The sequence below is a fragment of the Plantactinospora sp. KLBMP9567 genome, assembly GCF_033446045.1.
In the GTDB taxonomy this organism is placed as follows: Bacteria; Actinomycetota; Actinomycetes; order Mycobacteriales; family Micromonosporaceae; genus Plantactinospora.
In genome coordinates, this window is the sequence record NZ_JAWQRR010000019.1 from 1 (window position 1) to 55,200 (window position 55,200).

Here is a 55,200-nt window from a genome sequence, read left to right on the forward strand (position 1 = left end):
TCGATCCGCCGTTTCGGGTTGGCCTCGAAGCCCGCGGGGTGGGTGGACGTAGCCCGTTCGGCGTCCGTCCCGGTGAGCAGCGGGCCGGCGCCGGGGCCGGCGAACACCCCGGACGACAGCAGCGGAGACGCGTCGAACAGCAGCGGCCTCGTGCGCCCGTCCGGACCCGCGAGCATCGCCACCGTCGACGAGGTACCGAAATCGACCCCGAGACGATATCCACCCAATGCCACGGGATCACCCTATGGCAATGCCTCAAGGTCCTATCGAGGAGTTGCCCGGGGCGGCACTGAAGCCGCTACTGTCGAATGCGATAGCAACCAGCTCAAACGCCACCGAGCCGTGGCCACCAGCACAGCCTAGCCCTGCCTGGCGGCGAGGCCGACGAAGGCACGCCACGCCACCGGCCCGAAGGTCAGCACCGGACCCGCCGGGTCCTTGCTGTCGCGTACGGCAACCACGCCAGGCAGGTTGTCGGCCACCTCGACACAGTTGCCGCCGCTGGTGCCGCTGCGGGTCGACCTCCGCCACCGGGCGTCACTGAGGTGCATGCTGGCTCTCCACTTTCTTCAACAGGGCGAGCGACAGGTTCTGCGGCAAGGCTACGCCGCGCACACTTTCCCACCGCGCGAGGAGCGTAGCGATGCTCTCCTCGTCGTCGACGACGAGCCCGGCAAGCTGGTTCTCCAGATCCCCCACCCAGCCACCGTCGGCGGACCTGGCCAGGGCGAGCGGTCCGGAGAGGCCGACGTGCAGGCCAGCGTCGTCGGGAATGATGTGTAGCTGGATGTAGGGTCGCTCGGCCATCCGTAGCAGGTGCGCGAGCTGCTCGGCCATGATGGCGTCCCGGCGCCGCAGCGCCGACTCATCGAGGACGACGATCACCAGGGGCGGCTGGTCCCGGGTCAGGATCTCCTGCCGTTGGAGTCGGGACGCGACCAGCTTCTCGACCTCCTCCTCCGGCCGGGTGGCGTCGAAGCGCAGAACCGCGCGGGCGTAGTTCTCGGTCTGGAGCAGGCCGGGGATCAGGGTCGGGTGGTAGTAGCGGAGCTGCATTGCGGCGCGCTCGGCGTCCAGCCAGGGCCTGAACCAGGTGGGCTCACTGTCCCGCTGCGCCGCCTTCAGCAACCGCACGAATAACCCGCCCGTCTCCAGGATCTCGTCGGCGCGGGTGGCGTACGGCATGTCGATCGCTCGGGTACCGGTCTCCACAGCGGACACCGTCGAGGCCGAGTAGTTCGTCCGCTTGCCGAACTCCTCCTGCGACTGGCCGCGCAGGGCTCGCTGCCGGCGGAGCTGGTCGCGAATGAAGGCGAAATCATCCTCGTGTTCCATCGGACCTCCAGAACTCTGTCTAGATCACCAGGCGTTCGCCAGGCGCCGCCGCCGGCTCAGCAGACCTGCGCCGTGACCTGCTCGATCGCCTTCCGAGCCTAGTGCCGTCCACAGCAGAGTGTCACCCAGCAGAACCGCTCGGTGACCGCCAAGCGCCCGGGTGGAACTCGCCCCGGGAGCCGGTCTCGACCCCCCACCGGGACCGGCTCCCCTCCAACTCCCCGAGGAGGTTGTGATGAAAAGGCTGCTCCGGCATCTGACCGGACCACGGCCCTACCACCGCCGGGACTGGCGCCGGCTCTGGCGCTACTGCCACTGCGGTTGGCGCTGGCGCTGCCCGGATTCGGTCGAGCTGGTGCCCACGCCCTACCAGCCGCCGCCCCCGGTCCAGTTGACCGAGATGGAGCGGGCCGAGATCCGGACTCTGTCGGCCACGCCGCCGCCCACCATCCCGGAAGCGCCCCCGCCGCCCGCCACCCTGGGAGCGACCCCGCCGCCGGCCCGGGCTCGGGCGAGCAACCGTCGGCCCGAATGGGATGCGCCCACCCGCTCACATCTGGCGAACGGCCGCCCAGGTGGGCTGACGCCCGCTCAGGAGCATCGCGCTCGGCACGGTACGCGGGTGTGACCGGTGATCGGCCCGCAGGAGCGTTGGCGTAAGCACATCCCGACGCACCCGTCGTACCGGTGCCGCAGGTGCGCCAACCCCTGGCCCTGCCAGTCCGCCCGACTGGCGCTGGCCACCGCATACCGCAACGACCGGGTGGGCCTGATGGTGTACCTCGGCGCGCACCTCGCCCGCGCGCTGCGCGAGCTGCCCGACACGCATCCCGCACTGCTCGCGGGGCAGATCCTCTACTGGGTGCCCCGCCGCCGCTGACCGCCTCTATAGAGGGCCGGACTCGGCTGGACGGAGCTCACCCGACCGGCCCGCCTCGGGTCGCCGCTTCCCTTCGGCGACCCGGGGCGGGCCTCTGATCGGCGGCGGGCAGTGCCACGCAGACCCGGGTGCCCAGGCGGGGCAGCTCGACAGTCTGCGAAACGGTACCTCGGTCCGGAGCGCCTCCGCCCTCCCCCGCCGCCGCCCCAAAGGACGCCGACCTCCAGCGCGGTCTGGGGCAGCCAGCGCTCCTGAAGGATGGGACGTGGTGGTCCGGCGGTCGACCGTAGCGCTCCGGTCGACCGCCGGACCGGCCAGCCGGATCGGCGGGTCCTGCGGTCATGCCGCCGGGGAGGGAGCGGCCGCCGTCGGCCCCGACTCGCCGCCCGCTGGCGCGGAAAAATGCTCAGTTCACACAGCCCCGGCTCGGCCGCCGGCCCCGGGTGGAGACGAACTGGTACGACAGCGAGGCGAAGGCCGGGTCCTTGGCGAGTTCGCGGAACCCCTCCAACTGGTTCGGGGAGAGTCCGGTGGCGAGCAGCCGGGGTTCGAGCTGGCGGGAGTTCGTCTCGTGCAGCGAGGCCCCGGTCGAGCCGCCCGGCCAGCTCTGCGAGTGGGTGATGGTGTCCACGTCGGTCAGCCCGGCCAGCACCATCTCGGTGTGTACGTCCTGCGCCCAGGCCAGGTCGGCGCCCCGGTCCTGGAGGATGCCGAGGGTCGCCTCCATCACCTGCTGGAAGAGCTTCGCCGCGTCGTCGGTCGGCGCGGCCAGCACCCGCAGCCCGGCGGTGCAGTCGAACTCCTCGACGACCAGGGCGCCGCCCGGGGCGAGCGCACCGATCAGCTCGGCGAGTACCCGTCGCCGCTCCGGCAGGTGCAGCAGGACCAGCCGGGCGTGGATGACGTCGAACGGGCCGCCCTCCGGCGCGCCGGTCCGGACGTCGTGCTGGCGTACGACGAGGTTGTGTTCCGGCTCCAGCCGGGACGGTTCGATGTCGGTCGCGATGACCAGCCCGGTGGGTCCGACGACCCGGGCCATGTGCCGGGCGATCGAACCGCCCCCGGCGCCCAGCTCCCAGCACCTCGCGCCGGGGATCAGCACCGGGGCGAGCCGCTCCGCCGTTATCGGATCGAGGAACGACTCCAGCGCCCGCATCTGCGCCTCGGCCTCCGGAGAGCGGTTGTCGAACGCGTAGCTGCTCTTGACAGGGGTGGCAGTCACGATCGGTACCTCCTTCGTGATGATCTGTGACGACAATCCGGGCACGCGTCATCGCGCGTCAGCACCGGAGGAACGTGGGGGTACCGGTGCCGACACGGAGGTCAGCGGTGCGACGAACGTCGGGATCCGACGGGTTCTCAGGGTGCGGGTGACGAAGAGGATGTGGTCGGGGCGGCCCTGGGGTCCGCCGAGGGGTCGGAATCAGACACGAGCGTGCCCGGGCCTCCCGTTGGCCCGGAGCGGGCGGAGTCGGGACCGGTCGGGACCGTGGACTCCTGGCCGGACGGGACCGGTCCGGTCCCTGCCGGCGTGGCCGCGCCCGCCACACTGAGTACCGCCTCCACCGGGGCGGGGTCGGCGCGCACGGCGGCCGTCGAGTCCGCGAAGACCAGCCGGCCGTAGTCCAGCACCGCGATCCGGTCGGCGACCTCGATCGCGTGCTGGAGCTGTTGTTCGACGAGCAGGATGCACAACCCGGCCCCGGCGAGCCGGGTCACGAGTTCCCGGACCCGGGCCGCCAGGTCCGGGGCGAGCCCCTCGCCCGGTTCGTCGAGGAGCAGCACCCGGGGCTGGGTGAGTAGGGCCCGGGCGATGGCAAGCATCTGCTGCTCCCCGCCGGAGAGCTGGTTGCCCCGGTGACCCAACCGCTCGGCCAGCCGGGGCAGCAGTTCCAGCACTCCCGGGACCGTCCAGTTCGGACCGGACCGCGACCGGCCACGGCGGCGCAGCGAGGCGGCCAGCGTCAGGTGCTCGGAGACGGTCAGCCGCGGAAACACCCGGCGCCCCTGCGGCACCAGGCCGACGCCGGCCCGGGCCACCCGGTGCGCCGGCTTGCCGGCCAGGTCCGCGCCGTCGACCGAGACGATTCCCCGGTACGGCCGCAGCAGGCCGGCGACGGCGTGCACCAGGGTGCTCTTGCCGGCGCCGTTGCGGCCGACCAGCGCCTGCACCGTACCGACCGGCACCTCGAGGTCGACGTCGTGCAGCACGGTACCGCCGTCGTAGCCGGCGCGGAGGCCCTGCACCCGCAGCATCACCGCACCGCCTCGGCGTACGCCCGCCGGACGGCGGGTGCGTGGCGGATCTCGTCCGGCTCGCCGCTGGCGACCAGCCGCCCGTCGTGCAGCACGGTGACCGTGTCCGCCAGCGCGTACACCAGGTCCAGCCGGTGCTCCACCAGCAGCACCGACACGTCCCGGGGCAGTTCCGCCAGCAGCTCGGCCAGCCGGTGCACCTCCACTCCGGAGAGTCCGGCGGCCGGCTCGTCGAGCAGCAGCAGGCGGGGACGGCCGGCCAACGCCATCGCGATCTCCAGTTGGCGCCGCTCCCCGTGCGACAGGTGTGCCGCCGTGGTCGACGCCGTGCCGGCGAGTCCGACCCGGTCGAGCAGGGCCAGGGCGGGCCCGCGCAGCCGCCGCCGGAACCGGTTCCGGGAGCGTACGTCCCAGAACCCGCCGGCCTGGTGCCAGCCGGCGACCACGACGTTCTCCAGTGCGGTCAGCGACGGCCAGACGGCCGGACGCTGGTGGATCCGGCCGATCCCGATCCGGGCCCGCCGGGCCGGGCCGAGCCGGGTGATGTCCTGGCCGGCGAAGCGGATCCGCCCGCCGTCGACCCGGGTCGCCCCGCCGATCAGGTCGAGCAGGGTGGTCTTGCCGGCGCCGTTCGGCCCGATCAGGGCATGCCGCTCGCCGTCGGCGACCCGGAGGTCCACCCGGTTCACCGCGATCAGCGAGCCGTACCGGCGGACCACCGCCTCGGCCGTGAGCAGTGGTGTCGTCGCGAGTGCCGTCATCGCGTCTCCCCGCTCGTCGGTGCGGCCCCGACGGGTTCGCCCCGGGACGGGCGGCCCTGGATTCCCGTCCCGGGGCGATCCCCCGGCCCGGTCCGGCCCCGCGAACGGGACCTGACCAGGTTGGCGAGTTCGGTCGAGAAACCGGCCACGCCACGGGGGAAGAGATAGGCGGTCAGCACGAAGAGACCGCCGAGCAGCAGCGGCGCGTACCCGGGCAGCAGGCCGGAGAGCCAGTCCCGTACCGCGATCACCAGGGCGGTACCGACGATCGCGCCGCCGATCGACGCCGCACCACCGATCACCACGCCGAGCAGCAGCAGTGCGGAGACGTCGAAGCCGAAGTCGGCCGGCGAGACGTACTGCTGTGCGGTGATCAGCAGCGAGCCGGCGACCCCCGCCACCGCCCCGGCCCCGACGAAGGTCACCGCCAGGTAGCCGGTGACCCGGTGTCCGGAGGCGCGGGTCCGCGCCTCGTCGTCCCGGCTGGCCCGCAACAGCAGCCCTGCCGGCGTACGCAACAGCATCACCATGGCCGCTATCACCACCCCGACGACGACCAGCGTGTACAGATAGCGTGCGCGGTCGCTGGCCAGCGGAGCCATGCCCCAGACGGGCTGGATCGCCGGGATTCCGGCGAGCCCGTCGGTCCCTCCGGTGACGGAGGTCCACCGACCGGCGGCGGTCACCGTCAGTTCACCGATGGCCAGGGTAATCATCAGGACGACCACGCCTCGGGCGTACACCACCAGCGGCACGGTGAGAAGGGCGAACAGCGCGCCGGCCGCCGCCCCGGTGAGCACCTGCACCACCCCGATCGACGAGACGTGCATCGCGACCAGGGCGCTGGCGTACGCACCGGCGGCGTACGGCCCGGTCTGGCCGAGCGTGGGCAGCCCGGCCAGCCCGGTCAGCAGCGCCACGCTCACCCCGACCAGCCCCAGCACCAGGGTGCGGGCGAAGAGCGAGGTGGTGTAGGCGTCCACGGACCAGGGCACCGCGACGGCGACGGCGAGCAGTCCGGCTCCCCCGGCCCGGGCCAGCCAGCGCCGGGCGGCCGGGGTCATGTCGTACCCCCTGGTCGGAGCCGCAGGAACCGACCGGGCAGCCCACGGGCCCGGACGGCGAGCACCAGAGCCATCGCCGCGAAGAGCAGGAACGGCGCGGCGGTCGGCGCCAGCGAGACGCCGAGACTCTGGATCTCGCCGACGGCGAGGGCGGCCACCAGCGTGCCCTGGACCGAGCCGAGGCCGCCGAGCACCACCACGACCAGCGAGAGCAGCAGCACGGTGTCGCCGGTGGTCGGCGCCGGACCGATGATCGGCGCGCCGAGCACCCCGGCGGCACCGGCCAGCGCGCCGGCCGCGGCGAGCACGCCGAGCCGGATCCGGGCCGGGTTCACCCCCAGACAGGCGACCATGTCGGCGTCGTCGACCGCCGCCCGAACCAGCATCCCGGCCCGGGTCTTGGTCACCGCCAGCCAGAGCAGCACCGCGATCACCGCGGCCACCCCGATGAAGACCAGCCGGTACGCCGCGTACCGGTGCCCGGCCACCTCCACCGAGCGGTCCAGCGCGGCGGGGATCCGCACCGGAAGGCTGTCCGGGCCGAACGCCGTGACCAGCAGGGCGCCCCCGGCCAGCGCCACTCCGAAGGTCAGCAGCGCCTGGGTCAGGTGGTCACGCCGGGCGACCGGCGCGAGCAGGCCCGCGAGCAGGCCTCCCGCACCGGCCGCCGCCAGCGTTCCCACGCCCAGGGCGAGCAGCAGGCTGCCCCAGCCGCCGTCCAGCAGCGCCGCGGCGAGGTACGCGCCGATCGCGTACAGCAGCCCGTGCGCCAGGTTGAGGATGTTGGCCACGCCGAAGCAGAACACCAACCCGGACGCCGCGACGAAGAGCAGCAACCCGTAGGCGACACCGTCCAGAGCCGGGATCAGGTACGGGTCGACCGGGCCGAGGACCCGCGCCGATTCGAGCATCATCCGCCCACGGTCGCCAGGTCACCGACGACGGTGTTGGAGAGTGCGCGCCCGTCCTGCCGGACCTGCCGCAGATACCACTTCTGCACCGGCGAGTGCGTCTCCTTGGAGAACTGCCAGGTGCCGCGCGGGCTGTCGATCTGGCCGAGTCCGGCGATCGCCTTGTTGATCTCCTCCGGGGTGGGGTTGTCGCCGGCCGCGCCGATCGCCTTGTCCAGCACCGCCGCCGCGTCGTAGGAGGCCATCGCGTAGGTGGTGGGCGAACCGTCGTGGTTCTCCTTCCAGGCCGCCACGAAGGAGCGGTTCTCGGCGTTGTCCAGGTCGGGCGAGTAGTTGAGTACGGAGTAGATGTTCCGGGCCGCCTCGCCCTGTGCGTTCAGCACGCCGCCCTCGGTGAGGAAGCCGGCGGCGTAGAGCGGCAGGTCCTTGATCTCCGACTGGGCGTACTGCTTCACGAAGTCGACGGCGGCGGTACCGGCGTAGAAGGTGAAGACCGCCTCGGCACCGGATGCCTTGATCTTCGCGAAGTACGGCAGGAAGTTGGTGGTCTGCGGGAACGGCGTCCAGAGGGTCTTGCCGTCCGGGTTGGCGAGCTTGCCGCCGATCTCCTTGAAGGTGTCGGTGAAGCCGCGCAGCTCGTCCCAGCCGCCCTGGTAGTTCGGGCCGATCGCGAAGACCTCGCCCTTGACGTTGTCCCGGACGTACTCGGCGATCGCCGCGCCCGGCTCGTCGGAGAGGTAGGAGGTGAACCAGGACCGGGAGACGTCCTTCAGCCCCGGGTTGCCGTTGGAGCCGACGAACGGGATCTTCGCCTCGGCGAGCACCGGGGCGACCCCGGCCACCGAGCCGCCGCCGACGATCCCGGTGAGCGCCTGCACCCGGTCCTGTTTGATCAGCTTCGTGGCGGCGGGTACGGCGGTCTGCGCGCCGTTACCCTCGTCGGCGACGATCAGGTCGACCTTGTGGCCGCCGAGCTTGCCGTCGTGCATCCGCAGGTAGAGCTCGAAGCCGTCGCGGATCTCCGTGCCGACCGCCTCGTAGGTGCCGGAGAGCGAGGCGAGCAGACCGATCTTTATCGTGCCCGGCGTGCCGCCGGCGCCGTCGCCGCTGTTGCAGGCGCTACCGGCCACGGTCAACCCGAGGGCGAGCAGCGCGCCGGTCAGGGCGCGACGCCGGCTCGTACCGGTGGGGAAAGGCATGACTTCTCCAGTCGAGGGGTGAGAAAGGTTGTGGGGAAGGTGTGGTCGTGGGGTGGTGGCCGCCGGGCTGGCGGAGCCGGCCGGAGGGTGGTGCCGGGACGACGACTTTCGCGGGAGGCCGGCCCGGGCCACCTGGCGGTGCGGCGGCACGGTGTGTCGGAACTGGCTCCGGCCATCGGGCGCCGCGCCGCCGTCAGCGTCCCTGCGCCACCGCGGCGCGGGCCGCCGGCGTCAGTACGTCTCCAATCCGGTTCGCCAGTTCCGTCATCTCGTAGGAGACCTTGCCGACGTCGCAGGTGGGCGCCGCGAGGACCAGCAGCGAGGCACCGTCGTTGAACGCCATCGAGAACATGAAGCCGCCCTCGAGCTGGGTGACGTTGGAGATCACCGCGCCCGCTTCGAAGAAGCCCGCGGCGCCCCGGAGCAGGCTGACCAGGCCGCTGCCGGTGGCCGCGAGCTGGTCGGCCCGGTCCGGTGGCAGGTTCCGGGTGGACGCCACCATCAGGCCGTCGCTGGAGATGGCGATGGCGTGGCTGACCTCCGGGGCCCGCTCGACGAAACTGTCCAGCATCCAGCCGAGATCTCGTTGGTTCACGTAGTACTCCCTGTCGCGTCGCTTGTCGCCGAGGCGTTCACCAGCTTGGGACGGCGGGCGGCCACGCCCCGGGCGTAGGCGGCCATCGCGTTGGCCACTTCGGCCGGGTCGCGGTGCTCCGAGACCGGCTGCTGTTCGGGTGGCGGGGCGACGCCGCCCGGCACGAGGTGCCGCTGCGGCTGACGGATCGGGAGCCCGGACGGGGTGGTCCCGGAGATGTCCGGGTTGGCCAGCCCGGTGGCGGCCCGCCACCCCTCGTCGCCCCGGGTCTGCCAGCCCGTCGTGGCGTAGCCACCGTTGGATCCACCGGTCCCGTTGGACGCACCGACCGGCGGGCCGACCGGTTCGGGACTGACCCCCACTGGGCTGCTCGCGCCGTTGCCCGCGCCGTTGCCCGTGGACGCCCCGACCGGAGTGCCCGACCGGTCGGTACGGAACCAGTTGTTGACCTGCTCGAAGATGACCAGCTCCTGGGTCGGGTCGTCGCCCCGGTCGGCCCGCTGGGCCGCCGGCCGGAAGACCGACCCGGACGGCAGCGCCCGCTCCGAGGTCGGCCGCCGGGCCGGGCCGTTCGGGGTGACGGTCGACGAGGAGACCGGTACGGCGGTGCCGCGTGCCCGGCCCTCCGGCATCGCCGACAGCCGGCCCGGCGCCAGCAGTTGGGTCTCCGGCGGGACGGGGCGGATCAGCGTCGCCGGCAGCGAGATCTCGGCGATGGTGCCGAGCTTGGGACCCGGCCGTAGTTCGACAGCCACCCCGAGCCGACCGGCGAGTTGGCCGACCACGACCAGACCCATCGCCCGGACCGCCGCCACGTCGGTGGCCGGCGGCCGGGCCAGCAGGTCGTTGAGCTGTGCCAGCCGTTGCAGCGAGAGCCCCACACCCTCGTCGCTGACCTGCACGATGACCCGGTCGCCGAGGCTGCGCGCGGTCACCCATGCCTCGGTCTCCGGCGGCGAGTACGCGGTCGCGTTGTCCATCAGCTCGGCGAGCAGGTGCACCACCTCGTCGACCTTGTCGGCCGCGACCGCCACGTCCGGGTCGACGACGCCGATCCGGACCCGGGTGTAGTGCTCGATCTGCGACAGCGCCGCCTGCACGACCTTCTGCATCGGTACGTCCTCGTGGCGTACCCGCCCGACGCCCACACCGCCGAGCACGAGGAGGCTGGCGTTGATCCGTCCCATCCGGGTCGCCAGGCTGTCCAGGGTGTAGAGCTGCTGTAGCCGTTCCGGGTCGGTCTCGTCCTGCTCGACCTTGTCCACCTGGGCCAGTACCGCGTCCACCAGCCGCTGCTCGCGGCGGCTGAGGTGGACGAAGATGTCCGCGGTGTTGGCCCGCATGACCGCCTGCTCGGCGGCGGTCCGCACGGCCGCCTGGTGTACGGCGGCGAACGCCTGGCCGACCTCGCCGATCTCGTCACCGCTGGACGCCTCCAGGGTGGAGGCGGACGCCCGGGCGAGGGCCTCCGGATGGATGCCGGCGCTGTCCAGGCTGCGCAGTTCGGCGACCATCGCCGGCAGTTCGGTGTACGCCACCGCGTGCGCCGCGTCCCGCAGTCGGCGCAGCCGTCGGGTGATCTGCCGGGCGACCGCCCAGGTGACCAGTACGGTCAGCAGCAGCGCGACCGCCATCGCGGCGCCCTCGGCGACGGCCCGCCAGCGTTGCTCCACCCGCGCCGCGTCCACCTCGGCCAGCACGGCGGAGTCGACCCGCTGCTGCACCTCGAACAGCCGGGCGGCCCAGCCCTGGGTGGCGCCGATCCAGGCGTTGGTCTCGACCTCCAGCGGGGCGCCGATCTCGGCCCGGGAGACCTGGTCCTGGAGGCGTTGCAGGGTGAGCGCCTCCTTGCCGCTGCCGGCCTGCTCCCACCAGACCTGCCACTGGCCGGGGGCGAGACCGAGGAAGGCCAGGCTGGATTCGGTGAAGCCGGTCCGGGCGGCGGTGATGTCCTGCTGCATCGCCGGGGTGAGCTGGCCGGCGGCGATCGCCCGTAGCACCGTCACCTGTTGCTGGCCGAGCGCCTCCGCGGTCTTCGACAGCGCGGCGGCGGCCCGGATCCCGTCGGCGACCTCGGCGGAGATCACGCCCTGGGCGATCGACTCCCGGTACGCGAGCAGGTCGGCGATGACGATCCGGTAGCTGAACGTGGTGGCGGAGACGGCCGCGTGTGCGGCGGTACGCACCTGGGTCCGCAGCGGCGACAGGTCGGCCAGCGCGTTGTCGATCCGGGCCAGTACGCTGCCCGGCCCGGCGGCCGGCTCGGGGGCGAGCGCCCGTTGCCGCTGGTAACGCGCGACGATCTCGTCGGTGGCGGCCGCCTGCCGGGCGTAGGTGTCCTGCTGCCGGGGCGTGGCGGCGGTCAGCAGGTCGGCCGCGGCCGCCCGTTCCCGCTGGAGCTGGTAGGCCAGCCGGCCGGCCTCGGCGCCCAGTTGGGCAAGTACGCCGAGGTCGCTGGCCTGCTCGGCCTGCCGGGCGCTGTCTGCCAGCGCCAGTCCGGCGAACCCGACGACCGCCACCAACGGCGCGGCCACGATGATGCGCATCCGAGAGGCGATCTTCCAGCCGCGTCGGCGTACGGGCTGGGGTCGGGCCGCGTGGGATCGGGTGGTCGAGGCCAAGACTGACTCCCACGGCTCGTCATCGAGGAGATCTGCATCTTGCAGTTAGCAAGTCCCATTGCGCCGGACCGGCGGGGCCGGGCAACAGGGTTAACCGTGGTACAAACAGCTCGTACCACTATCTGTACCCGCCGATGAACAGGCAGTTACTTCCGCAGGCAGCGATACCCGGGAGGCTGGTCGACGCGCTCGCCGACCCGCGTCTGCTGGTGCACGACAGTCAGGTGAGAGCGGTTCAGTGCCGGCGGCGCAGTGCGCCGACCCGACCTCGCCGGTGGGACTCGGCGAAGGGCCGGCGGGCCTCGCCGGGCGGCCGGCGCGACTCGGCCACCGGCTGCCGGGACTCCTCCGCCGACCGCGGGTCGTCCGGGTCGCCGGCGTCGTCGTCGTGCAACCGGTGCACCTGCGCCGCAAGGCGGTGCGCCTCCTCGGTGAGCCGGTGCACCTCCTCCGGCCGCCGGTCGGACTCCGCCGGGAAGTGCACCCGCAACATCTGGTCGATCAGGCCCCGCAGCTCGTCGATCGCGTCCACCACGGACTGTCGTTCCCCGACGGTGGACTCGACGGTGGACTCGGGGTCGGCCCCGGTCGGGTCCACCCGTCCGGCTGCGGCGCCGCGCGGCCCGCGCCGTCCGTCCGCGGCGATCTGCTCGACCGCCACCTGCGGCCAGAGCGCGGTGAGCAGACCCCCGGTCCCGAGTACGTCGTCACAACGCACCGCCAGCTCCTGGCTGCCGTACCGGCGGCCCGCCTCCACCGCCGCCACCGTCTCCCGGCTGAACCGTACGCGGTCGGCGAGGGCGCGCTGGGTCAGCCCCTTGCGGGTACGCCAGCGGCGCAGTTCGCGCTGGAACTGTCGGGTGGCCATCGACTCAGCGGTACCTGACGACGCAGCGTCCATTTGCTCACCTTCGTTGGTCAGCGATCCGATCACTCGCACCAGATCATGAGACGCGCAGCACAGATCATGACCCGGCATTTGCCGGGGCCAATTCTTACCTCCGCAGCGACGGGTGTGAAGCCTTACGCGCCACCTATCGTTGACGGTAAGTGAAAAACCTCGCACGCCGATCTACTTGACGGTACGAAAACGATCTACGAAGGAACGGACCACCACCGGTTGCCCGGATTCATCCCTTCCGCCGTGAGCGGCGAATGGCGACACTCCGCAATCATCGGTCGGAGACCGGAGACACCGGCCATCCGTCGATGTGACGATGTCGATCGATCCCTTGCGGCTCATTGACAGAGCGTGATCCGAGTCGGCCGACTCCGGCGCGCCCGGTCCGGCGTACCCGGATGCCCTGACCCGGCCCCGCCGTCAGCCGGGCCGGTATCGGCGGGCCGGGACTCGGGACGCGAATTGGCCGGTCGGCACGGGATCGGCTAGGCGGCACGGGCGGTAAGCGCGTCCGGTGGATCTTCCTGCCGTTCCCTCGGCGCACTGCCGATATCGACGACCGCGGGCAGCACCCGGTGCGCACGGAACGCGACATTGGGCTTGTAGGTACTTACGTGACCCGGCACCAGACGCAGGCCGGGAATTGCCTCCGCGAGCCGTACGAGCGCGATCCGGGCCTCGAGGCGGGCCAGTGCGGCACCGATGCAGAAATGCGGACCGTAACCGAAGGAGAGATGATCCTTGACGTCGTCCCGGTCCGGATCGAACCGATCCGGACCGGTGAACGTCGCCGGGTCGCGGTTCGCGGCGCCGATGAGCAGCAGGCACCGTTGGCCGGCCGGGATGGTGACGCCGCCGATGGTGACCGGTCGCAGGGTCACCCGCAGCCAGCCGTCGATGGCGGGACCGAACCGGAGCGCCTCTTCCAGGAAGGCCGGGACGCCGGCCGGGTCGTCGGCGATGCGTTCCCACCGTCCCGGCACGGACAGCGCCTGTTCCAGGCCGTGGGCGAGGAGTCCGGCGGTGGTCTCGTGGCCGGCGACGAGCAGGTTGAACGCCATGGAGGCGACCTCGCCGACGGTGAGGATCTCGTCGTCGCCGTCGCGGTAGCGCAGTGCCCGGGAGACGAAGTCGTCGCCGTCGAGGTCGCCGTCGGCGCGCTGGCCGACGAGGTCCTGGCAGTAGTGCCAGAAGTCGAGCAGGCCCTGGGCGAGGCGTACCTGTTCGGCGGGGTCGGGTTGGCCCCAGACGAGGGCGATCTGCCCGTCGGCCCACTGCCGGATCCGGGCCACGTCCCGATCGGGTACGCCGAGGATGTCCAGCACCACCAGCAGGGGCAGCAGGGCGGTGAACTCTCCGATCAGGTCGACGACCTCGCCCCGGCGGGCGGTGACGGCGTCGACGAGTTCGTCGACCCGGCGCCGCACGATCGGCCCGTACTGGGCGGCGACCCGGGGGCCGGTGTTGGCGAAGGTGGCCCGCAGCGCCCGCCTGGTGCGGGTGTGCACCGGAGAGTCGGCCGCGGCCGTCGTCGCTGGTACGTCGAGCCGCATCACGATCGCCAGCGCCTCGGGACACATCTCGTAGACCGGGGCCAGGGTGAGGGCGTTGCCGAAACTGTCCGCGTCCCCGAACGCCTGCCGGACGTGCTCGTGCCGGCTGATCAACCACATGCCCAGGTCCTCGGCGTAGTGCACGCTCTCCGGGCGGTCCAGCAGATCCCGCCACACCGTGGCCGGGTCGGTCAGATAGGTACCAGCGAACGGGCTGAGTTCCATGGCCGCCTCCTGGCCCACGCTCGGGCGCTGTCGTAGGGTTCCGATGGCAGGGCCCCGGCGGCAATAGTTGGCCCACCGGGAATGAGTTACCCCGTAACTCCCAACGACATCTGGAATCTCACGATGCGCTGCGGCCGACGGTAAGTCAAGGTATCGGCTTGTGCCATTGTATTGGCGCTCCGGCGCGACGACGGCCACACCCGGCCGGAGGCCGGCAAGATGCCAGATTGCAAGTTGCCACCTGCACTTTGCTGCCTGGTCACGCCCACTGGTCGACCGTCACGCCGCGTCACCGACCCCGATCCGGTCACGTCGCGCGTCGCGGTCTCCGCGTCCGGGCCTGGTAGGCTGCAACCGCCCCCAGCGGACCGGATAATTGCGGTGAAAGGGTGCCGGTTGAGCGATCGTTTGGGTAGATCATCGCCAATACTAAATGTTCTCCTGATGTGTAACCACTCACCTCGATGACCCGCCGGGTCCACGTTGGCCAGACGACGAACCTTTCTCGACCTTCCCTTGCGGTCCATCCTGACCAGCGCCGCTCCTGAGTTCGACCCGGTCGAGCCGGGCCCCTGTTCGTCGCGAGCCGACGGCAGGGGCCCGGCCGGGTCCGGGGGTTCACGCGTGTGAGGATGATCGACATGCGGGCGGTGGTGTTCGAGGAGTTCGGCGGGCGGCCGGAGCTGCGTACCGTGCCCGATCCGGTGCCGAGCCCTGCGGGCGTGGTGATCGAGGTCGGGGCGACCGGGCTGTGCCGCAGCGACTGGCACGGCTGGCAGGGGCACGATCCGGACATCCGCCTGCCGCACGTGCCGGGGCACGAGTTCGCCGGTGTGATCGCGGCGGTCGGTCCGGCGGTGCACGGCTGGCGGCCCGGCGACCGGGTCACCGCCCCGTTCGTCTGCGCCTGCGGCACCTGCCCCGCCTGCCTCGCCGGGGACCAGCAGGTCTGCGAGCGGCAGACCCAGCCCGGCTTCACCCACTGGGGCTCGTACGCCGACCTCGTCGCGGTCGAGCACGCCGACGTGAACCTGGTCCGGCTCCCCGACGAGCTGAGCTTCGCCGCTGCCGCCGCGCTCGGCTGCCGGTTCGGCACCGCGTTCCGGGCGGTGGTCGCGCAGGGCCGGGTGGCCGCCGGCGAGTGGGTGGCGGTACACGGCTGCGGCGGCGTGGGACTCTCCGCGGTGATGATCGCGGTGGCCTGCGGCGCCCGGGTGGTGGCGGTCGACGTCAGCCCGGCCGCGCTGGAGCTGGCCCGCCGGTTCGGTGCCACCGCCTGCCTGGACGCCGGCACGCTGAACCTCTTTCCACCTGAACCGCCCCCGACTTCCACCTGCGGCCACGACGGACCGCAAGGGGAGATGGAAAAAGGTTCATTGCCCGGCCCGCAGGCGGTGGCCGGGGCGGTCCGCGAACTGACCGGCGGGGGCGCGCACCTGTCGCTGGACGCGCTGGGCAGCGCGCCGACCTGTGCCGGGTCGATCGAGAGCCTGCGACGCCGGGGCCGGCACGTGCAGGTCGGGCTGCTGCCGGCCGCGAAGGGGCACCCGGCGGTGCCGATGGAGCGGGTCATCGGGTACGAGTTGGAACTGCGCGGCAGCCACGGGATGGCCGCGCACGCGTACCCGGAACTGCTGGCGCTGGTCGGCGCCGGGGTGCTCCGACCGGCGGAACTGGTCACCCAGACCATCGGGCTGGCCGAGGCACCGGCGGCGCTGGCCACCCTGGACCGGCCGGCGGTCGGCGGCATCCGGCTGATCCAACCGAATCGGGACTGAACCGCCCGACGCTACCGGCGGGTCGCTATCGACGTTCGTCAAGGCCCGTTCCGGATGCTTTCATTGGTGCCATGGCGAACCCGGTGATCTTGACGGTCGACGACGACCCGGCGGTGTCGCGCGCGGTGGCCCGGGACGTACGGCGGCGCTACGGCGACCGGTACCGGGTGGTCCGCGCCTCCTCCGGCGAGGAGGCGCTGACCGCGCTGCGCGAGATCAAACTCCGGGGCGACCAGGTCGCGGTGCTGCTGGCCGACTACCGGATGCCGCAGATGAACGGCATCGAGTTCCTCGAAGCCGCCATGGACCTCTTTCCGACCGCCCGCCGGGTGCTGCTGACCGCCTACGCGGACACCAACGCGGCGATCGACGCGATCAACGTCGTCGACCTCGACCACTACCTGCTCAAGCCCTGGCATCCGCCGGAGGAGAAGCTCTATCCGGTGCTGGACAGCCTGCTGGAGGCCTGGGCAGCGACCCCGGAAGCCGCCCCGGACGAGGTACGGGTGATCGGCCACCGCTGGTCCGCGCCGTCGTTCGAGATCCGCGACTTCCTCGCCCGCAACCTGGTGCCGTACCGCTGGCTGCTGGCCGACGAGCCGGAGGGCGGGCGGCTGCTGACCGCCGCCGGAGCCGACCCGGCCGACGTGCCGGTGGTGATCACCGTGGACGGCAGCGCGCTGGTGAAGCCGACCGAGGCCGAACTGGCGGACCGGTGCGGGCTCTCCACCACCCCGGCCGCCGACTTCTACGACCTGGTGGTGGTCGGCGGTGGCCCGGCCGGGCTCGGCGCGGCGGTCTACGGCGCCTCCGAGGGATTGCGGACGGTGCTGGTCGAGCGGCAGGCGACCGGCGGCCAGGCCGGGCAGAGCAGCCGGATCGAGAACTACCTCGGCTTCCCGGACGGAGTCTCCGGATCGCAGCTCGCCGACCGGGCCCGCCGGCAGGCGCTGAAGTTCGGCGCCGAACTACTGACCGCCCGGGACGTGATCGGGCTGGAGGCGGCCGGGGCGACCCGGCTGCTCCGGTTCAGCGACGGCTCGTCGATCGCCGCCCACACGGTGGTGCTGGCCACCGGGGTCTCCTACCGGCAGCTCTCCGCACCCGGGCTGGCCGATCTGACCGGCCGGGGCGTCTTCTACGGCTCGGCGTCGACCGAGGCGCCGAACTGCGCCGGTCAGGAGGTCTACATCGTCGGCGGTGCGAACTCGGCCGGGCAGGCGGCGGTCTACTTCGCCCGGCACGCCCGCCGGGTGCACCTGCTGGTACGCGGCCCCGACCTGCACCGCTCGATGTCGCACTACCTGATCGAGCAGATCGAACGGATCGGCAACATCGAGGTGCACCCGCACTCCGAGGTGGTCGGCGGCGAGGGCACCGACCATCTGGAGCAGCTCGTCATCTGCGACAACCGGGTCGGGCAGCAGCGCACCGTGAAAGCCTCCTGGCTCTTCGTCTTCATCGGCGCCGAGCCGCGTACCGACTGGCTGGCCGACGTGGTGGCCCGCGACGCCCGGGGATACGTACTGACCGGGCTGGATCTGAGCAGCGACGGCCGGCGGCCGGCCGGGTGGTCGCTGCCCCGCGACCCGTACCCGCTGGAGTCGAGCCTGCCCGGGGTATTCGCCGCCGGGGACGTCCGGGCCGACTCGATCAAGCGGGTCGCCTCGGCCGTCGGCGAGGGTGCGATGGTGGTCTCACTGGCCCACCAGTACCTGGCGGCGCAGTGAAGCATTGTCGAGTGGAAGACGGCTCACGAACACGGATCGGGTGACGAGATGGGCGGATCGGACGAACGGCTGGCGATCGAGGAACTGCGTACGCTCTTCCTGTTCGAGTCGCTGGACGAGGAGAAGCTCGGCTACATCCACGAGCACGGCCGGGTGCAGCGGCTGCCGGCCGGGGCCGACATCTTCGTCGAGGGCGCCGAGGCGAACTGCTTCTACGTGCTGCTCGACGGCACCGTCTCGCTGATCCGGATGGTGCAGGGCGACCGGGTCGAGATCACCCGCACCGACCAGCGCGGCGTGTACGGCGGGGCGACCCAGCCGTACCTGAACGAGCAGCGGGTGCAGACCTACCTGAACGGGATGCGGGCGATCACCGAGGTGACGCTCTTCACGTTGCCGGCCGAGGTGATCAGCACGGCGATGCGGCGCTGGTTCCCGATGGCCATGCACCTGCTGGACGGGCTCTTCATCGGCATGCGGGCCACCCAGACCGTCGTCGGCGAGCGGGAACGGCTGCTGGCCCTCGGCTCGCTGTCGGCCGGGTTGACCCACGAGCTGAACAATCCGGCCGCCGCCGCCGTCCGGGCCAGCTCGGTGCTCCGGGACCGGGTCGCCGGGATGCGGCACAAGCTGGCCATGATCGCCGACGGCCGCCTCGACGGGGAGCGGCTGCAACGCCTGGTCGAACTCCAGGAGAAGGCGGTCAAGCAGGCCGTCACCGCGCCCGCCCTCTCCCCGCTGGAGACCAGCGACGCCGAGGACGCCCTGGCCGACTGGCTGGACGAGCACGACGTCACCGGCGGCTGGGACATCGCCCCGACGCTGACCGCCGGAGGCATCGACGTGCCGTGGCTGGAGCAGGTCAGCGCCGCGGTACGCCCGGACGACCTGGAACCGGCGATCCGGTGGCTGACCTACACCGTCGAGACCGAACTGCTGCTCGGCGAGATCGACGACGCGCTGAGCCGGATCACCGGGCTGGTCGGGGCGGCGAAGCAGTACTCGCAACTGGACCGGGCCCCGCACCGGACGGTCGACGTGCACGACCTGCTCGACGCCACGCTGGCGATGTTCAGCGCCAAGGTCAAGCCCGGTGTCCAGGTGGTGAAGGAGTACGACCGCAGCCTGCCGGCGATCCCGGTCTACGCCGCCGAACTCAACCAGGTGTGGACCAACCTGGTCGACAACGCGCTCTACGCGATCGGCGAGGAGGGTGTGCTGACCGTACGCACCGGGCGGGACGACGGCTCGATCGTGGTGGAGATCGTCGACACCGGACCGGGCATCCCGGCCGACGTCCGGTCCAGGATCTTCGAGCCGTTCTTCACCACCAAGCCGATCGGGGACGGCACGGGGCTGGGGCTGGACATCTCGTACCGGATCGTGGTCAACAAGCACCACGGGGACATCCGGGTCGAGTCCGAGCCGGGGCGTACCACTTTCCGGGTCTGCCTGCCGATCTCCGGGCCCGAGCCCGGCGCGGCGGAGGCCGCGCTCTCCTGATCCGGCGGCCGGCACCGCCCCCGGTTCCGGCGGGCGGACCGCACGGTCGCGCGGGCGGGTCAGCTCGTCGAGGGGAGCCGGCGGCGGTCAGCTCGTCGAGCGGAGCCGGCGGCCGGAGCCGTCGGCGCGGATGGCCTCGACCAGGTCCTCCCGGGCCCGGGCCACCCGGGACCGGATGGTGCCGACCGGGCAGTCACAGACCTCGGCCGCCTCGGCGTAGCTCAGCCCGGCCACCTGGGTGGCGACGAACGCCTCCCGGCGGTCCGGCGGCAGGTCCGCCAGCAGCCGGGCCAGTTCCACGGCGCCCTCGAAGCCGGTGCTGCCCCGGGCCAGCTCGGCATCGGCGGCGAGTTGCCAGTCCGACAGCGATGCGACCCGGGGACGGCGCATGGCGGTCCGGACGTGGTCGACGCAGGCCCGCCGGGCGATCGAGAGCAACCACGTCTTCGCCGACGACCTGGCCGCGAAGCGGGGCAGTGCGCGCATCGCCCGCAGGTAGGTCTCCTGGGCCAGATCCTCCGCCTCGCCGGCACCCACCAGGTGGGAGACGAACCGCTGCACGTCGTGCTGGGTCGCCCGGATGAAGGCCGCTGCCGCCGAGCGGTCGCCGGCCTTGGCGGCCAGCGCAAGCCTGGTGATCTCGTCGCTCTCGACGCCGGAGGGAGGCATGCCCCAAAGCTACCGGTACCGGCGGCCACCTCGAATACCCCCGGTGGGCATCTGATCGCCGAACGGGTCGATCATGCTGGTGAACCCCGGTCGAGCAGGCTCGGCTGCAGAATGCTTACCCCCGGGGGAACCGGCGGACCGTCAGGCCCGACTATGAGTGTGTGCGGTGCGAACAGTATCGAGAAGCCCTGTCGGCCCGGCTGGACGGCGAGGAGGCTCCGGTAGAGCGGGCCGGGGTGGACCGCCACCTCGCCGGCTGCGCGGAGTGCCGGAGCTGGCTGGAGAGCGCGACGGCGCTGAACAGGCTCGCCCGGACCAGTGTCGTACCGCCGCCGATGGAGATCGACGACCGGCTCCTCGCGGCCGCTCCCGGACCGGGGCGGGCCGCCCGGCTGGCCGGTACGCTCCGGGTCGCGCTCGGGGTGGTTGGCGTCGCCCAGTTCCTGCTCGGCGCGGCCCAGATCGCCGGCATCGGCGCGACCGGGCATCCGCACGGCCTCGAGGTCGTACTCGGCGGCGGCCCCGACCACCTGTGGCACGAGTCGGCAGCCTGGAACGTCGCGCTCGGCGCCGGATTCACCTGGATCGCACTTCGCCGTACCCGGCCGCTGGGCCTGGTGCCCACGCTGACCGCGTTCGTCGCCGTGCTGACCCTGCTCTCGGTCAACGACGCGATCGCCGGCCGGGTCGACCCGAACCGGATCCTCAGTCACGGGCTGATCCTGGCCGGCTATCTGATCATTCTCGGCCTGTCCCGCCCGACGATGGAATCGGGCGAGCCGCCGTCCCGACACGGGCAGCGGACCGGGCCGGGCTGGCGGGCGACGTTCGAGGAGGAGCCGGCACCGGCACCGCCGCGCCTACGGCTGGTCCGGGCCCGGCCCGGGACGACCCAGGCCCACACCCACCACCGGGCGGCCTGACCGCACCGGGCGATGCCCGCGCCGCTCAACCGCGTGAGCTGCGTCCACCGTGTGCCGGATTCGGCGTGTGCGGACGCTTGCCCAGTTGCCGCCAGTCGGACTCGGCGACCTGGATGTCGTAGTGCTTCGCCGCCGCGAGGATGTTCGCGAACGCCTGGTCCCGCTCGGCGTCGCTGACGTCGTGCGTCTGGTCGAACCGGGCGATGGCGTTGCGCACGTGCGACGCGTCGGTGAGCGGCTCCTTGCGCTTGCCGGGAAAGGCGAACGCACTGTCCGGCAGTTCCCGCGACTGCTTGCTGCTGATCACCCCGTGCTGGTCGACGGGCTTCCAGGTGGTCTTCATGGCTTCCTCCTGACCGGGGCTTCTCCGCACCCCGGCTCTCCTACCCCTGCCCCGGACCGATAACCGGCCGATCAGTCCAGCCGCGCTCGGCACTTGGGCTGACAGAGTTTGGATTCTGTCAGTTGACAGTCCATACTTGGTGAAGCGCCGGCACCCGGCCCGCCCACCGGCCAGCCTGGAGTCGCCGCATCCCGACGCCGCCGGAACCCGGCAGCCGGCCCGCCCGAAGCAGCGACCGGCAGACACGAACAGGAGCAGAACATGGAGAACCGGACACTCGGCAGCAACGGACCCACGGTCTCCGCCCTCGGCCTCGGCACGATGGGGATGTCCGACCTCTACGGGCCCGCCGACGACGCGGAGAGCGTCGCGACGATCCACGCGGCCCTGGACGCGGGGGTCACGTTGCTGGACACCGGCGACTTCTACGGCGCCGGGCACAACGAGATGCTGCTCGGGCGCGCGCTGCGCGAGCGCGCCCGCGACCAGGTCGCGATCAGTGTCAAGTTCGGCGCGCTGCGCGACCCGGAGGGCGGCTGGAACGGCATCGACGGTCGCCCCGAGGCGGTACAGAACTTCCTCGCGTACACCCTGCGCCGGCTCGACACCGACTACGTGGACGTGTACCGGCTCTCCCGGCTCGACCCGGCGGTGCCGATCGAGGAGACCGTGGGCGCGATCGCCGAGCAGGTGTCCGCCGGCCGGGTACGCCACATCGGCCTCTCCGAGGTCGGCGCGGCGACGATCCGCCGGGCGCAGGCCGTACACCCGATCGCCGACCTGCAGATCGAGTACTCGCTGCTGTCCCGGACCGTCGAGGCGGAGATCCTGCCCACCTGTCGCGAGCTGGGCATCGGCGTGACGGCGTACGGGGTGCTGTCCCGAGGGCTGCTCAGCGGGCACTGGACCGCCGACCGCCAGCTCTCCCCCGGCGACTTCCGCTCGTTCAGCCCCCGCTTCACCGGCGACAACCTCCAGGCGAACCTGCTGTTGGTGGACGCGCTGCGCGAGGTCGCGCAGGCTCGCGGGGCGACCGTGTCGCAGGTGGCGATCGCCTGGGTGCTCAGCCGGGGCAACGACATCGTGCCGCTGGTCGGGGCCAGGCGCCGGGACCGGCTGGCCGAGTCGCTCGGTGCGCTCGACCTGAAGCTCGACGCCGACGACCTGGCCGCCATCGAGCGGGCGGTACCGGTCGACTCCGCCGCCGGCGCCCGCTACGCCGCCCCCCTGATGGAGCACCTGGACAGCGAACGGTGAAATAGTGCCCATGGCCGACTCGACGCTGACCCCGGAACGGATCCTCGAAGCGGCGGAGGAGGTCCTCCGCCGCTTCGGCCCAGCCAAGGCGACCGTGGTGGACGTCGCCCGGGCACTGGGGGTGAGCCACGGCAGCGTCTACCGGCATTTCGCCAGCAAGACGGCGTTGCGCGAGGCGGTCGCCGACCGGTGGCTGGACCGGGTGCACGCGGACCTGCCGGCGGTGACCGCCAGTACCGCGCCGGCGCCCGAGCGGCTGCGGTCCTGGCTGCACACGCTGCACGGCGCGAAGCGCGTGACGGCGCTCGACGACCCTGAACTCTTCGCCACCTACATCGTGCTGGTCGGCGAGGCCAGTACGGTGATCGCCGCATCGCTGGACGGGTTGGTCGCGCAGCTCTCCCGGATCATCGCGGACGGGGTCGCCGACGGCGACTTCGCCGTCGGCGACGTGCCGCGAGCAGCCCGGGCGGTGCTGCACGCGACCGCACGGTTCCACGATCCGACGCACAGCGCCCAGTGGGCCGACCCGGAGATCGAGCAGCAGCTCGACGCCGTCTGCGACCTGCTGCTCGACGGCCTCCGGCCGCGCTGAACCGCCGCCCGGCCCGGCGTCCTCCGCCCCGGCACCGAACCTGGTAGGCACACTGTCGAGCTGCCCCGTCCATGCGCCCAGCAAGGAGCACGGCGGGCCTCGAGCCACCAGACACCCACCACGGGCCGAACCGGGTCACCGCCGGGCGACGGCGGGACGGATGCCCGCCGAGCGACGCGCAGCGGTCCCCATTCACCCGACCAGCCGAGCGACCTCGGCTCACCTGAAACGGTGCATTGACTTTATTAGTTAACTTTCCTAATGTTTCAGCAACTCAGCAACATCGATCCCGATCCCGCTTCGCCCGGTGCCGGCGCCGAACCTCGCTGCCGCCGCGCCGGTGCCGCAGCGACCCCCACCCCCACCAGGCCGGATCGAGTCGCTGAGGCGCCTGCGACAGAAGGGAACGTCGATGTCACCCACCCTGAGCGCCGAGCGGGTCCGCCCGCCGGGACGCCGCCCCGGCATCCGGTCCAGGTTGTTCACCGGAGCACTCGCGCTCGCCACCGCCGCGACCGGCACGGCCGTCGCGCTCGCACCGCTCTCCTCCGCCGAGGCCGTCGTGCTGCCCAACAACTTCAAGAGCGTCGGCTACCTGCCGAGCTGGGCCGGCGACGTCAACGCCATCCAGTACAACAAGCTGACCCACATCAACTACGCGTTCGTACTACCGAACGCGAACGGCACACTGCGGGCCGTGGAGAACCCGAGCAAGCTCTCCTCACTGGTGTCGCGGGCGCACAGCGGCAACGTCAAGGTGTCGATCGCGATCGGCGGCTGGAACAACGGGGACGACTCGGCCTTCGAGGCGCTCGCGTCCAACGCCTCCAGCCGGACCACGTTCGTGAACAGCGTGATCAGCTTCGTGACGCAGTACAACCTGGACGGTGTCGACATGGACTGGGAGTACCCGGACCCCGGCACCTCGGCAAACAACTTCACTGCACTGATGCAGCAGCTCAGTGGGCAGCTCCGCAGCCGCGGCAAGCTGCTCACCGCGGCGGTGGTCTCCGAGGGCGGTACCGTCAACGGGGTGCAACCGGCCGTCTTCGGCTACGTCGACTGGCTGAACATCATGGCGTACGACGGCGGCAGCCCGCACGCCAACTACGACTGGTCGATCAACGCGGTGAACGGCTGGAAGTCGCGCGGCCTGCCGGCCAGCAAGGCCGTGCTCGGCGTACCGTTCTACAGCCGGCCCGGCTACTACACCTACTCCGCACTGGTCGCGATGGACCCGGCCAACGCCAACCGGGACTGCACCACGGCCGGCGGGGCGCAGCAGTGCTACAACGGCATCCCGACGGTGAAGCGCAAGACCCAGTGGGCGTTGGCCAATGCCGGCGGGATGATGAACTGGGAGTTGTCCCAGGACACCAACAACGCGACCTCGCTGGTCAGTGCGATCTATGACACGGTGATGGGCGGCGGCACCCCGCCGCCGAGCGGCCGGACCGGCCAGATCACCGGCATCGGCGGCAAGTGCGTCGACGTCGCGGCGGCCTCCACCGCGAACGGCACGGCGATCCAGCTCTACGCCTGCAACGGCAGCGACGCCCAGCGCTGGACGGTCGGCACCGACGGCACTCTGCGGGCGCTCGGCAAGTGCGCCGACATCACCGCCGCCGCGACCACCAACGGCGCGAAGGTGCAGCTCTACGACTGCAACGGCACCGGCGCGCAGGTGTGGCAGGCGCAGAGTAACGGCACCCTGCGCAACCCGGCCTCGAACAAGTGCCTGGACGCCACCGACAACAGCTCGGCCGACGGCACCCGGCTACAGATCTGGGACTGCTTCGGCGGCGCCAACCAGGTCTGGCGACTTCCGGCCTGATCCCGGCACCGCATCCGGCCCGGTCGCCACAAGCGGCCGGGCCGGATGGTGTCCAGCCGGTCCTGTCCCGCGCCGCCGCAGGTTCACCGCCAGACGCTCACCACCAGACGCTCACCGCCCGACGCTCACCGCCAGACGTTCACCGCCCGACGCTCACCGCCAGACGTTCACCGCCAGCCGGCCGGTGCTGCCCAGGTCGATCCCGCCCCGCGGCGCGACGAGTTGGGCCGGTGAGCCGGGTGCGGGCGTTATCTCCAGGTAGCTCGCGTTCGTGGCCGGCTCGGTGGACTCGGTGACGGTGTTCCGCCAGAGCACCCGGGCCCTCGCCGTCTCGCCGGGCTGCAGCACCACCGGCCGGGGTGGCACGTCGTAGCTGTCCGGGCTGCTCACCGGCGCCGACCCGTTGCCGACCGTGACATCGAGCGCCCGCCGCTCCTGGTCCAGCACCCGCACCGCCGGATAACCGTCGAGCCGGTACGGAGCCGTGCCGCAGTTGCGCAGTTCGATCCCGAGTGCCCGCAGGCCGAGCGCCGGCTCCACCTCACCGGCGGTGATCAGGAAGCCGTCGGGGCACTCGACGGCGGTCGGCGCCGGATCGGCGGTCAGGGTCGGCTCCGGTATCGGCGGCCTGCTCGGCGTGCCGCACGCGGCGAGCAGCGCGGCCGTGCCGAGCAGTGTGCCGAGCCGGCGCATCCGCCCGGGGTGGGACGGCGGGATGCCGATCGTCATGCGTTGCCTTCCTGACCCCTGAGGGGTCTCGTCGAGTGCGCCGCCCGCTCCTTTCACGGTGCGGGCAGGCTGCTGAGCAGGAACGATATCAATCCCGATATCGCGGATGGCCGGGTGCGTGCACGCGGCACCGATCAGCCGAAGGTGTAGCCGGTCAGGTACTCCGGAACGACGATCCGGCTCCTCGGCGCCGCTCTCCGGATCGCCGTGAGCATCGCCTCGAACCGCGGCCGGTCGGCCGGCGCGATCGGCGGCGGATTCCGCAACTCGGTCTCGAAGTTGTCCCAGTGCACCGGCACCACGATCTCCGGATAGTCCAGCGCCGCGAGCAGCCGGGGCAGGTACTCGTGGGTGGAGGTGCTGGCGGCCATCGCGATCATCGCGATGTCGGGCCGCAGCCCGGTCACGTTGCGTTCCACGAAGTCGCTGGCGCCCATGAAGAAGACCGCCGGACCGTCCTTGACGGTCACCTGGAAGGCGAGGGTGTCGCCCTCCGGCAGGTCGGCGACGGTGGCGGGCTTCGGCGGCCGGCTCAGTCGCACTCCGGGGATGCCGATCGAGTACGCCGCGTTCCGGCTGTGCAGCGAGGCGACCACCTCGACGGTGTAGTCGGCGAAGTCGAGCACCTCACCGCCCTTCACCAGCCCCAGTTGCCCGGACGGGATACCGGAGGCCAGGCCGAGCTGGTACGTCGTCATGGTGCCGAGCACCCGCGCCCCGGTCGTGGTCGCGATGTGCGGTACGTCGTTGAAGTGGTCCCAGTGCGAGTGGGTGACCAGTACCGTCTCGGGCCGGCCCACGTGTTCGTCGACGGCGGCGGTGGCCACGGTCAGCGGGGTGGCCAGGTCCGCCCCGCCCTCGAAGAGCCCGGTCCTGTACCGGCTCAGGTACGGGTCGACCAGTACCGTCCGGGTGCCGATGTCGATCCGCCAGCCGGCCGTACCGAACCAGCGGAACGTCGCACCGGCACCCCGCGATCTGGTACGGCCGGCCGGAGCCGGGCGTGGCGCGGCGACGGCGGCTGTCCCGAGTCCCGGCGAGGCGGTGGCGGCGAGCCCGGTCGCGGCGGCACCGACGGCGGCGGTCCGGAGCAGGCCCCGGCGGTCGAGTCGAGTTTCGGGCATGAGTTTCCCCTCCGATCGGGCCCGACCGGGTGTGTGCGCCTGAGCAGCGCCGGCACGCCCCGGTCCGGCGGTCGAGTGCGGAAACCCAATCACCGGCCGGCCCTCGCCGTCCAAGACCATCGGGGCGATCTGCCGATATCCTTTTTGATATCAGCACTGGTAGCGGCGGTACGGAGCGCCGTCGCCGGCTCGGACGGTCGTCGGAGGGACACACCGATCCGGCCCGCCCGGCCGGCCCCGGAACGGGTTGCTCGGCGATCCCTCCGGACCGGCCCGCCGCGACCGGGGTCGCACCGGCGGGATCCCGATCCCCATTCCCGGATGTTGATGTGCATGATTGCGGTTGGCTGACGCCGGACGAGGGCTCCGGCCACGGGGAAGGGACGACATGACATCCGCGAGAACAGAGCCGGGGGCCGTGCTGCGCGAGCAGGGCCTGATCCGCAATCCGGTGTTGCCGGGCTTCCACCCGGATCCCTGCATCCTGCGGGTCGGTTCCGACTACTACATCGCGACCTCGACCTTCGAGTGGTATCCAGGGGTACGCCTGCACCACTCCACCGACCTGGTGCACTGGCGGCCGCTCGGCGGCATCCTCACCGAGCGCCGGCTGCTCGACCTCGGCGGTGCCGGCGACTCGGCCGGGGTCTGGGCGCCCGACCTGAGCTATCGGGACGGTGTGTTCTATCTCGTCTTCACCGACGTGTCGAGCTTCGCCGGGGGCTACTGGGACTCGCAGAACTACCTGACCACCGCCACGGACCTGGCCGGGCCGTGGTCCGACCCGGTGGCGCTGCACGCGCGCGGCTTCGACCCGTCGATGTTCCACGACGAGGACGGCAGCAGTTGGCTGCTCTCCATGGCCGCCGACTGGCGCCCGGGGCGGAACCGGTTCGCCGGCATCCAGCTCCAGCGGTACGACCGGGCGGCCGGCCGGCTCGTCGGCGAGGAGCGAATGATCTTCGAGGGTACCGCCGCCGGGCTGACCGAGGCGCCGCGCGTCTATCGCAAGGACGGCTGGTACTACCTGGTCACCGCCGAGGGCGGCACCAGTTGGACGCATCAGGTCACCGTCGCCCGGTCACGGGCGCTGACCGGCCCTTACCAGGTGGCGCCCGGTGGACCGCTGCTCACCTCCGCCGGGCGCCCGGACCTGGAGTTGCAGAAGGCCGGGCACGGCAGCCTGGTGTGCACGCCGGACGGGCAGTGGTTCATGGCTCACCTGGTGGCCCGGCCGTACTCCCCGCTGGGCCGGTGCGTGCTCGGGCGGGAGACCGCAATCCAGTCGGTGACCTGGGACGAGGCCGGTTGGCCACGCATCGACGGTGGCGTTCCGGCCGAGACCGTTCCGGCACCGGTCGGAACGACGGCAGCAGGCCAGCGGCCGGAGGGGACCGCCGGGGACCGGTCCGAGGGGTACGTGGCGCGCGACGACTTCGACGCTCCGGTGCTGGGAGCCGACTGGTCGACCCTGCGCCGCCCGGCCACCCCCGACTGGGTACGGCTCGACGCCCGCCCGTCGCATCTGCGCGTCTACGGCGGGCAGTCCCCGGTGGGCCGGCAGCGCCCGAGCATCGTCGCCCGCCGGGTGACCGCCAAACACTGCGTGCTCGACGCCACCATGGAGTTCCGGCCGCGCACCTTCCGGCAGCTCGCCGGCATCACGGCGTACTACAACAGCGGCAACTGGCACTACCTCTACCTGAGCGTGGACGACGATGGCCGTCGGGTGCTGGACGTGCTCTCCTGCGACACCGGTCGGCTGGTCGAGCACCCCGGCTGCCGCGTCGACGCGACCGGAGCCGACCGGGTACGGCTGCGCGTGCAGCTCGACGGCCCGCTCGTCACGTTCGGCTACTCGTTCGTCTCCACATCGGAGGGAGCCGAGCCCGGCGACGAGTGGCAGGGACTCCCCGTCGCACTGGACGCGACGATCCTCTCCGACGAGTACACGTCGAGGAGCACCGGCGAGGGCGAGCCGGAGGCGTGGGGTTTCACCGGCGCCTTCGTCGGGCTCTGGGTGCAGGATCTGGGTGCCGACGGGGCGTACGCCGACTTCGACGTGGCGACGTACCGGACGGTCGAGCCTGGCTGATCCGCGCATCCGGCCCGCGCGCCGTCCGTCCACGATGGTCAGAGACCCCACAGAGGGAGCTACCGGACTTCCTATAGGATCCCACGGGACACACGGATGTGACCTTCCGGAAGAAGGATTCATGGCGGACCAGGGACGGCCGGCTTCTCCCGGCGTCGACACCTCGAAACCGAGCATCGCGCGCGCCTACGACGTGGTGCTCGGCGGTAAGGACAACTTCGCGATCGACCGCGCGGTGGTCGGCGAGATGCTGAAGATCGTGCCGCAGCTTCCGGAGGTGGCGGCCTACAACCGGCAGATCCTCAGCCGAGGGGTCCGCTATCTGGTGGAAGAGGCCGGGATCCGGCAGTTCATGGATCTGGGTTCCGGGCTGCCGACCCGGGAGAACACCCATCAGGTGGCACAGCGGTCGGCGCCCGACGCCCGGGTCGTCTACGTCGACAACGATCCGATCGTGCTGGCCCACGGCCGGGCCCTGCTGGTGGAGAACGAGAACACCACCGTGGTCACGGCCGACCTGCGGGACCCCAAGTCCGTGCTGGCCGACCCCGAGGTGCGCCGTCTCATCGACTTCTCCCAGCCGGTCGGCGTGCTGCTCGTCGGCATCCTGCACCACCTGCACGACAGCGAGGACCCGAAGGGCGTCGCCCAGGCGTACATGGACGCGGTGCCCTCCGGCAGTCACCTCTTCATGACCAGCTTCTGCGCGTCCTTCCCGGAAGCGGCCGAGCTTGAGGAGACGTACCTCAGCGTGCTCGGCACCGGCCGGTTCCGGACGCTGGAGGAGCTTCAGGGGTTCTTCGGCGATCTTGAGATGGTCGAGCCGGGTCTGGTGCCGCTGCCGGAATGGCGGCCGGAGACTCCCGTCGACCACGATCTCACGGTGGCCGAGCTGCTGATGGCCGGTGGCATCGGCCGGAAGCGCTGATCCTCGGCGGAAACGCCGGCCGGGACGGGTGACCGGCGCACCTCCGGTGCGGTCAGCGCGTCGACAGGCCCTGGACGAAGCCGCGCCACGCCGCCGACCCGAACACCAGCGCCGGTCCCTGCGGGTCCTTGCTGTCCCGTACGCCGACCACCCCGGGCAGGTTGCGGGCCACCTCCACGCAGTTGCCGCCATTGTTGCCGCTGCGAGTGCTCTTGCGCCAGACGGCGCCGGTCAGCTCCATGACGTCGCTACCTTCTTGATCAGCTCTAGTGACTGGTCCACCGGGAGCGCGTAGCCCCGGATCTGCTCCCATCTTCCGACGAGGGTAGCAATCTCGTCGGCCCCGTCGACGATTCGCGCGGCGAGCTGGTTGTCCGCGTGACCCACCCGCCGGTTGTCCGGCAGGTCGGCCAGCGTGAACGGCCCGCCGTAGCCGGGATACATGCCGACCCGGGTCGGCACCACCTGGAGCTGGGGCCGGAACGCCCGGCTGGCGGCCCCGCCGGCCGCCCGGTCGCGACATGCCGGACGCGTGCCGAGCTGAATGGGCCGTGCCCGGCACGGTGACGGCAGCGGCCGAACTCTGCTGCCTGATAGGAGTACGGACCGGCTCACCGCCCGGGGCGGCCCGACTCATGGTGTTGCGCCGGTACGCGAGCTTCCGGGGACTGCCCGATTCCTCGATTGGATCCCACCAGACTGAAGCACCTTCCACCTGAACCGACATCAACTCCGGCCATGACGGACCGCACGGGGAGGTCGAAGGGGTTCACTGGTGAACGGCTCGCACGAACGACCCACCTGCCCCGGGTCCTGCCCGGGACAGGTGGGTCGGGTCGAGACGCCGGCGGTCGCGATCGACACGGTTCGGATGAACAGTCCGGAACCGGTGCGCGGCGCCTCGCGCTGCGGTCAGCTCGCGACGCAGCTCGGCGTCAGACCGGCGCCAGTGCCGGTGCCCTGGAAGCCGAACTCCGTCGACTGGCCGGCGGCGATCCGTCCGTTGTAGCTCACGTTGGTGAACTGGACGGCACCGCTGCTGCCGCTGCGCTGGGTGTTCCAGGCGTTGGTGATCGTGGTGCCGGACGGCAGGGTGGCGTCGACCGTCCAGCCGGTGGTGCCGGCGGAGCCGGCGGTGACCCGTACCGTCGCGACGAAGCCGCCGTTCCAGGAGTTCAGCGAGACCGATGCGGTGCAGCCGGCCGGCGGGTTCGTCGGCGGGGTGCTGGGACCGCCGGTCGGCGGGGTGCTGGGGGTGGCTGTGGGGGTCGGGGTGGTGCCGCCGTCGGTGAGGCTGCCGGGCACCGCCAGCAGGGCGTTGTACCAGGTGGTGGCCATCTTGCTGTAGCCGGTCGCGTTGGGGTGCACGCCGTCGGCCAGGTCGGCGGCGGTCAGCGCGGCGTACATGTCGACCAGGTGGACCTGCCGGCCGGCGTTCGCCCGGGTCTGCACGATCTGCGGGATGGCCGCGTTGAAGCTGCGCACCTGGGCGTCGGTGCTCGCGGACCCGGCCGGGACGATGGTGGCGACGAACAGCTTCGCCTCCGGCGCGGTGGTGGTGATCCGGTCGATCAGCGCGGCCAGCCGGTTCGGGGCGTTGGGCAGGTCGCGGTTCTGGAAGATGTCGTTGGTGCCGATGTGCAGCAGGATGGTGCGCGGCTGGTAGGTGTCGAGCCAGTTGACGATGTTGGCGTCGATCTGGTCGATCCGCCAGCCGGAATGGCCCTCGTGGTCACGGTCGCCCAGGCTCGCCGGGCCGTTGGCCTGGGAACCGACGAAGTCGACGGTGTAACCACCGGCGACCACCTTCTGCCAGAGGTCGATCCGGTATCCGCCCGGCACGTTGAAGCCGTCGGTTATCGAGTCGCCGAGTGGCAGTACCGGGACCCCGGCAGCCGCCTCCACCCGATGGCCGGTGTGCAGCAGGATCGCCACGGTCGCCAGTACGGCCGCCAGCAGCGCACCGGCACACCGGCGCATGGTCGCCGACATGGGTACCCACCTCCAATGCATCCATCACCTTCGATCAGATCCATTGAATGTGCCGACGTGCGCACCCCGACGGTCGGGCGCACGCCGCAGCGGCGAACGCGCCGTCAGGTGCGCCGAACGGGCGAGCGGCGGGTCACGGCCGCTGCCGACGCCCCTGCGCCGTGTCAGCCGAGCCGGAAGTCGACCACCCGGATCGGGGACGGCGTGGTGCCGCTGGAGGCGCGCTGGTAGAGGATCGACAGCACCCCGTCGCTCTCCACCCGGGTCCGGTCCACGATCACCTCGCCGAAGGCGTTCAACCCGGCGCCGTCGAAGCGTACGGTCCAGTCGGTGTAGCCGCTGGCCCGGCTGGCGGTGACGATCCGGCCGTACGGCAGCACGACATAGGCGTTGTCGGCGGCGTCGAGCACGATCTGGGAACGGCCGGTCGCGTTCAACGGCACCGGGATCTCCGTCTTGCGCCAGGTCCCGAACGAGTCGCGGAACAGGTGGAAGGCCCGGCCGTTGGCCCGGCGTGCCGAGGCGTACGAGGTGACGCACGAGGTGAACCGGCCGGGTACGTAGCTGATGATCACGTGCGGGTTGCCGGTCGAGTCGACGTCCTGGCTCTCCTGGTTGATCAGCCCGTAGTTCGGCGGCAGCGGGTCGACCACCAGCCCCGGACTGGTGATCGACACCAGGTTGCCGGAGTTTGTGGTCCCGACGGCCGCTCCGGCATTGTTGCGCCAGGTCCGTCCCTGGTCATCGCTGTAGACGTACCCGGTGTCGTGGTTGGTCAGGCCACCGCTGTTGCAGGTGACCGCAGAGTTGCCCTCCCGCCAGGTGAACGCGGCGTGCAGCCGGCCACCCGGACCGTAGGTCAGCCCGTGCAGGTACATGTTCCGGGTGGTGCTGGTGGCGCCGTTCGCGCTGTACGAGCCGGTCGCCGACTGCCAGCGGCCGAGCCGGCGCCAGGTGGAGCCGTCGTACTCGGCGAGTTCGTTGGTGCCGTCGCCGGAGCGCCCGGTCCGGTAGCTGAACTGGAGCCGGTTGCCGGGCGCGACCCGGAACTGCGGGTACGTCATCGCGCCCAACCCGACCCCGTCCAGGCTGCGCTGCACCGCACCGAACCGGCTGGCCAGCCAGCTCCGGGAGCCCGGCGCGGAGACCAGCCCGGCCTCGGACTTGACGTAGTAGATCTCGCTGTCGTGGGTGTCCATCGCGACGTGCAGCCGGCCGTCGCCCGCCGAGATGCCGAGCGCGATGGAGTTGTGCGAGTCGTCGGTGGTCAGCCGGTGCGGCAACTGGAGGGTCTGCCACGCGCCGGACGGCAGTTGCCGGCGGGCGAGGACGGCGTTGCGGGTCGAGGTGTACCAGGCCGCGTACTGGTAGCCGGCGTGGCTGACGATGCCGTCGCCGTACGAGTTGTTGTTGACCAGTCCGTCGTAGGAGACGAAGTAGAGCGCGGTCGGGTCGAGCTGGGTGTCGCCGAGCCGGGTCACGCCCGGGGCCGCCGCGACCGCCGGCCCCGGCGGGACCACCGCCGCGACGGCGACCCCGAGGACGAGTGACGCCGCCAACGCGGCCCGGCGGGACGACGGGACGGGCATGGCTTCTCCTCGCGCCGGGCGCCACCGGGCGCTCCCAGATGAATGGATTCAACTTACATCCGCATCCATCGATCTGAAAGCCACCGGTCACGCCACCCGGCGCGAGGGTTGGCCGGCGTCAGCGGCGGCCGGCCGAGGTCTCCTCCCGGACCACGAACCGGATCGACCTGGCCTCGGTGATGCAGGCGCGCAGCGGTGCGGCCAGCTCACGGTGTCCGGGGCTGCGCTCCCACGCCTCGAAGTGGGCCAGCGACTCCCACTCGCTGGTGATCAGCCACTGCTCGGAATCGCTCGACGCCTCGCAGACCTGGTCCACCAGATGCCCCGGCACGCCTTCGGCGACCTGGTAACGGATCTGCTCGTACGCCTTCAGAAAGTCCTCGGTGCGCTCGCGCGGCACCCGGATCAGGAACAACACCCTGGCCTTCGACATCCCGGTCCTCCTCTGCAAGCTCCCCCGGCCTACACCGGACCGCGCCGGACCACCACGGCGCTGTTGAAACCGTCAAATCCGCGCGCCCCGACCAGCGCCACGTCCACCCGCCGCGATCCGGACTCCCGGACGAAGTCCAGCTCGCAACCGGGCGCCGGACGGTCCAGCCCGGCGGTCGGCGGCAGCATCCGGTGCCGGATGCCGAGCAGCGCGGTCGCCACGTCCAGCGCCGATCCGCCCTGGTGTGCCCGGCCGGTCAGCGGCTTCTGCGTGGTCACCGGCGGCGGCCGCGTCCCGAACACCGCCCGCAGCGCCTCGGCCTCGCTGCGGTCGTAGCGGGGCACGCCGAGCGCGTCCGGAAAGACGACGTCGACCTCGGCCGGCGCCACCCCGGCCCGGTCGAGGGCGAGCCGGATCGCCCGGGCGTACTGCACCGGGTCTCCGGCGGCGAGCCGGTCGGTGTGCCGGGCGTCGTGACTGGCACCCCAGCCGGCCACCTCGGCATAGCCGGGCACCCCCCGGGCCCGGGCGTGCGCCAGGTCCTCCACCACGAAGATCGCTCCGCCCTCCCCCGGTACGTAGCCGCTGGCCGCCACGTCGAACGGCCGGTACGCCAACGCCGGCTCCGGGCAGGTGCTCAGCAGTCCGCTCCGCATCTGGCAGGTCAGCGCGTACGGGCTCAGCGGGCACTCGGTGCCGCCGGCCAGCACCACCGGAGTGCCACGCCGGACCATCCGTACCGCGTGCGCCAGGCTGTCCAGCCCACCGGCCGACTCGGCGGCCAGCACCCCGCACGGGCCCTTGAACTGGTGCCGGATCGAGAGCTGACCGACGCTCGCCGCGTAGAACCAGGCGATCGACTGGTACGCCCCGACGGTCCGGGCCGGGCCGCGCCAGAGCCGTTGCAGCTCCCGCTGCCCGAAGAGGTTGCCGCCGGAGGAACTGGCCAGGGTCACCGCGTACCCGTAGGGATCGTCGGCCGTCTCCGGCAGTCCGGCGTCGGCGAGCGCGAGCCGGGCCGCCGCGAACCCCAGGTGCGTCCACCGGTCGGTCTGCACCAACTGCCGGTTGTCGGCGTAGTGCAGCGCGTCGAAGTCGGTCACCTCGCCGGCCAGCCGGCTGGGATAGCGCTCCGGGTCGAAGAGGGTGATCGGGCGGATCCGGTTCTGCCCGGCCAGCACACACTTCCAGTGCGCGTCGGCGCCGATCCCGCTCGGCGCCACCACGCCGATCCCGGTGACCACCGCCCGCCGCCGCTCCCCGCCCCCGTCCACCCGATCGGTCACCGATCCGCTCCGATCCGCCCGGCAAGTCGTCGGCCCGGCGTTGTCCGCTCCGCCGGTCACCACTGCGGCGCCATCCACCGCGCGGGTCGTCGATCCGGCGCCATCCGCCCCGCCGGTCACCGGTCCGGCCCGTCGAAGCGGGTGAAGACCATCGCCGACTGGAATCCGCCGAAGCCGCTGCCGACGGAGAGCGCCACCCGCACCGGCAGTTCCCGGGCGGTGTTCGGCGTGTAGTCCAGGTCGCACTCGGCGTCCCGGTTGGCCCAGTTCGCGGTCGGCGGCACCACGCCGTGCTCGATCGCCAGCGCGCAGGCCGCCATCTCGATCGCGCCGATCGCCCCGAGCGAGTGCCCGACCATCGACTTGATCGAGCTGATCGGCACCCGGTACGCCGCGGCACCCAGCGCACGTTTGAAGGCGGCCGTCTCGTGCCGGTCGTTCTGCCGGGTGCCCGAGCCGTGCGCGCTGACGTACGACACGTCCGCCGAATCGCACCGGGCCTGCGCCATCGCGTCGTTGATGGCCAGCGCCATCTCGACGCCGTCCGGACGCAGCCCGGTCATGTGGTAGCCGTTGCTCCGGTTGGCGTATCCGGCGGCCTCGCAGTAGACCCGCGCCCCGCGCCGTTGGGCGTGCTCCGCCTCCTCCAGGACCAGCACGGCGGCGCCCTCGGCGAGTACGAACCCGTGCCGGTCCCGGTCGAACGGCCGCGAGGCGTGCGCCGGATCGTCGTTGTCCGGCGTGGTCGCCTTGATCGCGTCGAACGAGGCGACCGTGACCGGGGAGATCGGACTGTCCGAAGCGCCGGCCAGCACCACGTCCGCCTCGCCGTCCTCGATGAGCTGCTGGCCGTAGCCGATCGCGTCGATCCCGGAGGTGCAGCCGGTGGAGACCACCTGGGCCGGACCGTGCGTACCGTGCCGGCAGGCGACGTCGGCGGCGAGGCTGCTCGGCATCAGCGCCTGGTAGAGGAACGGGCCGGCCCGGTTCGGGTCCACCAGCCAGTCCGCACCGGAGTCGCTGACCTGCACGTACTCTCGCTCCAGCAGCATGGTGCCGCCTACCGCCGAGCCGAGCACCACTCCGGTGCGCTCCCGCGTCGCGTCGGTCAGCTCCAGCCCACTGTCCGCCAGCGCCTCGATCGACGCGGCCAGCGCGAACTGGACGTACCGGTCGGCGCGCTGTCGCTCCGCGACGCCGAGGCCGGCCCGGACCGGATCGAAGTCGCACTCGGCGGCCACCTGGGAGCGGAACGGCGACGGGTCGAAGAAGCTGATCCGGCGGGTCGCCGTGCGCCCGGTGGTGATGGTCGCCCAGAACTCGTCCCGGGTCGCCCCGCCCGGCGCGACCACTCCGATCCCGGTCACCACGCTGCGGCGCCGGGTCACGGCCCGGCCTCCGGGCCGGCGGCCACCGCGCCCGCCGCCGCCCGGTCCGCGCCGTCGGGCCGTGCTACCCGTTCCGCGCCACTCGGGTGTAGCACCCGGTCCGCGCCGTCCGGCCGTACCACCCGGTCCGCGCCGTCCGGCCGTGCCGCCGGGACACCGGCCCCGGGCCGACCGGCCGCCGGGTCGGTGCTGGACGGTTCGGTGTCGACGTGTCCGAGTTCCGGGCGCGGGGCCAGCGGACCGAGCTGGAAGACCACCTCGGCGGGTTCGTCGGCCACGTTGCGCAGCCGGTGCCGGACGTTCACCGCCACGTACAGCGCCTCCCCGGTGCCGACCGGCACCGGCTCGTCGTCCAGGTCCACCACGATCGCGCCCCGAGCGACGTAGAGGAACTCCTCGCTGTACGGGTGGTAGTGCTCGGCGATCCGCTCGCCGGGGGCGAGGTTCGCCACCCCGAGGAAGCCCGAGCCGCTGCCCACAGTGCGGGGGCCGAGCAGTACCCGGATTTCGCCACCTCGGCGGCGGTCCGGGGCGATGTCGCGGGCGGCCACCAACCGGCGGCCCGGCTCACTCATCGCCGGCCCCGGCGGTCGACGCGGCCGGTGCCGGCGCGGTCGCCTCCAGCTCGGCGGCGATCCGCTCGATCCGGTCCCGGATGATGTCCAACTGGACCCGGCTGTTCGCGTTGATCCGGTCGGTCATCTGGGCGGTGGTCACCGGCGCCGTCGGACGCATCTCGAAATCCTGGGTCCAGGTCATCCGGGTGCCGCCCGGCACCTCGGCGTAGCGCCAGTGGATCCGCATGTACTCGAACGGTCCAGTCTCGACCCGGTGTGCGTGCACCTCCCGGCGCACCGGATCGGCGGTACGCTCGCTGACCCAGCTCCAGGTGACCCCGTTCTCGTCGGGATACATGGTCAACCGGAACCGTAGGGTGTCGCCGCGCCGCTCGATGATCTCCACCGACTGGTACTCGGTGAACAGCCCGGTCCAGCCCGCGACGTCGTTGGTCAGCTCCCACACGAGCGGCAACGGGGCCGCGATCAGCACATCGTTCTCGGTGTGGCCCGGCCGGCCCGCCCCGGACGCGGGAGCCGCTGCCGGCTCGTACTGGTGGGCCACCAGCTCGGCGACCTCCGCGATGCTGAGCCGCCCGGCCTCCTCGGGAAGCTGGACCCGGTAGCGGTCCGCCACCACCGCCTGCAGTTCGAGCAGCGCCAGCGAGTCCATGCCGAGTTCCTCCAGCGAGGCGCTCGGCGCGGCGGCCGCGGCGTCGGCGTCCAGCCCGCAGTGCCGGACCAGGATCGCGGTGATCTCCGCCGCCGTCACCGGCCCCGGAACCGGCTCCCGCTGGGTCGGCCCGGGTGATGTCGGTTCCTCGTGCCTCACACTCATCTGCTCCTCCTCGGATGGTTGGCGGTCGTGGGTAGGGCGCTCCGCGCGACGGCAGGGGCGGCCGAAACGGCAGCGGCGGCGGCTTCGGGAACGGCAGGGGCAGGAACGGGTGAGGCTTCAGGAACCGCAGAGGCTTCAGGAACGTTGGGGGCTTCGGGGAGGGCGGAACCGGACCGGATCGGATCGGACGGCGATTCGGCGGTGCCGAGCAGCCGGTCGACCAGACCGGTCGAGTACCTCCCCTTCCGGAAGCCCGCGTCATCGAGTACCCGGCGCAGGAACGGGATGGTGGTGCGTACGCCGGGCCCCTCGATGTCGAACTCGTGCAGCGCCCGTTCCATCCGGCCGAGCGCCAGATCCCGGTCCGGTGCCCAGACCACCACCTTGGCGAGCAGTGAGTCGTAGTACGGCCCCACCAGGTAGCCGGGGTAGCCGTGCGTGTCCACCCGGGTGAACGGTCCGCTCGGCGGGACGAACCTGCTCAACCGACCGGGGGTTGGCGCAAACCCCCGGTCGGGGTCCTCGACGTTGACCCGGCACTCCACCGCGACCCCGGAGATCCGGACGTCCTCCTGGCGGAGCCGCAGCGGCACCCCGGCCGCGATGTGCAACTGCTCGTGCACCAGGTCGACCCCGCTGATCATCTCGGTGACCGGATGTTCGACCTGGATCCGGCAGTTGACCTCGATGAACGAGAACCGTTCGGCGTCGTCGACCAAAAACTCGAAGGTCCCGGCCCCGGTGTACCCGGCGCGCAGCGCGCCGCCCAGCGCGGACTCGGCGAGTGCGTCGAGGGTACTGGCCGACAGTGCGGGCGCCGGGCCCTCCTCGACCAGCTTCTGGTGCCGCCGCTGCACCGAACAGTCCCGGGTGCCCAGGTGTACGCCGTTGCCATACCCGTCACAGAGCACCTGCACCTCGACGTGCCGGGCCTGGACGAGATACCGCTCGAGGTAGACCCGGTCGTCGCCGAAGACCGCCTGCGCGGCGATCCTGGTCCGCTCGTACGCCGCGCCGAACTCGTCGGCCGACCAGACCACCGTCATCCCGCGTCCACCGCCTCCGGCGGCACACTTGATGATCACGGGATAGCCGATCTCGTCGGCGACATCGCGCGCCCTCGCCGCCGTCTCGACGGTCGCCAGGCTGCCCGGTGGCAGCGGCAGCCCGGCCTCCCACATCAGCGCCCGGGCTCGCGCCTTGTCGCCGAGTGCGAGCATCACCTCCGGCGACGGTCCGATGAAGACGAGCCCGTTGTCGGCGCAGATCTCGGCGAAGTCGGCGTCCTCGGAGAGGAACCCGTAACCCGGGTGCACGGCCTGTGCTCCGGTCCGGCGGGCCGCCTCGACGATGGCGGCGGCGTTGCGGTAGCTCTGCCGGGCCTCCGGCGGCCCGATGCAGACCGCCTCGTCGGCCAGCCGGACGACGGCCGACTCCCGGTCCGCGACCGAGTACACCGCCACGGTGCGTACGCCCAGCTCACGGCAGGCTCGGGCCACCCGGAGCGCGATCTCGCCGCGATTGGCGATCAGGATTTTCTCGAACATCGCCGCACCGTCCTGGAAGTCACGCGGGTAGCAGGGCGATCAGTGGCTGCCCGAACTCGACCGGCTCGCCGTCCCGGACGAGCACCTCGGCGACCCGGCCGGCCTGGTCGGCGACCACCTCGTTCATCAGCTTCATCGCCTCGACGATGCAGACCACCTGACCGGGCTCCACCTTGTCCCCGACCTCGACGAACGGAGCACCGCCGGGTTCGGCGGCCCGGTAGCAGGTGCCGACCATCGGCGCGACGACGGTCCGGCGGCCGTCACCGTCGGCCACCCCATCGACGCCGCCGGTCGACGCGGTACGGGTGGCGGCGTCCGCCGGGGCGTGGCCGGGTGCGCCGGCCGGTCCCGGCGAACCGGGTACGCCGTGCCACTCGATCTCCAGCACGGTGTCGCCGCTACGCAGGTGGATCCGGCGTACGGGTCCGGCCGTCTCGGCCAGCAACCGGCCCGCCTGCCGGCGCAGTGCGGCAAGTTCCGTGCCCCGGTCGAGCGGCACGGCCGGTTCCGTCCGCCGGTCAGCGGGCACTGGCGGTTCCGCCCCCCGGTCGGCCGGCACGGACGGTTCCGTGCCCCGGTCGGACTGCGCGGTGGCGTCGCCCGGGTCCCGCGCGCCGTCCGGGGGGTCCGGGCGTACCGGCCGGCTGTCCGGGACGTCCGGCCCTGGCACGCGTCCGTCGCCGGTGCACCGCTCTCCCGCTGCCGGTCGCGCCGGTCCGGCCGGGCCCGGCTGTTCGGGGATCGCCGCGGCGGTCACTCCGGCCCCGCTTCCGACGGCAGCACGCTGGCCGCCGCACCGTACCGGCGGAAACGCCGCCGACGGCGCCGGACCAACTCTGCGGCGGGTACCTCGAGCAGCGGCGCCAGGTTCTCCAGCAACGCCCGGCGGAGCAGTCGGGCCGCGCCGGCGGGATTCCGGTGCGCACCCCCGGACGGCTCGGCGACGATCTCGTCGGCGACCCCGAGCCGCAGCAGATCGGGTGCGGTCAGCCGGAGCGCGTCGGCGGCCTGCGGCACGGCCGCCCGGTCGTGCCAGAGGATCGCGGCACAGCCCTCCGGGCTGATCACCGAGTAGACCGCGTTGCGCAGCATCAGTACCCGGTCCGCCACGGCCAACGCGAGCGCCCCGCCGCTGCCGCCCTCGCCGATGATGACCGCGACGACCGGGATCGGCAGCCCGGTCATCGCGAGGATGCTCTCGGCGATCGCGGCGGCCTGGCCCTGTTGCTCGGCCTCCACCCCCGGGTAGGCGCCCGGCGTGTCGATCAGCGTCACCACCGGTAGTCCCAGGCGGGCGGCGAGTCGCATCACCCGCATCGCCTTGCGGTAGCCGGCCGGGCTGGCCATCCCGAAGTTGCGGGCCCGCAGCTCCCTCGGCTGGTGCCCCTTCTGGTGCCCGACCACGGCGACGTACCGGTCGCCGAGCCGGGCCAGCCCGGCGACGACCGCCGCGCAGTCGACGCCGAGCCGGTCACCGTGCAGCTCGACGAACCCGTCGAAGGCGGTGGCCAGGTAGTCCAGCGTGGTCGGCCGGCCGGTGTGCCGGGCGGACCGGACGATCCGCCAGGCATCGGTCCAGTCGTCCGGGCCGGCGTCCCCGCGCCACGTCCCGGCGGCCGGGTCGGCCGCGGCGCCCGACAGGCCGTTCGGCGGCGGCAGCGCTCCGGTCGCACGGTCCGGAGTCGACGCCGTCCGGGCCGGACGGCCCGGGGCCGAGGCGGCAGCGGCGAGCAGCCAGCGCAGCCTGGCCCGCAGCGCCCGCCGCTCCACCACCATGTCGACCTGGCCGTGCCGGAGCAGGAAGTCGGTGGTCTGGAAGTCGGCCGGCAGCGTCTGCCGGATGGTCTCCCGGATCACCCGGGGACCGGCGAAACCCAGTCGGGAACCGGTCTCGGCGAGCACGATGTCGGTGCAGGTCGCGAAGGACGCGGCCACTCCGCCGTAGGTGGGATCGGTGACCAGGCTGACGGTCAGCAGTCCCGCCTCGCGCAGCGCGGCGATCGCCTGGCTGATGGTGGCCATCTGCATGAGCGCCAGCACGCCCTCCTGCATCCGGGCGCCACCGGACGCGGTGACCAGCAACAGCGGCAGGCGGTTGGTCAGGGCGTGCTCGGCGGCCCGGGTGATCAGCTCCCCGGTGACCGAGCCGAGACTGCCGCCGAGGAACCGGAAGTCCATCACGGCCAGTACCAGGCCGTACCCACCGAGCGTGGCGGTACCGCAGAGCACCGCCTCGGCCAGGCCGGTCTCCGCCCGGGCGGCGGCGAGCCGCTGCGGGTACGGCATCGAGTCGACAAATCCGATCGGGTCGACCTGGGTCGCCGGGCCGGGCAACTGCCGGAACGTGTCCCGGTCGACGAGCTGGGCTATCCGGTCGGGCGCGTCCAACCGGCGGTGGTCACCACACTCGGGGCAGACGTCGAGGTTGCGCCGTAGCCGCTTGCGGTAGAGCAGCGCCGGGCAGGAGCGGCAACGTGTCCACGGCTGCTGGTCGAGGTCGGCGGTGCCACGCCGGCGCGGGATGGTGCCGGTCGGCGTAACCCCGGTCATCGCCGTGCCCCCAGGTCGGTCGGGGCGTCCCAGCGGTAGAAGCAGCGCGCCATGGCGTCCGCCGGTACCCGCCAGTTCGCCAGGTACGGCGTGACGTGCGAGGCCAGCCGCTCGCTGACCCGGACGAACTCGGGGTGTCGGCGGGCGTTCTCCACGGCGGCGGAACCCGGACTCTCCGTCTCGATCAGGTGCACGTACAGGTCGTGCAGCCGGTAGAGCGAACGGTGCCGTACACCCACCAGTCGGGGCAGCTCAGTCCGGTCCGACTCGGCGAAGATCTGCGCGACCTGTCCTTCGGCGGCCGGCACGACCTTCGCGACGATCAGTGAGCGATCCATGACGCAGCCTCCCTGGGCGATTCCGCGATCCGGATGGGTGACACCGGCACCCGGCCGCGACAAGAGCCTCTCCCCCGGCTTCTCCCCCGACTGCGACCTCGTCCGAACGACTGGTGACCACCCTGCCCACCGGGTGTCAACGGAATGTCACCCGATCGCGTACGACTGCTCCCCGACACGGTGACGCTCTGGTGACGGCGGTCCGGCACAATGCCCGCCCGTGCCTGGGCAGAACGGCTCGGACGAAGCGCTGCGGCGACCGTCCGCGACCGCTCATGCCCAGCTCAGGGCGGTTGTGCAGGGACCGAACGGCCAGGTCGGATTGCCGACCGGCGGATTGACCGAGCGTAACGGTGATTGATAACGTTCGTCACGCTTTGCGGTGTCGGTGCCCGACCGGGCACGACGCCCCCCGAGCGGCATCGGCATACCGGAGAGCCGGGCGGGGCGGTCCGGGCAGGGCGGACTTCGGGACACGGGTTCCGGGTGCAGGAGGGTGGGCCGTGACTCCTGACGAGAGCGAGCCGCGCGACGAGGCACGCCGGGCACCGGCCCACCCGTCACCGCGCCAGTTCGGCCGGACGATCCACCTGTTCCTGCTGGACGGCTTCAACCTGCTGCACGACGGGACTCCGGTGGTCGTACCCCGTGGACTGCAACGGATCATCGCGCTGGTCGGATTGCGGCCGGGCGCGACCCGGGCACACCTGGCCGGTCTGCTGTGGCCGGACACCCCGGAGGAGCGGGCGATGTCGTCCCTGCGTACGGCGCTGTGGCGGCTGCGTCAGGAGGGCAGTTGCCCGGTGCTCACCACCGGCGACACGGTCCGGCTCGATCCGGCGGTACGGCTGGACATCGACGACCTCGTCCGGGCCGCCGAGCGGGTACGCGACGGCGGCGACCCCCGCTGGGCGGCGAGGATCCGTGGCGCCGGACGGCACGACCTGCTCCCCGGCTGGTACGACGAGTGGGTGCTGCTGGAGCGCGAGCGGCTGCGCCAGCTCCGCCTGCACATGCTGGAGGACATCGCCCGGGGTCACCTGCACGCCGGGCAGCACGGCGAGGCGTTGCAGGCCGCTCTCGAGGCGGTCCGCGCCGAACCGCTGCGAGAGACGCCGCACCGTCTGATCGTCGAGATCCACCTCGACGAGGGCAACGCGTACGAGGCGCTCCAGGCCTTCTACGTCTACCGTGACCTGCTGCTCCGCGAACTTCAGCTAGAGCCGTCCGAGACGATGTCCGCCCTGCTCAGTGACCTGCTCGCGCCCATCGCCCGGCCGAGGGGGGCCCGCCTGTCGGGTGCCCGGCCGTCGCCGGGGCGCGCGGGGGCGTACCCCGACCGGTCGGCGCTGCCGGCGATGCCGGTGCGGCGCTGATCCCCGGCCCCGCGTCACCGGCACGGCAGCCGGTCTCTCCGTCGCTGCGGCGCGGCGCCGCATCGTGGCGCGGCGGCGGGCGGCACGGCGGCGCATTCTGGCTCGGCGGCGTCACCGCCGCGTCACCGGAGGACGACGACGGCGCCGGCGGTCGGTGACGGTCGGGTGACGTCAGCGCCGGCATGGTGATCGAGCCCGATCGGACGGCCGGCAGGTTGTCCGGGCCGCACCTGGTCCGGAGGCCCTGCCGGACCCGGGTCCGGGGCGGCCAGCCCGCCCGGCGGTTCCGTTCCCTCCCCAGCCTGACGGCGAGAGCATCCACCGAAGGAGTCCAATGAATCGCGTACTGATCGTCGGCAGGATCGTCCCGGGCACCGAGGAGGAGATCGCGAAGATCCTCGCGGAGTCCGACAACACCGACCTGCACACCGTCACCGGTGTGCGGCACCGCTCGCTCTACCACCTCGACGATCTCTGCCTGCACCTGATGGAGACCGACGACTCCGCGCCGGCCCGGTTGGAGCAGGCGAACCGGCATCCGCTCTTCGTCGGCGTGCAACAGCGGCTGGGTGCGTACATCTCGCCGTACTCGCCGAACTGGCGGTCGCCGCGCGACGCGATGGCGCGGTGCTTCTACCGCTGGGACGGCCCGGACGCGACGGCCGCGGAAGGGACCTGATGCGCACCAGCCCGATGCATGTGATCGTCATCGGTGCCGGTACCGGGGGCATGTGCCTGGCGCACGGCCTCCGGCGGGCCGGCATCAGCGTCGCCGTCTACGAGCGGTACCGCGACCGTGGCGACGGCCTGCTCGGCTACCGGGTCGGGATCAACCCGACCGGCTGCCGTGCGCTGCGGGAGTGCCTGCCGCCGGAGCTGTTCACCACGTTCCTCGCCACCTGCGCCCAGCCGCCCCGGTATTTCAACGTGCTCACCGAGCAACTGCACCGCACGGCCTCCTTCGCGCTGCGCCCCGAGGCCGACCCGACCAGCATCGACCAGTCGGTCTCCCGGATGACGCTGCGCCAGGTGCTGCTGACCGGTATGGACGACGTAGTGCACTTCGGCAAGACGTTCACGCACTACGCGCAGCACGACGACGGCCGGGTCACCGCGTACTTCGCCGACGGCACCTCGGCCACCGGGGACCTGCTGGTCGCCGCCGACGGCACGCACTCCGCGGTACGCCGGCAGTACCTGCCGCACGCCGAGGTAAGGGACGCCGGGAGCATCAACATCGCGAGCAAGATCCCGCTGACCGAGCAGACCCGTGGCCTGCTCACCGAGGAGATGCACCGGGGCATCTCGCTGATCTTCGGTGCCGGCGGCGTGATGGGCGTACTGCACGTCATGGAGTTCGGGTGGGACCAGCGCGGCTCGGTCAAGCCCGGGGTCGGGGTCACCGACGCCCGGCTGATCGGGCAGTGGCCCGGGCTGCTCTTCGACAACACCCGGGACTGCATCAACCTGATCATCTGGAGCGCCGCCGACCGCTTCCCGTCCGACGTGCTGGAGTTGCGCGGCGAGCGCCTCGCCGAGGTCGCCCGGGAGCTGACCCGGAACTGGCATCCGAACCTGCGCGAACTGTTGCGGCTCAGCGACACCGGCAGCGTCATCCCGATCAAGGTCGCCACCTCGGTACCGGTGCAGCCCTGGCCGAGCAGCAATGTGACCCTGCTGGGCGACGCGATCCACACCATGACGCCGGGGCGGGGGGTGGGCGCCAACACCGCGTTGCGGGACGCCGCGCTGCTGCACCGACAACTGGTCGCGGCGGCGGCCGGCGCCAAGCCGTTGCTCGGGAGCATCGCGGACTACGAGACGGAGATGATCCGGTACGGCTTCGCCCGGGTCGCCGACTCGCTGCGGACCAACGGCACCAACGGCGACGACCCGATCTACAAGCCGGTCATCGGCCGGTTCGCGATGCTGGCCGCGCGCGGCTATTTCAGCGTGACCAGCCGGCTTCCGCCGCTGCGCCGCCGGTTCGTCGACGAGCTGTACAACTACCGGGGCGCGGAGACCTGACCGGCCGCCCGGCACCCGACCTGGGCTTAGCTGCGGTCGGACCGAAGAAGGCAAGACTCTTGACATTGGCAAAGGATTTGTTGAAATAGGCATATGGCTTCCCCGCTGACACCCCAGGCGAGCGCGGTACGCGACTTCAACCGCTTCTACACCCGGATCATCGGCGTGCTCGACGAAGGAATGGTCCACACGCCCTTCTCGCTCACCGACGGCAGGGTGATCTACGAGCTGGCCCAGCGCCCGGCCACCGAGGTGCCGACACTCCGCCGCGAACTGGGACTGGACCCCGGCTACCTGAGCCGCATCCTGTCCCGGTTCGCCGCCGACGGACTGGTGGAGCGCAGCCAGTCACCGGTCGACGCCCGCCGGCAGGTGGTCACGCTGACCGAGGCCGGGCGGGCCGCGTACGACCTGTTGAACCAGCGGACCCAGACCGAGATCGAGGGCCTGCTGACCCGGCTGCCGGCGGCGGACCGGGAACGGCTGGTCGAGGCGATGCGGACGATCCGGGGAGTGCTCGGCGAGGCGACGCCGCCCCGGGCGTACCTGCTGCGGCCGGTCCGTCCCGGCGACCTCGGCTGGGTGGTGCACCGGCACGGCGTCCGGTACGCCGAGGAGTACGGCTGGGACATCACCTGCGAGGCCTTGGCCGCCCGGATCGTCGCCGAGTACGTCGAGGGGCGCGACCCCCGCCGCGAGGAGGCCTGGATCGCCGAGCTGGACGGCGCGCCGGTGGGCTGCGTCTTCTGCGTCCGCCGGGACGACGAGGTGGCCCAGTTGCGCCTGCTGCTGGTCGAGCCGGAGGCCCGGGGGCTGGGCATCGGCACCCGTCTGGTCGACGAGTGCCTGCGTTTCGCCCGCCGGGCCGGTTACCGCGAGATCATGCTCTGGACCAACGACGTACTCGCCGACGCCCGGCGGATCTACGAGAAGGCCGGCTTCGAGCTGCGCGAACAGGCTCCACACCACAGCTTCGGCCACGACCTGGTGGAGCAGACCTGGTGGCGACGGCTCTGAGCGGTCGACCAGTTCACCGGGCGGTCGCCGCCGGCAGAGCGCCGAGTTCCTCGACCACCCCGGTCAGTCCCCGGCGCTGCTCGCGCAGAGCCGCCGGACGGCCGGCACCGCTCCCACCCACCCGGCGCGACAGCCACTCCGAGCGGGTCAGCACAGCGCGGGCGTACTGTCCCGGACGACCACCTCGGCACGGATCCGGCGCAGTCGGGGCCGTTCGGCCCGGGGCTGCATGACGAGTTCCAGGGCGGCGGTGCCGACCTCCTCCAGCGGCAGTCGCACCGTGGTGAGCGACGGCGTGACGTCCCGGAGCGTGACGATGTCGTCGAAGCCGGCCACCGCCATCCCGCCGGGCAGCGGTACCCCGTGGTCGCGCAGCGCCGAGATGGCGCCGACCGCCATCACGTCGTTGACCGCGAAGACGCAACCGGTCCGGAGGTCGCGAGCGAGCAGCTCCCGCATGGTGGCGTAACCGCCGTCCCGGGTGAAGTCGCCGTACGCCACCTGCGTCCTCGACAGCGTGACACCGCGGTCGGCGAGCCCGGCCTGGAACCCGGCGAGCCGGTCCCGGGCGGTGAGCAGGTGCCGCGGCCCGGCGAGTACGGCGAACCGCCGGTGCCCCAGCTCGACCAGCCGACGGGCGAGCAGTCTGGCCCCCTCCCGGTTCTCCAGCAGCACCGTGTCGATCGGCAGGACGCGCTGGCTGATCAGCGCGACCCGGGCGCCCGCCTCCTCCAGGATCCGCAACTGGGCGCCGAGCCGGTCCCGCAGCGCCCGGTCGGCGGTCCGGCTGCCGGCCAGGATGACGGCGCGGGGCCGCTGGCCGCGCAGGGTCGCCAGGTAGTCGAGTTCCCGCTCGGTCCGGCCGGTGGTGCTGTACATCATCACGATGCTGCCGTGCCGCTCGGCGGCGCGCATCACGCCGGCCGCGATGGACGAGAAGAACGGGTCCGCGATGTCGTGTACCAACAGCCCGACCACGTTCGTGCGGCCCCGGGCCATCGCCTGGGCGGGCGCGTTGGCGGAATAGTTCAGCGTGGCGGCGGCGGCGAGCACCCGGTCCATCAGATCCGCCCGCACCTGTCGGGTGCCGCTGCCGTTGAGCACCCGCGACGCCGTCGCCACCGACACCCCGGCCTCGTGGGCCACATCCATCAGCGTGACGGTTCTGGACGATCGCTTGATCATGGTGGCTGCCCCGCGAAGCTGGTCGGTGTGGCGTCCGGGCCGGCGACCCCGCCCGGCATCCGCACCCTACCGCCGGGCCCCGCGATCGGGTCCACAGTGGCCTCCCGGCCGGTTACCACCGCACCAGCCGGCCGGTGACGGCAGCGGACCAGCCCACTCCGTCCGCCCCGGCAGGTCGAGCGGCCGGCACAGGTCGCGGAGTGGCCGCCGAAAGTCTTTCGGGCCGTGCTGGATCTTGACGTTGCAGATGGAAGGCGGTTAGCTCGGGAAAGCGGTTACCGCACGCCACCGAAAGGCACCGTCGCTTCCATGACCTCCGCGTCCCACACCACCGCCCGGCTCAGCGTCACCCACGAACACGGCCGTCAGGTCGTCGTCAACGCGGACGGCGTGGACATCGCGACCTACGTGTACGACCCCCCGACCCCGGCCTTCGAATCACCCAAGCCCTACCTGCACCCGCTGCGTACCCTCGACGGAGCCCTGGTCTCGGCGTACCGGCCGAACGACCACCGGTGGCACAAGGGGCTCCAGATGACCATCTCGCACCTGTCCGGGCAGAACTTCTGGGGCGGCAACTCGTACGTGCACGGCGAGGGCTACCAGGTGCGGGACAACGTCGGCCGGATGCGGCACGACGCCTTCGACCTGGTCGACGCCAGCCCGACCGAGCTGACCCTGCGGGAGTCGCTGACCTGGATCACCTCGACCGACGAAGACTGGGTCGCGGAGCGGCGGGAACTGCGGATCCACGGGGTGGACCCCGGACGCGGCACCTGGATGCTCGACTTCCGTACCGAACTGCGCAACATCCGCGGCGCGGAGCTGCGGGTCGGCAGCCCGACCACGCACGGCCGGCCGAACGCCGGCTACACGGGGTTCTTCTGGCGGGGGCCGCGCGGCTGGACCGGTGGCGAGATCATCACCGCCGACGGCGGCGGCGGCCCGGAGACCATGGGCCGGCAGTCCCCGTGGTTGGCGTACACCGCCGAGCACGACGAGGTCGACGGCGGCGGCACCGTCCTCGTCTTCGCCGGCACCTCCAGCGCGGCGGTCCCGCTGAAGTGGTTCGTCCGCAACACCCCGTTCCCGGCCGTCAACCCCTCGCCCGCCTTCGACGAGGAGGTGGTGCTCGCCCCCGACGAGACCCTCCGGCTGACCCACCGGGTGGTCTTCGCCGACCGGGCCTGGCAGCGGGCCGAGATCGAGGCGTTCGCCGCGGAGCACGCTCCGTGACCGCCGACGACGGCACACCGCCACCCTTTCCCGGCGCCGTCGGCATCACCAACCTGCGGGTCTATCCCTGGCAGACCGACGACGGCCTGCACGGCGGCACGCCGCACGTGCACCTGTGCTGCACCGAGTGCTACGTCGTGGTGGGCGGCCAGGGGCGGCTACAGACCCTGACCCGGCGGGGTTTCGAGGAATCGCCGCTGGCCCCGGGCGACGTGCTCTGGTTCACCCCGGGCACCATCCATCGGGCGGTCAACGACGACGGCGCGCTCCAGGTCGTCGTGATCATGCAGAACAGCGGGCTGCCGGAGGCCGGCGACGCGGTCCTCACGCTGCCGCCCGAACAGCTCGCCGACGTGGCGACGTACCGGCGGGCGGTCTCGCTGACCGGGCCGAACGGATCCGCCCCGCCCTCGGCCGAACGGGCCCGGGCCCGCCGCGACCTCGCCATCGAGGGGTTCGCCGAACTCCGCCGCCGGTGCGCGGCCGGCGACACCGCCGCGCTCGACGACTTCTACGCGGCGGCCGCCGCCCTGGTACGCCCGCAGCTCGACGCCTGGCAGGAGCGGTGGGAGCAGGGGCCGGCGGCGGTGAGCCGGCAGACCGGAGAACAGCTCGACGCGCTGCGGGGCGGCGACCACAGCCACCTCGCCGGCGCCACCGTCACCCGGATCGTCCAACCCGAACAGACGACGCTCGGCATGTGCGGCTTCCTCTCCCCGTACGACCCGCTCCGCGCCCGGCGCGACTGAGCACCCTTGCACCACGTCGCTAAGGAGCACCTTGTGGAACCCATCCGCGTCGCCGTGGTCGGGACCGGAAACATCGCCCGGCTGCACGCCGAGGCGCTGCGGCAACTCGACGACGAGGTGCGCCTCGTCGGTGCCGTCGACACCGACGCCGGCCGGCTGTCGGCGTTCTGCGACCGGTACGACGTACCGGCCCGGCACCCCGACGTGGCCAGCCTGCTGGAGAAGGAGCGGCCCGAACTGCTGCACGTCTGCACCCCGCCCGGCTCGCACCACGAACTGGCCCTCGCAGGTCTGCGGGCCGGGGCCAACGTGCTGGTCGAGAAGCCGCCGACGCTGAACCTCGGCGAACTCGACGAGCTGGCCGAGGCGGAGCAGCGGTACGGGGCGGCGCTGGCCACCGTCTTCCAGCACCGGTTCGGCACCGGCGCGCTGCGGCTGCGCGCCCTGCTCGCCGCCGGGGTGCTGGGCCGGCCGCTGATGGCGGTCTGCCACACCACCTGGTTCCGCCCGCAGTCCTACTTCGACGTGGAGTGGCGCGGGCGCTGGGACACCGAGGGCGGCGGCCCGACGATGGGCCACGGAATCCACCAGATGGACCTGCTCTGCGCGATCCTCGGCGACTGGACCGAGGTCTCCGCCCTGGCCCGGCAGCAGGCCCGGCGCTCCGAGACCGAGGACCTGAGCATGGCGCACGTCAGCTTCGCCAACGGCGCGGTGGCCAGCGTGGTGAACAGCCTGCTGTCGATTCGCGAGGAGAGCTACCTGCGGTTCGACTTCGAGCGGGCCACGGTCGAGGTGACCCACCTGTACGGCTACGGCGACGACGACTGGCGGATCACCCCCGCACCGGAGTACGCCGAGGAGGTGCTCGCGGCCTGGCGGACCGGCGCGGCCGGGGTCCGCAGCAGTCACCAGGCGCAGTTCGCCCAGGTGGTCCGGAGCCTGCGTGCCGGTACCCCGCCGCCGGTGACCTCGGCGGATACCCGGCGGACGATGCGACTCGTCGCCGGGGTGTACGCGTCGGCGTTCACCCGCAGACCCGTCCGGCCGGACGACCTGGGTGAGCACTCGCCGTTCTACCGGCGGATGCAGGGGGACGGACCGCGATGGTGAGCAGTCCACTGGTGCCCGCCGCGGCCACACCGCCACCGGCCGTGCCCGTCCCGGCGGCCCGGCCGCCGCTGCCCGCCGCCGTACCGGACCCGGCCGGGGTCACCGGCGGTCCGGGGAACGGGTTGGCCGTCACCCACGACGTCGGCCGGTCGGTGCGGGTCGGCTGGGGCGGCGCGGAACTGTTCCACTACGTCTACACCCCGGCCGAACCCCGGGAGGAAGCGCCGCGACCCTACTTCCACCCGCTGCGGACCCTCGCCGGCAACATCGTCAGCCTGTACCGGCCGCACGACCACCTCTGGCACAAGGGGCTCTGCTTCGGCATCTCCCACTTCGGGCCGGACAACTTCTGGGGCGGATCGACCTACCTGCGCGGCCAGGGGTACCGCAAGCTCGACAACATCGGGGTGGTCGAGCACCTCGACTTCCCGGCGCTGCGCAGCGACCCCGACGCCGTACGCCTCGTACAGCGGCTGCGCTGGGTGGGCCGGGACGGCCGCCCGGTGGTCTCGGAGCGGCGTCGACTGGCGGTGGCGGTGTGGGCCAACCAGAGCGCGTGGCGGTTGCGGTTCGAGACCGCATTGCGCAACGACGGCGACGCGGTGATCACGATCGGCAGCCCGACCACCCAGGGCCGGGACAATGCCGGCTACGGCGGACTCTTCTGGCAGGGACCGCGCTCGTTCCGGGGCGGCCGGGTGGTGACCCCGACCGGAGTCGGCGCGGACGAACTGATGGGCTGGCGGGGTCCGTGGCTCGGCTTCGTCGGCCGGCACGACGGCATGGGGCCGGCCGAGACCCTGGCGTCGACGCTGGTCTTCCGGGACGATCCGGCGAATCCGGGCGCACCCACCCGGTGGTTCGTCCGCACCGAGCCGTACGGCTGTCTCGGCCCGGCCCCGTTCTTCGACCAGGAGTACCCGTTCGTGCCCGGCACCGAGCTACGGCTCCGCTACGACGTCGTGGTCGCCGACGGCGAACGGGACCCGGCCGGCTGCGCCCGGTTGGCCGAACGGGCCGGCGCGACCGAGTTGCTGACCGACCCGGCCGGGGACAGGTGATGCTTGCCGGGCGGCGGGGGAGCACGGTCGGTCAGCGTCGTGGCGTGAACCGCACGAAGGGGATCCGCCTGCCCACCTCGCGGTAGTCCGACACGCTCCCGTCGACCTCGAAGCCCATTATCTTGCAGAGCCTTCGGGCGGCCGCAGGGTGACGCGGCGCGTACCGGGCCATGATCTCCGCGCCCGCGTCGGCGGGAATCGGCACGGCGGTCACCTCGAGCGTCCGGTTGCCGACCTGGATGGTGGCCTCCGGGGTCTTCACGACGTTGCGGTACCAGTCCGCGCGCTTGCCGAAACCGGAGGCTGCCACATAACCGTGCTCGTCGTGTTCGAGGACCTCGACAACCGCCTGCCGGTGGATGCCGGAAAGCCGGCCGACGTGGCTGAGCACTCGCACACGGCGGTCCTGCCGATCCGTCCCGACCTGGATCCTCCGGGACACCGCACGGATTCGCCAGCGGTCCTGCCGTCGCCGGGCAGGACTGCGCGAAGCGGTCGGACTGACCGGCCCGGACCTGCCGCCAGGCTGGCCCTCGCCGACCGGGGCGGCTCGCCGGCGGCGCCGGTCGTCAGGGAGTGACGCGCCCGTCGGCGGACCCGTGGGGGTCCGCTCGGCTTGTCACCGCCCTCGTGGCCCGGTGCTCTCCGTTCGAGGAGCCGCACCGGCACCCTCGGCGAGGATCGCCGGTGCGCGCATGGTGTTGGTCGGATCGGCTGCCGTGGCCATCGCCCGCTCGGCCGCCGCGGCCGTGCTGCCGGGCGGCACGACGAGCAGGTCGAGCTGGTCTCCACGGTCGGTGGTGGCGATCAACAGTGCGGCATCCAGCGAGCTGAACCAGCCCACCCGGACGACGTCGTCGCCGGCCGCGAGTCGGCGGAACCGCACGTCCCACGCGCTGCTGTTGAGTACCACGTTCCGGATCCGTCCGTAGCGGCCGGAGAGAGCCAGCACAAGTCCGGGGAGTTCAGCCACCGGATCCCAGGACCGGGGCCACCAACCGCCGTCCAGGACCGCCCCGCGGGTTCGGGCGGGGGGAAGCGACAGTCGGGGTGACGAGGGCGGTGCCGACGGAACCCTCGTCTCGCGTTGAGCTGCGGTAAGCATCATCAGCCATCCTTCTCGGTCCAGGGGTGAGGTTGCGCGGCGCTCGGCCGGCGGCTGCCGTTTTCGTCGGCGAGCCGGCCCGCCGGGCCGATGCGCTCCGACGGTCCGCTACCAGGCGGTCGATCAGTATCGGCGGGCTCGGGACGGCCTCACCTTGGCAACCGGATGCCGGCGCTGCCCGGCGGTTCCTCGGGCGGGCACGCCCGGGTTAGCCGACGGTGGCGGAATCCTGGGCCTCGAACCGAGGCCCAGGATCCCGTACCGTCCGACCCGGGCGGCTGGCGTGCTGAGCCCGGGCCGGTGCTGTGGGGGCCGCCGGATGCTCGGCGGTCGTGATGGCGCGAACCGCCGGGCCGGGGCGGGTGGCGAGAAAGGCTTCCGCGGACGGCCGGCCAGGGGGCTCAGAGGGCCGCTTCGGTGCCGTTCGACCGCGCCGGGCTGCCGAACCTTGTCATCGCTGGACCCTCATCTCGGCGGTGGTGCACGGAGTCCGTAAACCCGTAGCGCCGGGGTCCAGGGGAACAACCTCAGCCTAGCCCCGAACCAGATTCCCCGTACGCCCTCAATGTCGGAATTCGTCGTCGGCCGGAGAACGGGTCGGCCAATGCCACCTCCCCTGCGATCGGCGGGTACGCGCCCGGGCGCCGGGGTGTGGCGGTGCCGCGCGCCCCGGCCACCGGATCCGCCGACCGTCGCTCCGGCCGGCTCGGTACGGCACACCGTCGCCCCCGGAGGATCCACGCCGCCCGTCGACGCTCCGGCACGGCGTACTGTTTGAGGTTGGCCCGCCAACGCGCTCACCTGAACGCGACGGAACGTCGGCGGTCAGCACAGGCCGGATCAGGCTCGATGGCAGACCTGCGGCTGCCATCGGCGACGGACCGGACAAGATCCGTCCCATGGTCTACCGCAGCTGACCGAAATCGCGTGCGAGGAGAGGGACGAGTGGAAATCGACAAGCTGAAGATCATGGAATGGTTGCGCGGTCGCGGTCAGAATGTCAGGGCCGACTGGATCGACCGGGAGCTACCGGACCGGGTCGACACCGTCCGTCACGCGGGCCTGCTCGCGACGCTCGGCCTCGATCCCGCCGACCTGGCGGACCGGCCGGCGCCGTGAAATCGCGTCCGGCCGGTCGTTCCGCCCGACCGGCCGACGCTGTTGACTGGGACGGGACGGACGGCTGGTACAGGAAGGCGGCAAGGTGCGGGTCATCGGGGTGGGCTTCGGGCGTACCGGCACCAGGTCGACGAAGGAGGCGCTCGAACTGCTCGGCTTCGGCCCGTGCCACCACATGGCCGAGCTGTTCGAACACCCGCGGACCATCGATGACTGGCTGCAGGCGGCCCGGGGTGAGCCGGTCGACTGGTCCAGGCTGCTGGACGGCTACCACAGCACCGTGGACTGGCCGAGCGTCTACTTCTGGCGGGAGCTGATCGAGGTCTATCCCGAGGCCCGGGTGCTGTTGACCGTACGCGACCCGGAGCGCTGGTACGACAGCGTGCGCAGCACCATCTACCGGTCCCGGACCATGGACCCGGAGTCCGCGCCGCCGGGGCTGCGCCAGGCGTTCGAGGCCCATCCGGAGCTGTTGGACCAGCCGAAGCTGACGGAGGCGCTGATCTGGCAGGGCACCTTCGGTGGCCGGTTCGACGACCGGGAGCACGCCCTGAAGGTCTACGCGGACCACGTCGCGGAGGTGCGCGCGACCGTACCGGCCGAACGGCTCGGAGAGTTCGACGTGGTGCAGGGCTGGGAGCCGCTCTGCGGGTTCCTCGGCGTCGACGTGCCGGCGGAGCCGTTCCCACTGCTCAACACCACGGCCTCGTTCCGGGAGCGGCTCGCGGACCCGGCGGGGCTGCGCGTCGAGCCCTGACCGGCTAACCGACCGGGTGACGGGGCTCGGCCAGCAGTTCGTCGACCTCGGCACTGGTCGGCATCGCGGCGGAGCAGGCGAACCGGGACGCCACGAGCGCGCCGGCCGCGTTGGCGAACCGGAC

The 55,200-nt window shown here is 72.2% G+C and carries 54 protein-coding genes and 2 pseudogenes (1 of these 56 only partly in view); 21 read left to right on the forward strand and 35 right to left on the reverse strand.

The window, feature by feature from the left end:
* The 3 genes and pseudogenes from R6Y94_RS14615 to R6Y94_RS14625 all read right to left on the reverse strand — a co-directional run.
* A pseudogene (locus R6Y94_RS14615) lies at nt 1-182 on the reverse strand (Hsp70 family protein); the annotation flags it as partial.
* Between the two features lie 177 nt (nt 183-359).
* Nucleotides 360-551, reverse strand: a complete 192-nt coding sequence (locus R6Y94_RS14620; protein ID WP_318396382.1) for a DUF397 domain-containing protein — start codon at nt 549-551, stop codon at nt 360-362.
* Nucleotides 538-1,335, reverse strand: a complete 798-nt coding sequence (locus tag R6Y94_RS14625; RefSeq protein ID WP_318396383.1) for a helix-turn-helix transcriptional regulator — start codon at nt 1,333-1,335, stop codon at nt 538-540. Before R6Y94_RS14625 ends, R6Y94_RS14620 begins: the two co-directional genes overlap by 14 nt.
* Before the next feature lie 235 nt (nt 1,336-1,570).
* On the opposite strand from R6Y94_RS14625, the gene R6Y94_RS14630 reads away from it, so the two are divergent.
* Nucleotides 1,571-1,963 carry a hypothetical protein gene (locus R6Y94_RS14630; RefSeq protein ID WP_318396384.1) on the forward strand — a complete coding sequence of 131 codons (393 nt, stop codon included), beginning with the start codon at nt 1,571-1,573 and terminating at the stop codon, nt 1,961-1,963.
* Nucleotides 1,964-1,966: 3 nt separating this feature from the next.
* A complete protein-coding gene (locus tag R6Y94_RS14635; protein WP_318396385.1) occupies nt 1,967-2,215 on the forward strand; it encodes a flavin reductase in 249 nt (82 codons plus the stop codon).
* 406 nt (nt 2,216-2,621) lie between these two features.
* Here the strand turns inward: R6Y94_RS14635 and R6Y94_RS14640 are convergent, their stop codons facing one another.
* The 10 genes from R6Y94_RS14640 to R6Y94_RS14685 all read right to left on the reverse strand — a co-directional run bounded on the left by R6Y94_RS14640 (nt 2,622) and on the right by R6Y94_RS14685 (nt 14,301).
* Entirely contained in the window at nt 2,622-3,437 is an 816-nt protein-coding gene (locus R6Y94_RS14640) for a class I SAM-dependent methyltransferase (RefSeq protein ID WP_318396386.1), read from the reverse strand.
* A gap of 137 nt (nt 3,438-3,574) precedes the next feature.
* The gene (locus R6Y94_RS14645; RefSeq protein ID WP_318396387.1) at nt 3,575-4,471 is read right to left on the reverse strand and encodes an ABC transporter ATP-binding protein; all 897 of its coding nucleotides are present in this window, start codon (nt 4,469-4,471) and stop codon (nt 3,575-3,577) included.
* A complete protein-coding gene (locus tag R6Y94_RS14650; protein WP_318396388.1) occupies nt 4,471-5,232 on the reverse strand; it encodes an ABC transporter ATP-binding protein in 762 nt (253 codons plus the stop codon). Before R6Y94_RS14650 ends, R6Y94_RS14645 begins: the two co-directional genes overlap by 1 nt.
* Nucleotides 5,229-6,296, reverse strand: a complete 1,068-nt coding sequence (locus R6Y94_RS14655) for a branched-chain amino acid ABC transporter permease (protein ID WP_318396389.1) — start codon at nt 6,294-6,296, stop codon at nt 5,229-5,231. The genes R6Y94_RS14650 and R6Y94_RS14655 overlap by 4 nt, the downstream gene beginning before the upstream one ends.
* Complete coding sequence (locus R6Y94_RS14660; RefSeq protein ID WP_318396390.1) at nt 6,293-7,210, reverse strand: branched-chain amino acid ABC transporter permease; 918 nt, start codon at nt 7,208-7,210, stop codon at nt 6,293-6,295. Before R6Y94_RS14660 ends, R6Y94_RS14655 begins: the two co-directional genes overlap by 4 nt.
* Nucleotides 7,207-8,406: an ABC transporter substrate-binding protein gene (locus R6Y94_RS14665; protein WP_318396391.1), complete on the reverse strand. Its 1,200-nt coding sequence runs from the start codon at nt 8,404-8,406 to the stop codon at nt 7,207-7,209. The genes R6Y94_RS14660 and R6Y94_RS14665 overlap by 4 nt, the downstream gene beginning before the upstream one ends.
* A gap of 193 nt (nt 8,407-8,599) precedes the next feature.
* Nucleotides 8,600-8,977, reverse strand: a complete 378-nt coding sequence (locus R6Y94_RS14670; protein WP_318396450.1) for a roadblock/LC7 domain-containing protein — start codon at nt 8,975-8,977, stop codon at nt 8,600-8,602.
* A gap of 20 nt (nt 8,978-8,997) precedes the next feature.
* Nucleotides 8,998-11,547 (reverse strand): nitrate- and nitrite sensing domain-containing protein, encoded by a 2,550-nt coding sequence (locus R6Y94_RS14675; protein WP_318396392.1) that lies wholly within the window; start codon nt 11,545-11,547, stop codon nt 8,998-9,000.
* Nucleotides 11,548-11,857: 310 nt separating this feature from the next.
* On the reverse strand, nt 11,858-12,490 hold the full coding sequence (locus R6Y94_RS14680; RefSeq protein WP_318396393.1) for a helix-turn-helix transcriptional regulator: 633 nt from the start codon (nt 12,488-12,490) through the stop codon (nt 11,858-11,860).
* Between the two features lie 518 nt (nt 12,491-13,008).
* Nucleotides 13,009-14,301 carry a cytochrome P450 gene (locus R6Y94_RS14685; RefSeq protein ID WP_318396394.1) on the reverse strand — a complete coding sequence of 431 codons (1,293 nt, stop codon included), beginning with the start codon at nt 14,299-14,301 and terminating at the stop codon, nt 13,009-13,011.
* 632 nt (nt 14,302-14,933) lie between these two features.
* Here R6Y94_RS14685 and R6Y94_RS14690 point away from each other — a divergent pair.
* The 3 genes from R6Y94_RS14690 to R6Y94_RS14700 all read left to right on the forward strand — a co-directional run bounded on the left by R6Y94_RS14690 (nt 14,934) and on the right by R6Y94_RS14700 (nt 19,312).
* The gene (locus R6Y94_RS14690; RefSeq protein WP_318396451.1) at nt 14,934-16,079 is read left to right on the forward strand and encodes a zinc-dependent alcohol dehydrogenase family protein; all 1,146 of its coding nucleotides are present in this window, start codon (nt 14,934-14,936) and stop codon (nt 16,077-16,079) included.
* Nucleotides 16,080-16,150: 71 nt separating this feature from the next.
* Nucleotides 16,151-17,809 carry an FAD-dependent oxidoreductase gene (locus R6Y94_RS14695; RefSeq protein ID WP_318396395.1) on the forward strand — a complete coding sequence of 553 codons (1,659 nt, stop codon included), beginning with the start codon at nt 16,151-16,153 and terminating at the stop codon, nt 17,807-17,809.
* Between the two features lie 48 nt (nt 17,810-17,857).
* Nucleotides 17,858-19,312, forward strand: a complete 1,455-nt coding sequence (locus R6Y94_RS14700; protein WP_318396396.1) for an ATP-binding protein — start codon at nt 17,858-17,860, stop codon at nt 19,310-19,312.
* 87 nt (nt 19,313-19,399) lie between these two features.
* Here the strand turns inward: R6Y94_RS14700 and R6Y94_RS14705 are convergent, their stop codons facing one another.
* Nucleotides 19,400-19,981, reverse strand: a complete 582-nt coding sequence (locus tag R6Y94_RS14705) for a sigma-70 family RNA polymerase sigma factor (protein ID WP_318396397.1) — start codon at nt 19,979-19,981, stop codon at nt 19,400-19,402.
* A 161-nt stretch (nt 19,982-20,142) separates the two neighbouring features.
* On the opposite strand from R6Y94_RS14705, the gene R6Y94_RS14710 reads away from it, so the two are divergent.
* Nucleotides 20,143-20,904 (forward strand): zf-HC2 domain-containing protein, encoded by a 762-nt coding sequence (locus tag R6Y94_RS14710; RefSeq protein ID WP_318396398.1) that lies wholly within the window; start codon nt 20,143-20,145, stop codon nt 20,902-20,904.
* Nucleotides 20,905-20,929: 25 nt separating this feature from the next.
* Here the strand turns inward: R6Y94_RS14710 and R6Y94_RS14715 are convergent, their stop codons facing one another.
* Nucleotides 20,930-21,247 (reverse strand): DUF6582 domain-containing protein, encoded by a 318-nt coding sequence (locus R6Y94_RS14715; protein WP_318396399.1) that lies wholly within the window; start codon nt 21,245-21,247, stop codon nt 20,930-20,932.
* A gap of 261 nt (nt 21,248-21,508) precedes the next feature.
* On the opposite strand from R6Y94_RS14715, the gene R6Y94_RS14720 reads away from it, so the two are divergent.
* The 3 genes from R6Y94_RS14720 (at nt 21,509) to R6Y94_RS14730 (ending at nt 24,933) form a co-directional block, all read left to right on the forward strand.
* On the forward strand, nt 21,509-22,504 hold the full coding sequence (locus R6Y94_RS14720; protein WP_318396400.1) for an aldo/keto reductase: 996 nt from the start codon (nt 21,509-21,511) through the stop codon (nt 22,502-22,504).
* 10 nt (nt 22,505-22,514) lie between these two features.
* Nucleotides 22,515-23,099: a TetR family transcriptional regulator gene (locus R6Y94_RS14725; protein ID WP_318396401.1), complete on the forward strand. Its 585-nt coding sequence runs from the start codon at nt 22,515-22,517 to the stop codon at nt 23,097-23,099.
* 412 nt (nt 23,100-23,511) lie between these two features.
* Entirely contained in the window at nt 23,512-24,933 is a 1,422-nt protein-coding gene (locus R6Y94_RS14730) for a glycosyl hydrolase family 18 protein (RefSeq protein WP_318396402.1), read from the forward strand.
* Between the two features lie 153 nt (nt 24,934-25,086).
* Here the strand turns inward: R6Y94_RS14730 and R6Y94_RS14735 are convergent, their stop codons facing one another.
* Together R6Y94_RS14735 and R6Y94_RS14740 are read right to left on the reverse strand one after the other, a co-directional pair.
* Complete coding sequence (locus R6Y94_RS14735) at nt 25,087-25,662, reverse strand: DUF4232 domain-containing protein (RefSeq protein ID WP_318396403.1); 576 nt, start codon at nt 25,660-25,662, stop codon at nt 25,087-25,089.
* A gap of 134 nt (nt 25,663-25,796) precedes the next feature.
* Entirely contained in the window at nt 25,797-26,786 is a 990-nt protein-coding gene (locus tag R6Y94_RS14740; protein ID WP_318396404.1) for an MBL fold metallo-hydrolase, read from the reverse strand.
* A gap of 388 nt (nt 26,787-27,174) precedes the next feature.
* Here R6Y94_RS14740 and R6Y94_RS14745 point away from each other — a divergent pair, with 388 nt between their 5' ends.
* Both R6Y94_RS14745 and R6Y94_RS14750 read left to right on the forward strand, forming a co-directional pair.
* Complete coding sequence (locus tag R6Y94_RS14745; RefSeq protein WP_318396405.1) at nt 27,175-28,881, forward strand: glycoside hydrolase family 43 protein; 1,707 nt, start codon at nt 27,175-27,177, stop codon at nt 28,879-28,881.
* Nucleotides 28,882-29,002: 121 nt separating this feature from the next.
* Complete coding sequence (locus tag R6Y94_RS14750) at nt 29,003-29,809, forward strand: SAM-dependent methyltransferase (protein WP_318396406.1); 807 nt, start codon at nt 29,003-29,005, stop codon at nt 29,807-29,809.
* 52 nt (nt 29,810-29,861) lie between these two features.
* Here R6Y94_RS14750 and R6Y94_RS14755 read toward each other — a convergent pair whose 3' ends face one another.
* The 13 genes and pseudogenes from R6Y94_RS14755 to R6Y94_RS14815 form a co-directional block, all read right to left on the reverse strand.
* Nucleotides 29,862-30,050 carry a DUF397 domain-containing protein gene (locus tag R6Y94_RS14755; RefSeq protein WP_318396407.1) on the reverse strand — a complete coding sequence of 63 codons (189 nt, stop codon included), beginning with the start codon at nt 30,048-30,050 and terminating at the stop codon, nt 29,862-29,864.
* Nucleotides 30,041-30,424, reverse strand: a complete 384-nt coding sequence (locus R6Y94_RS14760; protein ID WP_318396408.1) for a Scr1 family TA system antitoxin-like transcriptional regulator — start codon at nt 30,422-30,424, stop codon at nt 30,041-30,043. The genes R6Y94_RS14755 and R6Y94_RS14760 overlap by 10 nt, the downstream gene beginning before the upstream one ends.
* A gap of 297 nt (nt 30,425-30,721) precedes the next feature.
* Entirely contained in the window at nt 30,722-31,801 is a 1,080-nt protein-coding gene (locus R6Y94_RS14765) for a GDSL-type esterase/lipase family protein (RefSeq protein WP_318396409.1), read from the reverse strand.
* A gap of 164 nt (nt 31,802-31,965) precedes the next feature.
* Nucleotides 31,966-33,390 carry a BNR repeat-containing protein gene (locus R6Y94_RS14770; protein WP_318396410.1) on the reverse strand — a complete coding sequence of 475 codons (1,425 nt, stop codon included), beginning with the start codon at nt 33,388-33,390 and terminating at the stop codon, nt 31,966-31,968.
* Between the two features lie 118 nt (nt 33,391-33,508).
* On the reverse strand, nt 33,509-33,823 hold the full coding sequence (locus R6Y94_RS14775) for an antibiotic biosynthesis monooxygenase family protein (RefSeq protein ID WP_318396411.1): 315 nt from the start codon (nt 33,821-33,823) through the stop codon (nt 33,509-33,511).
* A 29-nt stretch (nt 33,824-33,852) separates the two neighbouring features.
* A complete protein-coding gene (locus tag R6Y94_RS14780; RefSeq protein WP_318396412.1) occupies nt 33,853-35,109 on the reverse strand; it encodes a beta-ketoacyl synthase N-terminal-like domain-containing protein in 1,257 nt (418 codons plus the stop codon).
* A 116-nt stretch (nt 35,110-35,225) separates the two neighbouring features.
* The gene (locus R6Y94_RS14785) at nt 35,226-36,497 is read right to left on the reverse strand and encodes a beta-ketoacyl-[acyl-carrier-protein] synthase family protein (protein ID WP_318396413.1); all 1,272 of its coding nucleotides are present in this window, start codon (nt 36,495-36,497) and stop codon (nt 35,226-35,228) included.
* A gap of 197 nt (nt 36,498-36,694) precedes the next feature.
* Nucleotides 36,695-37,072 (reverse strand): annotated as a pseudogene (locus R6Y94_RS14790) (cupin domain-containing protein); the annotation flags it as partial.
* Nucleotides 37,065-37,892 carry an SRPBCC family protein gene (locus tag R6Y94_RS14795; RefSeq protein WP_318396414.1) on the reverse strand — a complete coding sequence of 276 codons (828 nt, stop codon included), beginning with the start codon at nt 37,890-37,892 and terminating at the stop codon, nt 37,065-37,067. The gene R6Y94_RS14795 and the pseudogene R6Y94_RS14790, both read right to left, overlap by 8 nt.
* Entirely contained in the window at nt 37,889-39,439 is a 1,551-nt protein-coding gene (locus tag R6Y94_RS14800; RefSeq protein ID WP_318396415.1) for an acetyl-CoA carboxylase biotin carboxylase subunit, read from the reverse strand. The genes R6Y94_RS14795 and R6Y94_RS14800 overlap by 4 nt, the downstream gene beginning before the upstream one ends.
* A 19-nt stretch (nt 39,440-39,458) precedes the next feature.
* Nucleotides 39,459-40,001, reverse strand: a complete 543-nt coding sequence (accB, locus tag R6Y94_RS14805) for an acetyl-CoA carboxylase biotin carboxyl carrier protein (RefSeq protein WP_412102765.1) — start codon at nt 39,999-40,001, stop codon at nt 39,459-39,461.
* A 194-nt stretch (nt 40,002-40,195) separates the two neighbouring features.
* Nucleotides 40,196-41,992 (reverse strand): acetyl-CoA carboxylase carboxyltransferase subunit alpha, encoded by a 1,797-nt coding sequence (locus R6Y94_RS14810; RefSeq protein ID WP_318396417.1) that lies wholly within the window; start codon nt 41,990-41,992, stop codon nt 40,196-40,198.
* Nucleotides 41,989-42,330: a TcmI family type II polyketide cyclase gene (locus R6Y94_RS14815; RefSeq protein WP_318396418.1), complete on the reverse strand. Its 342-nt coding sequence runs from the start codon at nt 42,328-42,330 to the stop codon at nt 41,989-41,991. The genes R6Y94_RS14810 and R6Y94_RS14815 overlap by 4 nt, the downstream gene beginning before the upstream one ends.
* Before the next feature lie 584 nt (nt 42,331-42,914).
* Here R6Y94_RS14815 and R6Y94_RS14820 point away from each other — a divergent pair.
* The 4 genes from R6Y94_RS14820 to R6Y94_RS14835 all read left to right on the forward strand — a co-directional run bounded on the left by R6Y94_RS14820 (nt 42,915) and on the right by R6Y94_RS14835 (nt 46,751).
* The gene (locus tag R6Y94_RS14820) at nt 42,915-43,706 is read left to right on the forward strand and encodes an AfsR/SARP family transcriptional regulator (protein ID WP_318396452.1); all 792 of its coding nucleotides are present in this window, start codon (nt 42,915-42,917) and stop codon (nt 43,704-43,706) included.
* Nucleotides 43,707-44,040: 334 nt separating this feature from the next.
* Nucleotides 44,041-44,385 carry a TcmI family type II polyketide cyclase gene (locus R6Y94_RS14825; protein ID WP_318396419.1) on the forward strand — a complete coding sequence of 115 codons (345 nt, stop codon included), beginning with the start codon at nt 44,041-44,043 and terminating at the stop codon, nt 44,383-44,385.
* The gene (locus tag R6Y94_RS14830; protein ID WP_318396420.1) at nt 44,385-45,734 is read left to right on the forward strand and encodes an NAD(P)/FAD-dependent oxidoreductase; all 1,350 of its coding nucleotides are present in this window, start codon (nt 44,385-44,387) and stop codon (nt 45,732-45,734) included. Before R6Y94_RS14825 ends, R6Y94_RS14830 begins: the two co-directional genes overlap by 1 nt.
* A gap of 93 nt (nt 45,735-45,827) precedes the next feature.
* A complete protein-coding gene (locus R6Y94_RS14835) occupies nt 45,828-46,751 on the forward strand; it encodes a helix-turn-helix domain-containing GNAT family N-acetyltransferase (protein ID WP_318396421.1) in 924 nt (307 codons plus the stop codon).
* A 13-nt stretch (nt 46,752-46,764) separates the two neighbouring features.
* Here the strand turns inward: R6Y94_RS14835 and R6Y94_RS14840 are convergent, their stop codons facing one another.
* Both R6Y94_RS14840 and R6Y94_RS14845 read right to left on the reverse strand, forming a co-directional pair.
* On the reverse strand, nt 46,765-46,905 hold the full coding sequence (locus R6Y94_RS14840; protein ID WP_318396422.1) for a hypothetical protein: 141 nt from the start codon (nt 46,903-46,905) through the stop codon (nt 46,765-46,767).
* Nucleotides 46,899-47,903: a LacI family DNA-binding transcriptional regulator gene (locus R6Y94_RS14845; RefSeq protein ID WP_318396423.1), complete on the reverse strand. Its 1,005-nt coding sequence runs from the start codon at nt 47,901-47,903 to the stop codon at nt 46,899-46,901. Before R6Y94_RS14845 ends, R6Y94_RS14840 begins: the two co-directional genes overlap by 7 nt.
* Before the next feature lie 342 nt (nt 47,904-48,245).
* Between R6Y94_RS14845 and R6Y94_RS14850 the strand changes: the two genes are divergently transcribed.
* From R6Y94_RS14850 to R6Y94_RS14865, 4 genes are read left to right on the forward strand one after another with little or no spacing between them, the layout of a single operon-like run.
* The gene (locus R6Y94_RS14850; protein WP_318396424.1) at nt 48,246-49,172 is read left to right on the forward strand and encodes a PmoA family protein; all 927 of its coding nucleotides are present in this window, start codon (nt 48,246-48,248) and stop codon (nt 49,170-49,172) included.
* The gene (locus R6Y94_RS14855) at nt 49,169-49,921 is read left to right on the forward strand and encodes a cupin domain-containing protein (RefSeq protein ID WP_318396425.1); all 753 of its coding nucleotides are present in this window, start codon (nt 49,169-49,171) and stop codon (nt 49,919-49,921) included. Before R6Y94_RS14850 ends, R6Y94_RS14855 begins: the two co-directional genes overlap by 4 nt.
* Nucleotides 49,922-49,954: 33 nt before the next feature.
* On the forward strand, nt 49,955-51,034 hold the full coding sequence (locus R6Y94_RS14860) for a Gfo/Idh/MocA family oxidoreductase (RefSeq protein ID WP_318396426.1): 1,080 nt from the start codon (nt 49,955-49,957) through the stop codon (nt 51,032-51,034).
* Entirely contained in the window at nt 51,028-52,095 is a 1,068-nt protein-coding gene (locus R6Y94_RS14865) for a PmoA family protein (protein WP_318396427.1), read from the forward strand. Before R6Y94_RS14860 ends, R6Y94_RS14865 begins: the two co-directional genes overlap by 7 nt.
* Before the next feature lie 31 nt (nt 52,096-52,126).
* Here R6Y94_RS14865 and R6Y94_RS14870 read toward each other — a convergent pair whose 3' ends face one another.
* Together R6Y94_RS14870 and R6Y94_RS14875 are read right to left on the reverse strand one after the other, a co-directional pair.
* On the reverse strand, nt 52,127-52,537 hold the full coding sequence (locus R6Y94_RS14870; protein ID WP_318396428.1) for a nitroreductase family deazaflavin-dependent oxidoreductase: 411 nt from the start codon (nt 52,535-52,537) through the stop codon (nt 52,127-52,129).
* A gap of 177 nt (nt 52,538-52,714) precedes the next feature.
* Nucleotides 52,715-53,203, reverse strand: coding sequence for a DUF5994 family protein (locus tag R6Y94_RS14875; RefSeq protein ID WP_318396429.1), 489 nt, complete (start codon nt 53,201-53,203; stop codon nt 52,715-52,717).
* A gap of 942 nt (nt 53,204-54,145) precedes the next feature.
* On the opposite strand from R6Y94_RS14875, the gene R6Y94_RS14880 reads away from it, so the two are divergent.
* Nucleotides 54,146-54,319, forward strand: coding sequence for a hypothetical protein (locus tag R6Y94_RS14880; protein WP_318396430.1), 174 nt, complete (start codon nt 54,146-54,148; stop codon nt 54,317-54,319).
* An 85-nt stretch (nt 54,320-54,404) separates the two neighbouring features.
* Nucleotides 54,405-55,076 (forward strand): sulfotransferase family protein, encoded by a 672-nt coding sequence (locus R6Y94_RS14885; RefSeq protein ID WP_318396431.1) that lies wholly within the window; start codon nt 54,405-54,407, stop codon nt 55,074-55,076.
* Between the two features lie 4 nt (nt 55,077-55,080).
* On the opposite strand, the gene iolC is transcribed toward R6Y94_RS14885, so the two are convergent.
* Nucleotides 55,081-55,200, reverse strand: partial view of a 5-dehydro-2-deoxygluconokinase gene (iolC, locus tag R6Y94_RS14890; protein ID WP_318396432.1) — the 3' portion only. The gene runs 837 nt beyond the window's last position; only the last 120 of its 957 coding nucleotides appear in the window; its start codon lies beyond the right edge, outside the window; the stop codon is at nt 55,081-55,083.

Excerpts from the sequence above, each read along its gene's own strand:
- R6Y94_RS14620 (WP_318396382.1), bottom strand. The coding sequence starts at position 551 with ATGCACCTCAGTGACGCCCGGTGGCGGAGGTCGACCCGCAGCGGCACC.
- R6Y94_RS14625 (WP_318396383.1), bottom strand. The coding sequence starts at position 1,335 with ATGGAACACGAGGATGATTTCGCCTTCATTCGCGACCAGCTCCGCCGG.
- R6Y94_RS14630 (WP_318396384.1), top strand. The coding sequence starts at position 1,571 with ATGAAAAGGCTGCTCCGGCATCTGACCGGACCACGGCCCTACCACCGC.
- R6Y94_RS14645 (WP_318396387.1), bottom strand. The coding sequence starts at position 4,471 with ATGCTGCGGGTGCAGGGCCTCCGCGCCGGCTACGACGGCGGTACCGTG.
- R6Y94_RS14650 (WP_318396388.1), bottom strand. The coding sequence starts at position 5,232 with ATGACGGCACTCGCGACGACACCACTGCTCACGGCCGAGGCGGTGGTC.
- R6Y94_RS14655 (WP_318396389.1), bottom strand. The coding sequence starts at position 6,296 with ATGACCCCGGCCGCCCGGCGCTGGCTGGCCCGGGCCGGGGGAGCCGGA.
- R6Y94_RS14660 (WP_318396390.1), bottom strand. The coding sequence starts at position 7,210 with ATGATGCTCGAATCGGCGCGGGTCCTCGGCCCGGTCGACCCGTACCTG.
- R6Y94_RS14665 (WP_318396391.1), bottom strand. The coding sequence starts at position 8,406 with ATGCCTTTCCCCACCGGTACGAGCCGGCGTCGCGCCCTGACCGGCGCG.
- R6Y94_RS14670 (WP_318396450.1), bottom strand. The coding sequence starts at position 8,977 with ATGCTGGACAGTTTCGTCGAGCGGGCCCCGGAGGTCAGCCACGCCATC.
- R6Y94_RS14675 (WP_318396392.1), bottom strand. The coding sequence starts at position 11,547 with ATGCGCATCATCGTGGCCGCGCCGTTGGTGGCGGTCGTCGGGTTCGCC.
- R6Y94_RS14680 (WP_318396393.1), bottom strand. The coding sequence starts at position 12,490 with ATGGCCACCCGACAGTTCCAGCGCGAACTGCGCCGCTGGCGTACCCGC.
- R6Y94_RS14685 (WP_318396394.1), bottom strand. The coding sequence starts at position 14,301 with ATGGAACTCAGCCCGTTCGCTGGTACCTATCTGACCGACCCGGCCACG.
- R6Y94_RS14690 (WP_318396451.1), top strand. The coding sequence starts at position 14,934 with ATGATCGACATGCGGGCGGTGGTGTTCGAGGAGTTCGGCGGGCGGCCG.
- R6Y94_RS14695 (WP_318396395.1), top strand. The coding sequence starts at position 16,151 with ATGGCGAACCCGGTGATCTTGACGGTCGACGACGACCCGGCGGTGTCG.
- R6Y94_RS14700 (WP_318396396.1), top strand. The coding sequence starts at position 17,858 with ATGGGCGGATCGGACGAACGGCTGGCGATCGAGGAACTGCGTACGCTC.
- R6Y94_RS14705 (WP_318396397.1), bottom strand. The coding sequence starts at position 19,981 with ATGCCTCCCTCCGGCGTCGAGAGCGACGAGATCACCAGGCTTGCGCTG.
- R6Y94_RS14715 (WP_318396399.1), bottom strand. The coding sequence starts at position 21,247 with ATGAAGACCACCTGGAAGCCCGTCGACCAGCACGGGGTGATCAGCAGC.
- R6Y94_RS14720 (WP_318396400.1), top strand. The coding sequence starts at position 21,509 with ATGGAGAACCGGACACTCGGCAGCAACGGACCCACGGTCTCCGCCCTC.
- R6Y94_RS14725 (WP_318396401.1), top strand. The coding sequence starts at position 22,515 with ATGGCCGACTCGACGCTGACCCCGGAACGGATCCTCGAAGCGGCGGAG.
- R6Y94_RS14730 (WP_318396402.1), top strand. The coding sequence starts at position 23,512 with ATGTCACCCACCCTGAGCGCCGAGCGGGTCCGCCCGCCGGGACGCCGC.
- R6Y94_RS14735 (WP_318396403.1), bottom strand. The coding sequence starts at position 25,662 with ATGACGATCGGCATCCCGCCGTCCCACCCCGGGCGGATGCGCCGGCTC.
- R6Y94_RS14740 (WP_318396404.1), bottom strand. The coding sequence starts at position 26,786 with ATGCCCGAAACTCGACTCGACCGCCGGGGCCTGCTCCGGACCGCCGCC.
- R6Y94_RS14745 (WP_318396405.1), top strand. The coding sequence starts at position 27,175 with ATGACATCCGCGAGAACAGAGCCGGGGGCCGTGCTGCGCGAGCAGGGC.
- R6Y94_RS14750 (WP_318396406.1), top strand. The coding sequence starts at position 29,003 with ATGGCGGACCAGGGACGGCCGGCTTCTCCCGGCGTCGACACCTCGAAA.
- R6Y94_RS14755 (WP_318396407.1), bottom strand. The coding sequence starts at position 30,050 with ATGGAGCTGACCGGCGCCGTCTGGCGCAAGAGCACTCGCAGCGGCAAC.
- R6Y94_RS14765 (WP_318396409.1), bottom strand. The coding sequence starts at position 31,801 with ATGTCGGCGACCATGCGCCGGTGTGCCGGTGCGCTGCTGGCGGCCGTA.
- R6Y94_RS14770 (WP_318396410.1), bottom strand. The coding sequence starts at position 33,390 with ATGCCCGTCCCGTCGTCCCGCCGGGCCGCGTTGGCGGCGTCACTCGTC.
- R6Y94_RS14775 (WP_318396411.1), bottom strand. The coding sequence starts at position 33,823 with ATGTCGAAGGCCAGGGTGTTGTTCCTGATCCGGGTGCCGCGCGAGCGC.
- R6Y94_RS14795 (WP_318396414.1), bottom strand. The coding sequence starts at position 37,892 with ATGAGTGTGAGGCACGAGGAACCGACATCACCCGGGCCGACCCAGCGG.
- R6Y94_RS14800 (WP_318396415.1), bottom strand. The coding sequence starts at position 39,439 with ATGTTCGAGAAAATCCTGATCGCCAATCGCGGCGAGATCGCGCTCCGG.
- R6Y94_RS14810 (WP_318396417.1), bottom strand. The coding sequence starts at position 41,992 with ATGACCGGGGTTACGCCGACCGGCACCATCCCGCGCCGGCGTGGCACC.
- R6Y94_RS14815 (WP_318396418.1), bottom strand. The coding sequence starts at position 42,330 with ATGGATCGCTCACTGATCGTCGCGAAGGTCGTGCCGGCCGCCGAAGGA.
- R6Y94_RS14825 (WP_318396419.1), top strand. The coding sequence starts at position 44,041 with ATGAATCGCGTACTGATCGTCGGCAGGATCGTCCCGGGCACCGAGGAG.
- R6Y94_RS14830 (WP_318396420.1), top strand. The coding sequence starts at position 44,385 with ATGCGCACCAGCCCGATGCATGTGATCGTCATCGGTGCCGGTACCGGG.
- R6Y94_RS14835 (WP_318396421.1), top strand. The coding sequence starts at position 45,828 with ATGGCTTCCCCGCTGACACCCCAGGCGAGCGCGGTACGCGACTTCAAC.
- R6Y94_RS14845 (WP_318396423.1), bottom strand. The coding sequence starts at position 47,903 with ATGGATGTGGCCCACGAGGCCGGGGTGTCGGTGGCGACGGCGTCGCGG.
- R6Y94_RS14850 (WP_318396424.1), top strand. The coding sequence starts at position 48,246 with ATGACCTCCGCGTCCCACACCACCGCCCGGCTCAGCGTCACCCACGAA.
- R6Y94_RS14865 (WP_318396427.1), top strand. The coding sequence starts at position 51,028 with ATGGTGAGCAGTCCACTGGTGCCCGCCGCGGCCACACCGCCACCGGCC.
- R6Y94_RS14875 (WP_318396429.1), bottom strand. The coding sequence starts at position 53,203 with ATGATGCTTACCGCAGCTCAACGCGAGACGAGGGTTCCGTCGGCACCG.